Source organism: Shewanella xiamenensis (genome assembly GCF_014647135.1).
GTDB classification, from domain to species: Bacteria; Pseudomonadota; Gammaproteobacteria; order Enterobacterales; family Shewanellaceae; genus Shewanella; species Shewanella xiamenensis.
This window is the reverse complement of sequence record NZ_BMOP01000006.1, coordinates 57,672-115,342: the sequence shown is the minus strand read 5'-3', so window position 1 is coordinate 115,342 and position 57,671 is coordinate 57,672. Positions and strand designations below refer to the sequence as shown.

The 57,671-nt window shown below is 44.8% G+C and carries 54 protein-coding genes, 10 tRNA genes and 1 other RNA gene (2 of these 65 cut by a window edge); 42 read left to right on the top strand and 23 right to left on the bottom strand.

Annotation, left to right across the window (positions count from 1 at the left end; translation table 11 throughout):
• Both IEY09_RS07780 and pspF read right to left on the bottom strand, forming a co-directional pair.
• Positions 1-394: the 5' end (the start) of an ABC transporter substrate-binding protein gene (locus IEY09_RS07780; protein ID WP_055646760.1), read on the bottom strand. Its footprint begins 1,232 nt before the window's first position; the window shows 394 of its 1,626 coding nt (coding positions 1-394); the start codon lies at positions 392-394; its stop codon lies beyond the left edge, outside the window.
• A gap of 69 nt (positions 395-463) precedes the next feature.
• Positions 464-1,555 (bottom strand): phage shock protein operon transcriptional activator, encoded by a 1,092-nt coding sequence (gene pspF, locus IEY09_RS07775; RefSeq protein WP_037428146.1) that lies wholly within the window; start codon positions 1,553-1,555, stop codon positions 464-466.
• Between the two features lie 177 nt (positions 1,556-1,732).
• Here pspF and pspA point away from each other — a divergent pair, with 177 nt between their 5' ends.
• The 8 genes from pspA to ffs all read left to right on the top strand — a co-directional run bounded on the left by pspA (position 1,733) and on the right by ffs (position 8,231).
• Positions 1,733-2,416: a phage shock protein PspA gene (gene pspA / locus IEY09_RS07770; RefSeq protein ID WP_011071928.1), complete on the top strand. Its 684-nt coding sequence runs from the start codon at positions 1,733-1,735 to the stop codon at positions 2,414-2,416.
• A 17-nt stretch (positions 2,417-2,433) separates the two neighbouring features.
• Positions 2,434-2,673 carry an envelope stress response membrane protein PspB gene (gene pspB, locus IEY09_RS07765; RefSeq protein WP_086024023.1) on the top strand — a complete coding sequence of 80 codons (240 nt, stop codon included), beginning with the start codon at positions 2,434-2,436 and terminating at the stop codon, positions 2,671-2,673.
• Positions 2,660-3,046 carry an envelope stress response membrane protein PspC gene (gene pspC / locus IEY09_RS07760; protein ID WP_037417230.1) on the top strand — a complete coding sequence of 129 codons (387 nt, stop codon included), beginning with the start codon at positions 2,660-2,662 and terminating at the stop codon, positions 3,044-3,046. Before pspB ends, pspC begins: the two co-directional genes overlap by 14 nt.
• 115 nt (positions 3,047-3,161) lie before the next feature.
• Positions 3,162-4,619, top strand: coding sequence for a YcjX family GTP-binding protein (locus IEY09_RS07755; protein ID WP_188870529.1), 1,458 nt, complete (start codon positions 3,162-3,164; stop codon positions 4,617-4,619).
• Positions 4,616-5,812, top strand: a complete 1,197-nt coding sequence (locus tag IEY09_RS07750; RefSeq protein WP_188870527.1) for a TIGR01620 family protein — start codon at positions 4,616-4,618, stop codon at positions 5,810-5,812. Before IEY09_RS07755 ends, IEY09_RS07750 begins: the two co-directional genes overlap by 4 nt.
• Positions 5,813-6,125: 313 nt before the next feature.
• Positions 6,126-7,319 (top strand): methionine gamma-lyase, encoded by a 1,194-nt coding sequence (gene megL / locus IEY09_RS07745; RefSeq protein WP_188870525.1) that lies wholly within the window; start codon positions 6,126-6,128, stop codon positions 7,317-7,319.
• Positions 7,320-7,533: 214 nt separating this feature from the next.
• Positions 7,534-7,899, top strand: a complete 366-nt coding sequence (locus IEY09_RS07740; protein ID WP_037417240.1) for a ComEA family DNA-binding protein — start codon at positions 7,534-7,536, stop codon at positions 7,897-7,899.
• Between the two features lie 234 nt (positions 7,900-8,133).
• Positions 8,134-8,231, top strand: an RNA gene (ffs, locus tag IEY09_RS07735) — signal recognition particle sRNA small type.
• A gap of 150 nt (positions 8,232-8,381) precedes the next feature.
• On the opposite strand, the gene IEY09_RS07730 is transcribed toward ffs, so the two are convergent.
• Genes IEY09_RS07730 through dinG form a run of 6 tightly spaced genes read right to left on the bottom strand, consistent with a single transcriptional unit; the run spans position 8,382 to position 13,827 of the window.
• A complete protein-coding gene (locus IEY09_RS07730) occupies positions 8,382-8,669 on the bottom strand; it encodes a late competence development ComFB family protein (RefSeq protein ID WP_172588336.1) in 288 nt (95 codons plus the stop codon).
• A gap of 33 nt (positions 8,670-8,702) precedes the next feature.
• Positions 8,703-9,605 (bottom strand): histone deacetylase family protein, encoded by a 903-nt coding sequence (locus IEY09_RS07725; RefSeq protein ID WP_188870522.1) that lies wholly within the window; start codon positions 9,603-9,605, stop codon positions 8,703-8,705.
• Positions 9,606-9,610: 5 nt separating this feature from the next.
• Positions 9,611-10,303: a DUF2057 domain-containing protein gene (locus IEY09_RS07720; RefSeq protein WP_037428139.1), complete on the bottom strand. Its 693-nt coding sequence runs from the start codon at positions 10,301-10,303 to the stop codon at positions 9,611-9,613.
• Positions 10,304-10,312: 9 nt separating this feature from the next.
• The gene (locus IEY09_RS07715; protein ID WP_170919380.1) at positions 10,313-10,981 is read right to left on the bottom strand and encodes a primosomal replication protein; all 669 of its coding nucleotides are present in this window, start codon (positions 10,979-10,981) and stop codon (positions 10,313-10,315) included.
• Complete coding sequence (locus tag IEY09_RS07710; RefSeq protein ID WP_055646756.1) at positions 10,972-11,745, bottom strand: sulfite exporter TauE/SafE family protein; 774 nt, start codon at positions 11,743-11,745, stop codon at positions 10,972-10,974. The genes IEY09_RS07715 and IEY09_RS07710 overlap by 10 nt, the downstream gene beginning before the upstream one ends.
• Before the next feature lie 9 nt (positions 11,746-11,754).
• Positions 11,755-13,827: an ATP-dependent DNA helicase DinG gene (dinG, locus tag IEY09_RS07705; RefSeq protein ID WP_188870520.1), complete on the bottom strand. Its 2,073-nt coding sequence runs from the start codon at positions 13,825-13,827 to the stop codon at positions 11,755-11,757.
• A gap of 140 nt (positions 13,828-13,967) precedes the next feature.
• On the opposite strand from dinG, the gene IEY09_RS07700 reads away from it, so the two are divergent.
• From IEY09_RS07700 to IEY09_RS07660, 9 genes are all read left to right on the top strand, one after another.
• On the top strand, positions 13,968-16,397 hold the full coding sequence (locus IEY09_RS07700; protein ID WP_188870600.1) for a DNA polymerase II: 2,430 nt from the start codon (positions 13,968-13,970) through the stop codon (positions 16,395-16,397).
• A gap of 220 nt (positions 16,398-16,617) precedes the next feature.
• Positions 16,618-17,826 (top strand): porin, encoded by a 1,209-nt coding sequence (locus IEY09_RS07695; protein WP_144376516.1) that lies wholly within the window; start codon positions 16,618-16,620, stop codon positions 17,824-17,826.
• 280 nt (positions 17,827-18,106) lie between these two features.
• Positions 18,107-20,938: a TonB-dependent receptor plug domain-containing protein gene (locus tag IEY09_RS07690; RefSeq protein ID WP_188870519.1), complete on the top strand. Its 2,832-nt coding sequence runs from the start codon at positions 18,107-18,109 to the stop codon at positions 20,936-20,938.
• Between the two features lie 512 nt (positions 20,939-21,450).
• Positions 21,451-22,233, top strand: coding sequence for a DUF3450 domain-containing protein (locus tag IEY09_RS07685; protein ID WP_037417266.1), 783 nt, complete (start codon positions 21,451-21,453; stop codon positions 22,231-22,233).
• The gene (locus IEY09_RS07680; RefSeq protein WP_037417269.1) at positions 22,233-23,588 is read left to right on the top strand and encodes a MotA/TolQ/ExbB proton channel family protein; all 1,356 of its coding nucleotides are present in this window, start codon (positions 22,233-22,235) and stop codon (positions 23,586-23,588) included. The genes IEY09_RS07685 and IEY09_RS07680 overlap by 1 nt, the downstream gene beginning before the upstream one ends.
• On the top strand, positions 23,588-24,115 hold the full coding sequence (locus IEY09_RS07675) for a MotA/TolQ/ExbB proton channel family protein (RefSeq protein ID WP_081990911.1): 528 nt from the start codon (positions 23,588-23,590) through the stop codon (positions 24,113-24,115). Before IEY09_RS07680 ends, IEY09_RS07675 begins: the two co-directional genes overlap by 1 nt.
• Positions 24,116-24,128: 13 nt before the next feature.
• Positions 24,129-24,533: an ExbD/TolR family protein gene (locus IEY09_RS07670; protein WP_006081158.1), complete on the top strand. Its 405-nt coding sequence runs from the start codon at positions 24,129-24,131 to the stop codon at positions 24,531-24,533.
• Between the two features lies 1 nt (position 24,534).
• Entirely contained in the window at positions 24,535-25,158 is a 624-nt protein-coding gene (locus tag IEY09_RS07665) for an energy transducer TonB (RefSeq protein WP_169546672.1), read from the top strand.
• Between the two features lie 2 nt (positions 25,159-25,160).
• Positions 25,161-26,408 (top strand): tetratricopeptide repeat protein, encoded by a 1,248-nt coding sequence (locus IEY09_RS07660; RefSeq protein WP_188870517.1) that lies wholly within the window; start codon positions 25,161-25,163, stop codon positions 26,406-26,408.
• Between the two features lie 51 nt (positions 26,409-26,459).
• On the opposite strand, the gene IEY09_RS07655 is transcribed toward IEY09_RS07660, so the two are convergent.
• Positions 26,460-26,969 carry a diguanylate cyclase domain-containing protein gene (locus tag IEY09_RS07655; protein WP_037428125.1) on the bottom strand — a complete coding sequence of 170 codons (510 nt, stop codon included), beginning with the start codon at positions 26,967-26,969 and terminating at the stop codon, positions 26,460-26,462.
• An 80-nt stretch (positions 26,970-27,049) separates the two neighbouring features.
• Here IEY09_RS07655 and IEY09_RS07650 point away from each other — a divergent pair, with 80 nt between their 5' ends.
• From IEY09_RS07650 to IEY09_RS07625, 6 genes are all read left to right on the top strand, one after another.
• Positions 27,050-28,879, top strand: a complete 1,830-nt coding sequence (locus IEY09_RS07650) for a DUF885 domain-containing protein (RefSeq protein ID WP_188870515.1) — start codon at positions 27,050-27,052, stop codon at positions 28,877-28,879.
• 179 nt (positions 28,880-29,058) lie between these two features.
• Positions 29,059-29,337 carry a peptidylprolyl isomerase gene (locus tag IEY09_RS07645; RefSeq protein ID WP_011623210.1) on the top strand — a complete coding sequence of 93 codons (279 nt, stop codon included), beginning with the start codon at positions 29,059-29,061 and terminating at the stop codon, positions 29,335-29,337.
• Between the two features lie 74 nt (positions 29,338-29,411).
• The gene (locus IEY09_RS07640; protein WP_037417287.1) at positions 29,412-29,948 is read left to right on the top strand and encodes a GNAT family N-acetyltransferase; all 537 of its coding nucleotides are present in this window, start codon (positions 29,412-29,414) and stop codon (positions 29,946-29,948) included.
• Positions 29,949-30,018: 70 nt separating this feature from the next.
• The gene (locus tag IEY09_RS07635) at positions 30,019-30,249 is read left to right on the top strand and encodes an RNA-binding S4 domain-containing protein (protein WP_037417290.1); all 231 of its coding nucleotides are present in this window, start codon (positions 30,019-30,021) and stop codon (positions 30,247-30,249) included.
• Between the two features lie 22 nt (positions 30,250-30,271).
• Positions 30,272-30,658 (top strand): ribonuclease E inhibitor RraB, encoded by a 387-nt coding sequence (locus tag IEY09_RS07630; RefSeq protein ID WP_037417296.1) that lies wholly within the window; start codon positions 30,272-30,274, stop codon positions 30,656-30,658.
• Positions 30,659-30,852: 194 nt separating this feature from the next.
• Complete coding sequence (locus IEY09_RS07625; RefSeq protein WP_188870513.1) at positions 30,853-31,239, top strand: hypothetical protein; 387 nt, start codon at positions 30,853-30,855, stop codon at positions 31,237-31,239.
• Between the two features lie 93 nt (positions 31,240-31,332).
• Here IEY09_RS07625 and IEY09_RS07620 read toward each other — a convergent pair whose 3' ends face one another.
• Positions 31,333-32,157: a transporter substrate-binding domain-containing protein gene (locus IEY09_RS07620; RefSeq protein WP_037428116.1), complete on the bottom strand. Its 825-nt coding sequence runs from the start codon at positions 32,155-32,157 to the stop codon at positions 31,333-31,335.
• Between the two features lie 132 nt (positions 32,158-32,289).
• Between IEY09_RS07620 and IEY09_RS07615 the strand changes: the two genes are divergently transcribed.
• The 5 genes from IEY09_RS07615 to IEY09_RS07595 all read left to right on the top strand — a co-directional run bounded on the left by IEY09_RS07615 (position 32,290) and on the right by IEY09_RS07595 (position 38,702).
• Positions 32,290-33,348: a DUF2157 domain-containing protein gene (locus tag IEY09_RS07615; protein WP_037417305.1), complete on the top strand. Its 1,059-nt coding sequence runs from the start codon at positions 32,290-32,292 to the stop codon at positions 33,346-33,348.
• Positions 33,341-34,465, top strand: coding sequence for a DUF4401 domain-containing protein (locus IEY09_RS07610; RefSeq protein WP_188870511.1), 1,125 nt, complete (start codon positions 33,341-33,343; stop codon positions 34,463-34,465). Before IEY09_RS07615 ends, IEY09_RS07610 begins: the two co-directional genes overlap by 8 nt.
• The gene (locus IEY09_RS07605; RefSeq protein WP_188870509.1) at positions 34,465-34,980 is read left to right on the top strand and encodes a GDYXXLXY domain-containing protein; all 516 of its coding nucleotides are present in this window, start codon (positions 34,465-34,467) and stop codon (positions 34,978-34,980) included. Before IEY09_RS07610 ends, IEY09_RS07605 begins: the two co-directional genes overlap by 1 nt.
• A 237-nt stretch (positions 34,981-35,217) precedes the next feature.
• Positions 35,218-38,064: an ExeM/NucH family extracellular endonuclease gene (locus tag IEY09_RS07600; protein ID WP_188870507.1), complete on the top strand. Its 2,847-nt coding sequence runs from the start codon at positions 35,218-35,220 to the stop codon at positions 38,062-38,064.
• A gap of 209 nt (positions 38,065-38,273) precedes the next feature.
• Positions 38,274-38,702, top strand: a complete 429-nt coding sequence (locus IEY09_RS07595) for a DUF6678 family protein (protein ID WP_172590674.1) — start codon at positions 38,274-38,276, stop codon at positions 38,700-38,702.
• Between the two features lie 58 nt (positions 38,703-38,760).
• Here IEY09_RS07595 and atcC read toward each other — a convergent pair whose 3' ends face one another.
• From atcC to IEY09_RS07550, 9 genes are all read right to left on the bottom strand, one after another.
• Entirely contained in the window at positions 38,761-39,657 is an 897-nt protein-coding gene (gene atcC, locus IEY09_RS07590) for a cold adaptation protein AtcC (protein ID WP_047533186.1), read from the bottom strand.
• Positions 39,658-39,667: 10 nt separating this feature from the next.
• Entirely contained in the window at positions 39,668-40,426 is a 759-nt protein-coding gene (atcB, locus tag IEY09_RS07585; protein ID WP_023265328.1) for a cold adaptation protein AtcB, read from the bottom strand.
• The gene (gene atcA / locus IEY09_RS07580; RefSeq protein ID WP_144345858.1) at positions 40,426-40,956 is read right to left on the bottom strand and encodes a cold adaptation protein AtcA; all 531 of its coding nucleotides are present in this window, start codon (positions 40,954-40,956) and stop codon (positions 40,426-40,428) included. Before atcA ends, atcB begins: the two co-directional genes overlap by 1 nt.
• Before the next feature lie 92 nt (positions 40,957-41,048).
• The gene (gene atcJ / locus IEY09_RS07575; RefSeq protein WP_188870505.1) at positions 41,049-41,333 is read right to left on the bottom strand and encodes a cold adaptation protein ActJcold adaptation protein ActJ; all 285 of its coding nucleotides are present in this window, start codon (positions 41,331-41,333) and stop codon (positions 41,049-41,051) included.
• Positions 41,334-41,665: 332 nt separating this feature from the next.
• On the bottom strand, positions 41,666-42,151 hold the full coding sequence (locus tag IEY09_RS07570; protein ID WP_188870503.1) for a hypothetical protein: 486 nt from the start codon (positions 42,149-42,151) through the stop codon (positions 41,666-41,668).
• Positions 42,152-42,195: 44 nt separating this feature from the next.
• Positions 42,196-42,272 (bottom strand) — tRNA-Met (locus IEY09_RS07565).
• A gap of 146 nt (positions 42,273-42,418) precedes the next feature.
• Positions 42,419-42,495 (bottom strand) — tRNA-Met (locus IEY09_RS07560).
• Positions 42,496-42,542: 47 nt separating this feature from the next.
• A tRNA-Met gene (locus IEY09_RS07555) sits at positions 42,543-42,619 on the bottom strand.
• 37 nt (positions 42,620-42,656) lie between these two features.
• A tRNA-Met gene (locus IEY09_RS07550) sits at positions 42,657-42,733 on the bottom strand.
• A gap of 257 nt (positions 42,734-42,990) precedes the next feature.
• On the opposite strand from IEY09_RS07550, the gene rlmKL reads away from it, so the two are divergent.
• The 5 genes from rlmKL to rmf all read left to right on the top strand — a co-directional run bounded on the left by rlmKL (position 42,991) and on the right by rmf (position 49,507).
• Entirely contained in the window at positions 42,991-45,126 is a 2,136-nt protein-coding gene (gene rlmKL, locus IEY09_RS07545; protein WP_037417364.1) for a bifunctional 23S rRNA (guanine(2069)-N(7))-methyltransferase RlmK/23S rRNA (guanine(2445)-N(2))-methyltransferase RlmL, read from the top strand.
• Positions 45,113-45,358 carry a glutaredoxin family protein gene (locus tag IEY09_RS07540; RefSeq protein WP_037417366.1) on the top strand — a complete coding sequence of 82 codons (246 nt, stop codon included), beginning with the start codon at positions 45,113-45,115 and terminating at the stop codon, positions 45,356-45,358. Before rlmKL ends, IEY09_RS07540 begins: the two co-directional genes overlap by 14 nt.
• Position 45,359: 1 nt before the next feature.
• Positions 45,360-47,282 (top strand): ABC transporter ATP-binding protein, encoded by a 1,923-nt coding sequence (locus IEY09_RS07535; RefSeq protein ID WP_069454744.1) that lies wholly within the window; start codon positions 45,360-45,362, stop codon positions 47,280-47,282.
• Between the two features lie 28 nt (positions 47,283-47,310).
• Complete coding sequence (locus tag IEY09_RS07530) at positions 47,311-49,143, top strand: DUF3466 family protein (RefSeq protein WP_188870501.1); 1,833 nt, start codon at positions 47,311-47,313, stop codon at positions 49,141-49,143.
• 187 nt (positions 49,144-49,330) lie between these two features.
• A complete protein-coding gene (gene rmf / locus IEY09_RS07525) occupies positions 49,331-49,507 on the top strand; it encodes a ribosome modulation factor (RefSeq protein WP_011071969.1) in 177 nt (58 codons plus the stop codon).
• Between the two features lie 110 nt (positions 49,508-49,617).
• Here rmf and fabA read toward each other — a convergent pair whose 3' ends face one another.
• Both fabA and IEY09_RS07515 read right to left on the bottom strand, forming a co-directional pair.
• Positions 49,618-50,133, bottom strand: coding sequence for a bifunctional 3-hydroxydecanoyl-ACP dehydratase/trans-2-decenoyl-ACP isomerase (gene fabA, locus IEY09_RS07520; RefSeq protein WP_011071970.1), 516 nt, complete (start codon positions 50,131-50,133; stop codon positions 49,618-49,620).
• A 73-nt stretch (positions 50,134-50,206) separates the two neighbouring features.
• Positions 50,207-51,940, bottom strand: a complete 1,734-nt coding sequence (locus IEY09_RS07515) for an AAA family ATPase (RefSeq protein WP_037417378.1) — start codon at positions 51,938-51,940, stop codon at positions 50,207-50,209.
• 221 nt (positions 51,941-52,161) lie between these two features.
• Here IEY09_RS07515 and IEY09_RS07510 point away from each other — a divergent pair.
• Both IEY09_RS07510 and IEY09_RS07505 read left to right on the top strand, forming a co-directional pair.
• A tRNA-Ser gene (locus IEY09_RS07510) sits at positions 52,162-52,252 on the top strand.
• Positions 52,253-52,726: 474 nt separating this feature from the next.
• Positions 52,727-52,817: transfer RNA gene (locus IEY09_RS07505), tRNA-Ser, on the top strand.
• Here IEY09_RS07505 and IEY09_RS07500 read toward each other — a convergent pair.
• Complete coding sequence (locus IEY09_RS07500; protein ID WP_080612448.1) at positions 52,796-52,975, bottom strand: hypothetical protein; 180 nt, start codon at positions 52,973-52,975, stop codon at positions 52,796-52,798. The genes IEY09_RS07505 and IEY09_RS07500 overlap by 22 nt on opposite strands.
• Before the next feature lie 354 nt (positions 52,976-53,329).
• Here IEY09_RS07500 and uvrY point away from each other — a divergent pair, with 354 nt between their 5' ends.
• From uvrY to IEY09_RS07465, 7 genes are all read left to right on the top strand, one after another.
• Positions 53,330-53,974, top strand: coding sequence for a UvrY/SirA/GacA family response regulator transcription factor (gene uvrY / locus IEY09_RS07495; RefSeq protein ID WP_011622328.1), 645 nt, complete (start codon positions 53,330-53,332; stop codon positions 53,972-53,974).
• 109 nt (positions 53,975-54,083) lie between these two features.
• Positions 54,084-55,913, top strand: coding sequence for an excinuclease ABC subunit UvrC (gene uvrC / locus IEY09_RS07490; RefSeq protein ID WP_188870498.1), 1,830 nt, complete (start codon positions 54,084-54,086; stop codon positions 55,911-55,913).
• A gap of 47 nt (positions 55,914-55,960) precedes the next feature.
• Positions 55,961-56,509 carry a CDP-diacylglycerol--glycerol-3-phosphate 3-phosphatidyltransferase gene (gene pgsA, locus IEY09_RS07485; protein ID WP_037417386.1) on the top strand — a complete coding sequence of 183 codons (549 nt, stop codon included), beginning with the start codon at positions 55,961-55,963 and terminating at the stop codon, positions 56,507-56,509.
• Positions 56,510-56,652: 143 nt separating this feature from the next.
• A tRNA-Gly gene (locus IEY09_RS07480) sits at positions 56,653-56,728 on the top strand.
• 20 nt (positions 56,729-56,748) lie between these two features.
• A tRNA-Cys gene (locus IEY09_RS07475) sits at positions 56,749-56,822 on the top strand.
• Positions 56,823-56,870: 48 nt separating this feature from the next.
• Positions 56,871-56,957 (top strand) — tRNA-Leu (locus IEY09_RS07470).
• A 130-nt stretch (positions 56,958-57,087) separates the two neighbouring features.
• Positions 57,088-57,174: transfer RNA gene (locus IEY09_RS07465), tRNA-Leu, on the top strand.
• Between the two features lie 305 nt (positions 57,175-57,479).
• On the opposite strand, the gene IEY09_RS07460 is transcribed toward IEY09_RS07465, so the two are convergent.
• Positions 57,480-57,671: the 3' portion of an HU family DNA-binding protein gene (locus tag IEY09_RS07460; RefSeq protein WP_037417389.1), read on the bottom strand. It continues 84 nt past the right edge of the window; only the last 192 of its 276 coding nucleotides appear in the window; the start codon falls outside the window, past its right edge — the gene reads right to left on this strand; the stop codon is at positions 57,480-57,482.

Sequence of the window (57,671 nt, the reverse complement as noted above, 5' to 3'; positions counted from 1 at the left end):
GATGCTTATCGATAATTCGATTGAAGGAAAACAGTACGTCGTCGGCGTTAAATGAGCGACTTGGCGTAAAACGGGAAGAATGCTGAAACTTAACATCCTCCCTGAGCGTAAAACGATAACTAAGACCATCATCACTTTCAGCCCAACTGGTTGCCAAGGCCGGAACCAACTGACCAGAGAGCGCGTCATAGTCTACTAAGCGGCTATAAATCAGGTGTGAAGTGGCGTCGATCGTAGTGCCTGAGGTCACCAACTGCGGATTAAAAGACTCGGGATTCCCTTCGGAACAATAGACCAAACCAGAAGGAAGTCGTTGGGGGCCACATGCAACCAACAACCCACTCATGCAGAATACCGCAGTTGCTAGGCACAGGCGTCTAATTAGCACACTCATTTATAAATCATTATTTTATCGACTATGAACGACTATTTTAGCAGTGCATCTCGCCCATGGGCAATCAGCTTATGCTTTATCGAGCAAATTGTATTTTTTTAGAATGCCACGTAGCTGATGATAACTTAACCCCAAGATTTCAGCGGTCTTCTTTTGATTATATTGGCTCGCCGATAAGGCTTGCTGAATAAGCTCCATCTCATAACGCTCGGTTTGTTCTTTAAAGTCTAATGGAAAACTAAAGTCATTTAACGGCGCTTCACTAGGTGCAATGACATCAATATCGGTTTTTGCCGTAACGGTGGGAGGGCTTATGATGGTTGAGTGCGGTGTGGGCACCACCTGACGCTCAAGAGTGCGCACTCGAGTTGTCGGCCGGTACGGGGAGGCGAAAGGGTCGAGAATAATGTGCTCGATGGGACGATTTTCACCGCAATTACGGTAAACACTTCGCTCAACGACGTTTTTAAGTTCACGAATATTACCGGGCCAGTCATGACTCATGAGCTGCTCGATGGCATTTGCACTAAAGCCACTAAAGAGTTCGAGCTTGAGTTGCCGAGCCATTCCCACAGCAAAGTATTCGGCTAATGTCATGATATCTTCTGGACGACAACGTAGTGGCGGCAGGGTGATCACATCGAAGGCTAAACGATCGAGTAAGTCGGCCCGAAATTCACCTGCCTCGGCCAGTGAGGGTAAATCTTCGTTGGCGGCGCAGATAAGGCGCACATCCGCTTGAATGGTTTTACTGCCACCGACACGTTCAAATTCACCGTACTCGATAACACGCAGTAGTTTTTCTTGAATCAATCCAGAGGTATTGGCTAACTCGTCAAGAAACAGTGTTCCACCATCAGCCCGTTCAAAACGGCCTTCGTGTTTACCTTTGGCACCAGTAAAAGCCCCAGATTCGTGGCCAAACAATTCACTTTCAAGCAAGTTTTCGCTCAAAGATGAACAATTTAGCTTAATAAAATTTTGATCCCAGCGCTTAGACAGATAATGTAGGCGTTCGGCAATCAGCTCTTTACCTGTGCCTCGTTCACCAATGATCAGTACAGGTTTTGATAACGGAGCGATTTGTGAGACGTGCTCTAATACTTCAAGTAGGGCGTTTGATTGACCGATTAGATTGTCTTGCTGAAATTTATTATCCACGATATTTTTTAGTCTTTAACGCTAAATTTTGGTGAAAATCATAATAAGTGGCTTGCGTTGTAAAATAAAGGAAAAGTTAAAATTTTGTTTATCTAATTGAATTTAAATAATAAATAAAAGTTGGCACAGTTAGTGTATTACCTTAAGCGAGACCAACATCAATTTGAGGATAGCATTATGGGTATTTTCTCTCGTTTCGCCGATATCATTAACTCTAATATCAGCGCATTACTCGACAAAGCCGAAGACCCTGAAAAAATGGTTCGCCTGATCATCCAAGAAATGGAAGATACACTGGTAGAAGTGCGTTCAACCTCAGCTAAGGTATTGGCTGAAAAGAAAGAATTGCATCGCCGTATCAGCCGAGTCGAGGAGCAAGTTCAGGATTGGCAGGATAAAGCGGAACTGGCACTTTCAAAGGACCGCGAAGATTTAGCCAAAGCGGCTTTAGTTGAAAAACAAAAAGCGGCGGGTTTAGTGGATACTTTAAACCAAGAGTTGGCAGTGCTGGATGAGCATATCGCTCGTTTAAAAGATGAAGTGAGCCTGTTACAGGAAAAACTGTTAGATGCAAAAGCGCGCCAAAAGACCATTATTTTGCGCACTCAAACTGCGTCATCACGTTTAGAAGTGAAAAAGCAGTTAGACTCAAGCAAAATTGATAATGCCATGCTTAAGTTTGAGCAATATGAACGCCGTGTTGAAGGATTAGAAGCGCAGGTTGAATCCTACGATCTTGGCAGCAAAAAAACCTTAGCTGATGAGTTTGCGGCATTAGAAGCTGAAGATTCAGTCAATGCTGAGTTGGAAGCGCTCAAGGCAAAAGTGAAAGGCAAAGCTCCCACAAAGTCAAAAGAATAACATTTTAGAGGTGAGTTATGGATATGGACATACTAATGGCTCCGATTATCATCTTTATGATAGTGGTGGCGCCTATATGGTTAGTTCTTCATTATCGCAGTAAGCGACAAGTGAGCCAGGGACTCACTGAGGAAGAGTTTTCACAGCTGAATGACTTGATTGCGAAAGCCGATAAAATGGCTGCGCGTATCGAAACCTTAGAGGCGATTCTCGATTCTGAATCGCCTGAATGGAGGGGGAAACATGAGAGGATCTAGTGGTCGAACTTTGTACCGTATTCCCCAGTCAGGTAAAATCGCCGGAGTGTGTGCAGGGATTGCTGAGTACTTTGCGATTGAAACTTGGTTAGTACGCGTACTTGCTGTTTCTATCTTTCTATTAGGTGGTTCGGGTGTTGTCTTTATCATCTATGTGGCGTTATGGGTGATACTCGATATCAAACCTCAAAATAGCTCTGTTAGGGATGACATTGAAGTGAAGAAGAAACCTTGGCAGTCGGGAGAGCCAGCTAAACAGGCGCTAAGCGATGTGAATCGTCAGTTTAGGAGCCTTGAGGTGAGATTGCAAAACCTTGAGCGCCATGTGACGTCTGACAATTTTGATTTAAAAAGACAAATCAATAGCTTGTAATCCCTCTAAAGGGCGGCCATGTCCGCCCTTGTTGTTTTATCTTTCGTTGATTCCAGTGTCATCTCTCGTTGATTCCAGTATATAGTTATCTCATTCAACATTTAGGGAAATCCTTATGGGAATGCTTGATGTATCGATCCACAAAATCACGCAAAAGAGTCAATCTTTGCTCCACAGAACGGCCGATAGGCATTTGCGACTTGCAGTAACAGGGTTATCGGGAGCGGGAAAAACGGCTTTTATTACAGGGTTAGTCAATCAATTACTCAATAGCGGTGCTGCATCATCTGAATCGCATTCTCGCCAACATGGTTTGCCTCTTTGGCAGGTGAGCCGTGAACAACGTTTGCTTGGGGTTAAGCGAGCGATGCAGCCGGATCTTGAAATCGCGAGTTTTGATTATCAGGGCGCTATGTTAGCGCTGACTTCGAATCCTCCTACTTGGCCTGAATCGACTCGCACCATTTCAGAGTTGCGTCTAGCGATTAAATATCGGCCGCAAAAGGGATTACTCGCCAAGTTTGCCGATACCGCAACGCTATATTTAGATATTGTGGATTATCCAGGGGAGTGGCTTTTAGATTTACCTATGCTGCGCCAAAACTATATTGAGTGGTGTACTGCCCAGCAGCAACGGCTTGCGGTTTTGAAGAGTTCACCTTTATATGCTGGTTTTGAAACATCGTTAAATGCACTCAATTTAGCGGCTATGGCCGATGAAGCGGAACTGAAACGACTTGCCGATCAATATCAGCAGTTATTACAGGATTTAGTGCATGTGCAGGGGTATTACCAAGCGCAACCGGGGCGTATGTTATTACCCGGTGAGTGGCAAGGTGCACCGCTGCTGGCGTTTTTCCCGCTGTTATCTGTGACTGATGCTCAGTGGAGCAACCTTAAACAAAGTGAGAAGCACAGCGCTTTTCATGTGCTGGAAAAGCGCTATCAAGAGTATGTCGCTAAGGTTGTTAAACCTTTTTATAAACAACATTTCGCAGGGTTTGATCGTCAGGTGGTGCTCGTTGATTGCTTCAGTGCGTTAAATCGTGGCAAATCACAATTTGAAGATATGGGCGCGGCGCTAAATGCCATTATGGAGAGTTTTCAATACGGACAATCCAGTTATTTACGTCGGCTTTTTGCGCCGCGGATTGACCGTTTGCTCTTTGCCGCCAGTAAGGTTGACCATGTCACGCGGGATCAACAAAGTCATGTGTTGTCGCTGTTAACGGATATGCTCAAGCACAGCCAGCACTTTGCTAGTTTTGATGGTTGTAAAGTCGAAACCATGGCCATTAGTGCGATTAAGGCCACGCGCCACGGCATGGTGACCACTCAAGATGGGGATGTGGAAGTTGTGCAGGGCACAGGATTGAATGGCCAAGCCCTGACACTGTTTCCCGGCGAAGTGCCCACTCGCTTACCTGAGTCCACTTTTTGGCGTGAACAAGGCTTTAATTTTATCGGTTTTGCACCGCCGGATAACCGTAATCTTGATCCATCTTCGGTGCATTTTGACCATATCCGTCTTGATCACCTTCTGCAGTATCTTGTGGGGGATAAACTGGAATGAGAAAAGACCCGTTACCACATTCAACTGAGTCGCAAATAAATGAGTCGGAGCAGTCTGTTGCTTCGATTACAACTCAAGCCCTTAAAAAGCAGCAAGTATTTGATGCTGAACAGGTCAAACTACAGTCTGCAACAGATGAGTTAAAAAGTGCGCAAATGTTTGCGCCACAAACCCCGATAAAGGCGATTGATGACGTTGTTGAAGAGACGCTAGCGGCCCAACCGCAGGTGTTAGATGTGACATCGATACGCCCTAAATTACATCAATCTCGCCGCTGGTCTTGGTTGGCACGCTTATCACTAATGGCATTAATACTACTCACGCTAGTGCAAACAGGCCTTGGTTTGCGGGATGCTTGGGTTGCCAGTCCTTGGCTATTTAGTTTTTATGGTGTGGTGCTTGGTTTAGTCGGGAGCTGGGCTATAGTCTGTGCCGTTAGCGAGTATCAAAAATTAAAACGCTTAAAACAGGTTGCCGATACCCAGGATACAGGTGCAAGGCTTGCCCTGAGTATGCAAATGGGGGAGGCCGATAGCTTTATCGATAATATTGTACGGCATTATCCCGATAGCCAAGGATTACAACGGCTGCGTCACTCGTTAAAAGATGAGCATAACGATGCCGAAAAAGTGCTGTTATTTGAGGACTTAGTCCTAACGGAGCGAGATGAACTCGCCAAAAAAGTCGTGCGTCGATATGCGGCTGAATCAGCAGTGTTATTGGCTGCTAGCCCGCTTGCGGCATTGGATATGGCGATCATTCTTTGGCGTAATCAGCGAATGCTGCGTGATGTCGCTGCCTGTTATGGGATAGAGTTAGGCTATTGGAGCCGGATTAAACTCATTCGCAGCATAGTGATTAACATTATTTATGCGGGCACCAGTGAGTTAGTCACGGACTTAGGAACTCAATTGCTGTCGGTCGAGATGACCGGTAAATTATCCGCGCGGCTTGCCCAAGGATTAGGGGGCGGTTTGTTAACGGCGCGCCTAGGATATCAGGCCATGGCACTGTGTCGGCCTATCGGTTTTAGGGAAGAGCAGCGCCCCAAATTATCGAAAGTTCATCAAGAGTTGTTGATTGAGCTTAAGCAGTTTGCTGGTAAGTTATTGACCAAAGATGGGCGTGATGCGCTTAAGAGCCAATTAGAGGCTGCTGAGCTAAAAACCAGCTCAACGGCAAAAGACAAATAACATAGCCGAATGCACAAAACCGCGAGTGCACTTTAGGCTAAATGCTAATGCGCTAATGACTCTGTCATTAGCGCATTTTTTATCGCCGATGTTCTGCCCTAAACGCTGAATGTAACAACTTAGTTACAGTGGTTCTGTTGCTATTTTCACCGTTGCACTGGTTTCAACTGTTCAGCAGGGTATGTTAGTGCTTATTCGATAGGGCTAATGTTTTATTAACTTATCTATATGGACTAAAAACACAAGCAAATCATCATTCCTCGAACAATCAATCAAGAATCGAATGATGTAATGGCATAACAAGGAGTAAGCAATGCAAGATGAATCGAGCAAGATGTGGAAAGCGGCGACCCAAGCCATCCATGCAGGACATGAGCGAGAGGCCTTCGGTTCGTTAGTCACACCACTTTATCAAACTGCAACTTTTGTATTCGAATCGGCGCAGCAAGGTGGCGAGCGTTTCGCAGGCAACGAGCCTGGATATATTTATACCCGTCTTGGTAATCCAACTGTGGCCGAACTTGAGCGTAAAATGGCGATTTTAGAAGGGGCTGAAGCGGCGGCGGCAACGGCGTCTGGTATGGGGGCGGTGTCGGCGGCATTGCTCGCTAATTTGCAGATGGGTGATCATTTAGTGGCTTCTAATGCGGTATATGGTTGCACTTTTGCACTTATGACTAGCCAATTTGCCCGTTTTGGCATCGAAGTCACCTTAGTCGACTTTACCGATTTAGTGGCAATTGAGCGGGCAATCAAACCGAACACTCGGGTGATTTTTTGTGAAACGCCGGTCAATCCTCATCTACAGGTGTTTGATCTTAGAGCTATCGCCGATATTGCGAAGCGGCATCAATTAGTTAGCATTGTCGATAATACTTTTATGACGCCGTTACTGCAGCAACCGATTGCACTAGGCATTGATTTAGTGGTTCACAGCGCGACTAAATACTTAAATGGTCACGGTGATGTGATTGCGGGCATCGTCTGTGGCAGCGAAGAGCAACTTCACAGAGTGAAGTATGAAATCCTAAAGGATATCGGTGCAGTGATCTCACCCCATGATGCTTGGCTTATCCTACGAGGCCTTAAAACCCTCGATGTGCGCTTACAGCGCCATTGCGAGAGTGCCCAGCGGGTTGCTGAGTTTTTAGAGCAACACCCTGCCGTGACGCGAGTGTACTATCCAGGGCTTAAATCCCATTCGGGTCATCAATTTATTGGTCAGCAGATGCAGCGAGCAGGAGGGGTGATCGCCTTTGAATTAGCTGCGGATTTTACTCAGGCTATGGCGTTTGTTGGCAAGCTTAAATTATTTTCAATTGCGGTTAGTTTGGGCGATGCGGAATCCCTTATTCAGCATCCGGCTTCAATGACCCATTCTCCTTATTCCCCAGAAGCGCGGGCAGCTGCGGGCATTGGGGATAATCTGCTGAGAATTTCTGTCGGTTTGGAGGATTGCGACGATATTATTGCTGATTTAAGCCAGGCATTAGCAACGATTGTTTAGCTGGTTATGGATAATTTTTATAACAAGGATGCATTAACCGCATCCTTTTTCTTCATTGTTATCTGTAAATTCATTGATCTAAAGTTACACATTTAAGCCAGAGGTAATATTTGTACTTAGGCGTTTGGAAATTCATAAAAGCTTCGTCTATGTTTGATTGGAGGCCACGGAAGTTGGACGAAAGGCCGAATATCAAGGAGAGAGAGGAAGCATTATGAAACTAAAACCTAGTTTACCTGCGATGGTATCTGCTATTGCATTTTCTGCCCTGTTAACCTTGCCAGTAATGGCAGCTGATCCGGTAAAAGAAGCGAGTAAGGTGCAAAACCAAGCGAAAACTGAGGCCAAAAATATGGCAAGCGATGCTAAACAAGCATTGCCAGACGCAGCTCAAGTCAACATCAATACCGCTTCAACTGAACAATTACAACTGCTGAAGGGGATTGGTGCCGCTAAAGCGCAGGCAATCATCGATTATCGCACTCAAAATGGGCAATTTAAGACTATTGATGAGTTAGCCAATGTCTCAGGGATCGGTGCTAAGCTGATTGAGCAAAATCGTCATATGATTAAGCTGTAACGCCTTGGCATTGTCTTGAGTCATTTGCGTTAGCTTGACATCTTTTAGCGAATAAAAAGCCTGCTTTGCAGGCTTTTATCATTTTCAATACTTAGGTTTGCCTATAGATTGTCCAGTTAAACCGGATATTTATCAAACGGGCGGATTAGCACTTGATCCCATAGAGGCCATAGGGGATAATCCGCGTCGTTCGGTGATGATCCTTTTGGTGATCCACTTGAAGTTATGGTGACCCTAGGGTCCCCCCGCAATGATAACTTGTGAACTCGGCCAGGCCCGGAAGGGAGCAACCGCAGCAAGCGACTCGTGTGCCGGGGTGTCGGCTCTAGGGGAACCTCCAAATCTCCCCATCCTATTCCAATCTTTTTTATCTTTAACTCTACGATTAGTAATAACTGCTCTACTTAGGATTTAGCAACACGGCAGAATTTACTCGTAAAAGCTTGTTGCAAATCGATGTAGCTATGCCAATTTCGTATGACTTAGCTGTCGGCTTCTTCCTGCGGCATTCTTTTTTGTAGATTCTGTTTAAGAAAGGCGCGTGATTTCTCTAATGCGGCTTGGATTTCGCGTTTAAGCTCTTGCAACTCGTTGTAATCTTCGAAGAAATAGGTGTCAACTAGGTGACGAATATAACGCACGGGCAGTTGATTGAGTGTCACACAGCAGAGATCGGCTAAATAATCCTCCGGTAATTCATCCATCAGGCCTTCATCGGATAACATTTCCATTAAGAGAACTTCGTAATAGTTGCGGATTTCGAGTTGCATCGCTGTGCTCCATGATGATTTTTATTGAGTTTGCTACCACAAATGGTTGGCTGCAATAAAAAGTTGGCTATGTCTTTGGCTTAATTGTAGTTCGTCTCGGCTGTAGCCGCCGCCAATTACCGCAGCAACAGGAATATTTGCCGATTTTGCCATGGAGAGCACAGTAACATCACGTTGATAGAGCCCTTGTTGGCTGATCTGTAAATGGCCTAAATCATCGTCCTGATGAATATCAACACCAGCGTCATACAGGATTAAATCTGGTTGATGGAGCCGAATAAGCAGCTCGAGAGTCTGTTCGACGGTTTCCTGATAGGCGCTATCATCAGCACCTTTCGTTAGTTCAATATCATAGTGTGACTGTTGTTTACGGCTGGGGAAATTCTCTTTGCAGTGGATGGAACAACTGATAATGCCTTGATGCCTATGGCTGAGGGTAGCAGTGCCGTCTCCTTGGTGCACGTCACAATCAAAAATCAATACCTTATGCAGTTGCTGCTCGGCGATAAGTTTGCGGGCGGCGATAATCAAGTCATTGAAAATACAGTAACCACTGCCAAAGTCATAATGAGCATGGTGATAGCCGCCGGTTAAGTGAAGGGCGATACCCGTTTGTAGCGCCAAGCTTGCGGTCAAACTCGTTCCTGACACTGAATGCAAGGTTCGCTCGACCAAGGCTTGACTCCATGGAAAGCCGATGCGTCTCAAGGCCGTGTTGGCTAAGGTACCCTGAATAAATTGTTCGACATAATCTTGCTGATGCACCTGCATTACATCTTCAGCCGTCATCGGCGAGGGAGTATGAAATTGATCCGCAACAGCCAGTTGATTATCGAGCAGATAGTGATAAAAACGCGCATATTTGGTTGTGGGAAAGCGGTGATGGGCGGGTAACGCCAGCTTGGAGTAGCTGGCGTGATAAACCAATGGGATCATCTGGATTAGAGTTGTGAAATAGCCCAGCTCATAAACTCTTTACGTGTTTTCTCATCGGCTTGTAACCACCAGTATTGCAACATCTGCTGTGGATTTGCGCCAGCCGCTTTAGAAGTATCAACCGGAGCGGTTAATGAGGTTGCCTTAACTGCTGCCTGCGCCGAAGTGGGTGCTGGCGCGGCAACCACCGCTGCTGTGCCTGCTGCGCCTGTTACTGCGGCTGCTGTGCCTGACACATCTACCGCTTGGTTACCGCTAAAGAGACGAGAGACAAAGCCTTCTTCTTCAATATCGGTGTTTGCCACTTGGTAATTAACCTGACCTTTGTCGGAGCGGGTTAACACGACTTGGGGATTTTGGGCAAACACTTTAGGCTTTTTAACGACTTTGCCTTCAGCGGCTTGTAAATAGTATTGATGATCGCCATCAACCTCTAAGGTCACAATAAAAGGAGATGACTTAACAAAGGTTTGGCTGTCACTAAAATCGTCTTCCACCATTTCGTGGTAGCGAATGGCGATTTTGTGGGTGCCGGGCGCCAATTCTAAACTGCTTTTATGGTTGAATACGCTGGACTCGACTTTTTTGCCATCGAGGGCAAGGTATTCGAAGGACATAGGGATATTCAGATCTGCGGCAAAGGCTGAGGCAGAGCCGAGTAGCATTAGCAGGCTGCTGATTGGCAAAAGTGATTTCATTGTTGCTCCTTAACGATTATGGCTCTGATGCGGACGTTCGAATGCTTGAATGCGATCTTCGATATAACTGATGGCTTGCCTGCATTTTCCCAAACGACGATGCATCAAAAGGATGTCATTTTGCAAACGGATTTTGTCAGCACTATGACAGTTTTCAAGTTTTGACTCCATTTCTGCAATTTTTTGTTCAAATTTTTTCGCCCAATTCAGATGCTTATTCAGTTCGGCATAGATTTCGTGGCTATTTTGTAACACATTGCTGGCGATCCAAGCAAACCCGCTGGCTTGATGCGATTGGTTTTGTTGCTGGGCGAAACGTGCGCGCTTACTGGCACGTTGTTGATTTTTAGACTTTATATCGATTGAGGTCGTCAGTAGCGCCCGTTTAACCGCAGTAAAACGGTCTTGAATACGTTCACAGCTTAAGGCGATGGTTTGCGGCGCGAGTTTTAGGGCGATTTGCTTCTCTAACTGACCGATACTACTTCGAATTTGTTCAATGCAGGGCATCAACTGGGCGCCATTTTGAATAAACAGCGATTGATTAAAGCGTTCAATATCTAGTAGGAGTTTGCGTTGGCTCGGCGCAAGATGACTGTCGTGTTGCAGTACTTCTTGCTCTAATGTTTTTAGCTGATTTTTCAACGTGCTGATTAGCTGCGAAGTGTTCAAAACCATGCGCTCCACGCCAGATTAGCGGCAATTGACAGGACAATTAATATAAACAAAGGCCGAATAAAAGGCATACCAAATTTTATCGCACAGCGAGCGCCGATAAAGGAGCCGAGCATCATACATAACCCCATCCACAGGCCAATTTGCCAATGGACTTGCCCAAGAAAGCCAAAGATCGCCAGCGCCGTCAAATTGCTGGTAAAAGTCATGGCTCTAGCGAGCGCGCAACTATGCAAAAGAGGTAATTTATATAATGAACCTGAACTTACTGTCCAAAAGGCGCCAATGCCGGGGCCTGCAAAACCATCGTAGATGCCTAGTAATAAACCTTGCAGGCTTTGCTTGAGCTTGGATTGGGCTTTTGTCGGCGTCTGACAATCGGTATCCGAGATGGCATTAGGGCTCAGCAAGCTGTAAATTGCAATGCCAATAATGAGCAGTGGTAAGGCTTTTTCAAGCCACTGCGCGTTTAACAAATAAACTAATACACTGCCAAAAACCGCACCAATAAAGGTGGCGATAAACGCCATATACCAAAAACTGGGTTTCAGCAGATGCTGGCGATAATAGGTCCAAGCCGCCATCGAGGATCCAAAACTAGCAGCAAATTTATTGGTACCTAAGGCGGTATGGGGCGGGATCCCTAGGGTGAGCAGGGCAGGAATGGAGAGCAGGCCGCCACCACCGACCACGGCATCGATAAAACCTGCAATTAAGCCAATGACAGCCAACAGGGCCCAGTTACTGGGCTCGAGTAACAACTCCAAATCTTAATCCTACTCAATGACTCGTCTAAAAGGTGGGAGTGCGTCTAGCAAGGATTTGCCGTAACGCTTCGTCACTAACCGTCTATCTAGGATAGTGACTCGACCATAATCTTGCTCTTTACGCAGTAATCTACCACAACTTTGGATAAGCTTTCGCGATGCATCAGGAATGGTGAGCTGCAGAAACGGATTTCCACCCTTTATTTTCACATATTCAGCATGGGCTTGCTCAACGGGTGAGGTTGGCACAGCAAAGGGTAGCTTAGTGACGATGAGGTTGGTGAGGTAATCTCCTGGTAAGTCCAAGCCTTCAGAAAAACTGCCTGTGCCAAATAAGATGCTTGGCTCACCTTTGTCACATTTAGCTTTGTGGGTCTCAAGCAATTGCTGGCGTGGTGCATTACCTTGGATCAGAATTTCCTGCGTGAGCTTGCCCTCGAGCAATTCGGCCACTTTTTCCATTTGCCAGTAAGAGGCAAACAGCACTAAGGTAGCCATTTCGCCTTCAATTAGCTCGATAATTTGTTCGGCAAGTTCAGCAGTATAGGCATCATCCGTCGGCTCGGTTTTCATCTTAGGTAAGTAGAGCGTGGCATTATTCGGATAATCGAAAGGGGATTGCAGGGCAAGATATCGGCTGCCGTCCTTTAATGATAACCCTACCTGATGGGCAAAATGGTCAAAGTTATTCAGCGCCCGCAGCGTAGCGCTACATAGCACGACGCCAGCTGCCTTTTGCCACAGCATCGATTCGAGCATAAAACCGACTTCAATTGGTGAGGCGCTAAACAGATAATCGACCTGTTTGCCTGTAATTAACTCGATCCAACGGGCCATTGGGGCACCTTTAGTGGAATCTTCCTTGGCCATCATTTTCCAGAGCTTTTGCAGGTTTTCGAGTCGCTGCAACATAAAGCCCATTTCGGCCTGTAGCGCTTCAGCCTGGTGCTTAGGAATATCGCCATCTTTTATCGCTTCTGCGAGCAATAATTGCATCTTATTAAATTGCTTGAGAGCAAGATTGGAGGTGGCCGCGAGATTTTCGGCGGGGATTTTCAGTGCATCGGGCAATTTGCCGTGTTCGAACCGATAGCGACTCTCTGGATTGGCAAACTGCTTGGTCTGGGTATCACAATAGTGGGCGACTTGATTGAGCTGAGCGATTAAGTCGCCAATATGATCCTGCATCGCCTGCGCTGGGGCGATGATATTGTTGCTCTTTATCTGATTTTGTAATTTTGCGCTGGTCTTACCGACTTTTTCAAGCCAGTCGGCGGCGCCTCTAAGCGTTGCCTGTGCGCTAGAAAAGTCCCGGGCAACAATAGGTAAGTGGTGTGCTTCGTCAATGACGTAAAATACGTCTTCGGGATCGGGTAAAATCACCCCGCCGCCTAGCTCTAAGTCGGCAAACAGCAAACTGTGGTTGGCAATGAGCACATCCCACGTATCCACGTCCTCGCGGGCCTTGTGAAACGGGCAATTACGATGACTGGCTAGTTGCCGATGACAACTGTGTTTATCGCAGGCGATTTGTTGCCAGAGATGGTCCGGTATCGGTGTTGACAGCGTATCGATTTCACCGTTCCAGCGGCCTTCATTAAAGTCGTTGAGCAGCTCCTGTAACATGGCAATTTGGCTGTTATCAGGCTTTGTTTGCCACATGGCCATTTGGGTACTGTTATCATCGCCGATCAACATGGCAAGCTTGGATAAACAGACATAGCGCTGGCGCCCTTTGACCAGACCAAAGCGAAAGTTTAGCCCTGATTGTTCGAGAAAAAACGGTAAGTCTTTGTGCAGCAACTGCTCCTGCAGCGCCACGGTTGCCGTGGCGATACAGACTTTTTTCTTACTCGCAAGCGCAAGCGGAATCGTGCCTAGAATATAAGACAATGATTTACCAATCCCCGTACCCGCTTCGACCACTATGATGCGTCTATCTTTGTCATAGTCGCCAGCCAGGGTCTTAGAGATTTCTGCTACCATAAAGTTTTGCTCGCGGCGCGGCCTAAAATTAGGCAAAGCGGTGGCAATATCTTTATAGATAGCGCGGATCTGGTTTTTTACGTTGTCAGGTAACATGCGGCACTACTTTATCGAATTAATGCTGTACATAATAACAGTGATTGCATAGCCTAAGAAACTTTTCTGCCATTTTATGGCAATTTTATTCTGTATCCCGAGAATCAATAAACAGCGAGAGCCTTAGAGTGAAACCGCAGTTGAATTCCCCCGAGAGTCTGACACATGACACGGCTGCGCCCGTGAGTGTACAGGGACGCGTCCTGACGCGCCATGCTATTACACGCGGTTCAACGCTCGTGTTGCAGTATTATCTCGCCACTGTTTCTGGCCCTGTGCTGGTGGAGTTACCTGGCTCTGAGTACATTTGTTTTTGCCATCAAAGCGATATAGCTGCATTACAGTTACAAACGCCGGGGCTGGCGCTACGCTTTGTGCCGCTTATGCTTAAAAGTTTTAAAAGACAATCCGTGGCGGCGATTTATGCTCAATCGACAAATGTATTTCGTCACTTGCAGCGGATAGCGACAGATGCGGGTATTCCCTTATTTGAGTCGGATATTCGTCCCGAGCAGCGTTTTTTAATCGAGCGTTTTGTGGCACTCGATGTGGCATTTTTAGGGTATCAAGTAAGCAATGTGAGTTTACAAGACCGCTTGCCCGTCTTTAGCGCCATACGGGCCAAAGCAGTTGCGCCTCAGCCGGAAATAAAATTGCGTTCAATCTCGCTTGATTTTGAATGCTGCTTTGACGGATTACTCTATTCTGTGGCCCTTTATAGGCGCGATGCGCAATCTCAGCCCTATGAAAAAGTCATTATGGTGGGCGAGGCGCAGCCAGAAGCTGCAATCTACATCGAATGGGTGAACGATGAAGCGGCGCTTATTCATCATCTCATCGCTTGGTTTACTGAGTTTGATCCCGATGTGATTATTGGTTGGTCAGTAGTGACCTTTGATCTGGCCCTGTTATATCGGCGTGCTTTACTGCATCGGATCCCGCTGCGTATCGGTCGAGGTGGCGCGCTCCTTGAGTGGAAGGTGGAGAATAAATTTCGGCCAGAAACCTTAAGTTTGCCTGGGCGAGTGGTGCTCGATGGTATCGATTGGTTAAAGGCGGCCTTTTATCAATTCGAGCGCTTCTCCTTGGAATTTGTCGCCCAAGCGTTACTCGGTGAAGGCAAAGCGATTCATAATGTAGAAAATCGAGTCCAAGAGATTGATGCGCTATTTACCGAAAATAAGCAAGGGCTTGCTCACTATAATCTGACTGATAGTCGCTTAGTGTGGGATATTTTTGAGCATACTCAGTTGTGGGATTTTGCCCTCGCTCGCGCCGAGTTAACGGGATTAGAACTGGGGCGGGTAGGCGCCTCGGTCGCCGCATTCAATCATTTGTATCTACCGCATTTACATAGAGCGGGTTTCGTTGCGCCCGCAGAGCCTGCAAGTCAAGGGATTGAAAGCCCTGGCGGTTATGTAATGGATTCAGTCCCTGGTTTTTATCAGCATATTTTAGTGTTTGACTTTAAAAGTCTTTATCCATCGATAATTCGTACTTTTTTGATCGATCCGAAAGGGCTCATTGAAGGTCTGGATAACGAGGAACATATTTTGGACGAGTCTGAAATCGTTCCCGGTTTTTTAGGGGCTCGTTTTAGTCGGCATCAACCGATCCTGCCAAAACTTATCCAAAATCTCTCAGAACAACGCGAAAAAGCCAAGCGGGAGGCAAATGCGCCTTTATCGCAAGCAATTAAAATCATTATGAATTCGCTCTATGGGGTTTTAGGCTCCCAAGGCTGCGTGTTCCATGATGCGAAACTGGCAAGCTCCATTACCATGCGCGGGCATCAGATTATGAAACAGACTCGCGCTTGGATAGAGGAAATGGGTTATCAAGTTATTTATGGGGACACGGATTCCACCTTTGTTTATTTGGGCTCTGATCCTGATCTCAGTGATATTAATGCCTTAGGTAAGCAGATTGCCGCGCAAATCAATCAACAATGGCAGAGTAAAATCGTAAAAGAGTTTCAGCTAGAAAGCTTCCTTGAGCTACAGTTTGAGCGCCATTACGAACAGTTTTTTATGCCGACCTTGAGGGGATCGGAGGAGGGGAGTAAGAAGCGCTATGTTGGAGCGTGGCGTAACCATAGCGGAGCGTTAGAAATCACTTTTAAGGGGATGGAGCAGGTGCGAAGTGATTGGAGCCCCTTAGCGCGTAAGGTTCAAGCTGAACTTTATGAGCGAATGTTCAATCAGCGAGATATCAGCGGTTATCTCGCTGGTGTCATAAGCGAACTGCAGACAGGAAAGCGAGATGCTGAATTAGTGTTTAGTAAACGAATGCGCCGAAATCTTGAAGAGTACACCGCAAAATCTTCCCCCCATGTCAAAGTCGCACGTCAGCTATGTGAGTTAACAGGAAAGGTATCCTATGGCAAGAGAGGAGCTCAGATTGATTATGTCATCACTGTAAATGGTCCTGAACCTGTTTCACATAGTTCGTCTATAATTGATTATCAATACTACATTGATAAGCAAATTAGTCCCATTGCAGAGCCTATTTTTTCAATAATGAAATTGAATTACACAGACATTGTCTCTAAACAGCTGCTGTTAATTTAATGTTTATGTTGTTTTATTTGTGTTTTCTTAACGGGTGTTTATAGTGTTTTAACCTGTTTTACAGCGGTTAATCAGTCAGTTTTTGTGATATTTATCTACAGAATGCTTAGGTTTCCCTTGGAGTGTTTATTGAAAGTTTGCTACTCTCAGTGGGAAATTGTAAGGAAATATAACAACGGAATGACGTTGATAAAACATAAACGAAAAGGTTAAGCACCAAATGAACAAAACGATAGTCGCCACTGCGTTAGCAGCACTCTTTCTTGCGCCAACTGTATCTGCAATCGAAATCTACAAAGATGACAAAAATGCAGTAGAGATAGGGGGATTTATTGATGCGCGTGTAATCAACACTCAAGGTGAAACTGAGGTTGTAAATGGTGCTTCTCGAATTAATTTTGGTTTCAGCCGTGAGTTAACCCATGGCTGGAATGCGTTTGCTAAGTTGGAATGGGGCGTTAACCCCGTTGGCAACAGTGATATTGTCTATAACAACCGCTTTGAATCCGTTCAGGATGAGTTTTTTTACAATCGGTTAGGTTACGCTGGTATCAGTCACGATAAATACGGCACGATCACTATTGGTAAACAATGGGGTGCTTGGTATGACGTGGTTTATAACACCAACTACGGTTTTGTATGGGACGGAAACGCTGCCGGTGTGTACACCTTTAATAAAGACGATGGCGCAGTAAATGGCGTAGGTCGTGGCGATAAAACGGTACAATACCGCAACTCATTTGGTGACTTCAGTTTTGCGGTACAATCTCAGTTAAAAAATAATAGCTTTTACACCTGTGATATTGAAAATATCACAGAAGAAGCCTGTGAAGCAGAATGGAATGCAGGTAAAAAAGAAGCACAACAGGTTACCTATGATTACACCTATGGTGGTTCTGTCACTTACAAAGCCACAGATAAACTTAGTCTGATGGCGGGTGTAAACCGCGGTGAGTTTGATATTGCTTACGGTAATGGTGATCAAAAAACGGCTGTTGATTTAATCTATGGTGTGGGCGCTACTTGGGGTGACTTCGACAAGAATGGTTTATATGTTGCCGCCAACGTTCACAAAGAAGAGAACCATGATACCGATAACATTGGTCGCTTGATTAAAGATGCCTATGGCGTTGAAACTTTAGTTTCATATAAGTTTGACAATGGTTTACGTCCATTTGTTTCCTATAACATTCTGGATGCTGGTAAAGACTATGTTATCCAACCAAACTTTAACGCCGATCCTAACGATGTGTTTAAGCGTCAGTTTGTAGTTGTAGGCTTACACTTTGTTTGGGACCCAAGCACAGTTCTTTATGTTGAAGCACGTAAAGACTACAGCGACTTCACCAGCGCAGATCAAGCCCAAGAAGCCAGAATGTCATTGTCCGAAGATGATGGCATCGCCATCGGGATCCGTTATACACTGTAAGTCATAACGTCGCCTGAAAGGGCCTAAGTTCAACAAAAACGCCAGTCAGCAATGACTGGCGTTTTTTGCTTTTAGATTTCAAAGCATACGAATCTCGCTTTCAAAATGAGCATATTGTCATCAGCTGGTTTTATTTGTTTATTTTTTGTTGATTAAAGGTTTTATATGTGATTTTATTGTTTCTGCCGAGTACAGCGTGTTTTCGACGTACTTTTGTTTGAAACTGCTTATTAAATAAGCGGATTATAATAAAGACATAATATGTCCAGGGAGATAGACAATGCATAAGAATAACTTATTAGCCAAATCTGTGCGTTTTGCATTGATTGGTGGTGTGGCAGCAACCGCGCTAAACGTGCCATTAGTAATGGCTGCTGATGAAGCTGGTGCTGATAAAAAAGTAGAACGTATTGAAGTTACTGGTTCACGTATCAAGCGTACTGATATGGAAGCGGCAAGTCCTGTTCTTGTGATGAATAGAGATGAGCTTGAAGCTACTGGGATGATCAGTATTGGTGATATCCTGCAAACGATTCCAGCTGCTGGTTCAGCATTAAACACCGCTTTTAACAACGGTGGTGATGGTTCTACTAACATGGACCTGCGTAACCTTGGCGCACAACGTCTCTTAGTATTAGTTAATGGTAAGCGCTGGATATCTTCTTTAGGTTCAACCGTAGACTTAAACACCATTCCTACGTCATCAATTGAGCGTATTGAAGTATTAAAAGATGGTGCTTCAGCCGTTTACGGTTCAGATGCTATTGCTGGTGTAGTTAACATCATTACTCGCAAAAACTTTGAAGGTGTTGAAGTTTCTGTCTATGGTGGACAAAACGCTAAATATGACGATGGTCGCCAATACACCGCTGACTTTACAGCAGGTTCAGTTTCTGAAAAAGGCGGGCTATTGTTCAATATGAGTCATGTGACTCAGCAACCGATTTGGGCTGGAGACCGTGATATTTCGGATACTGGTTACAGTTCTACTGCCGATAATACGCGTCTGCAAATCGTAGGTTCGCAACTAAATCAAGCAAACCAAGATGCATTAGCCGCACTTGCAACACCAAATCCTGACACTGGTATTTACAATCTTATGGTGAAGGAAGGGACAGGAACTAATGTTGGACCGGACCAATTCCGTCCTCGTACTGGTGCTGATGTGTATAACTATGCACCTGATAACTATTTGTCTACACCACAGAACCGTAATTCTTTCTATGTGCAAGGTTTTTATGATATTTCGGACAATTTAAGAGTTGTTTCTGACTTTATGATGACCAACCGTAAGTCATCGCAAGAATTAGCCCCTATGCCATTGACATTAGGTGCCTCATGGGGAGAGGCTGCGAGTCGTGTGGATATTGGTGCCAATAACATCTATAACCCATTCGGTGAAACACTCTACGGAAGTAGTGCTCGCGCTGTTGCTAATGGTAAACCTTTGGGGTACGTACCTTATTCTTTACAACGTCGTATGATTGAGGCGGGTTCTCGCCAATATAATCAAAACGATACCACGTACCGTGCGATGCTTGGTTTAGAAGGTAATATTGATGATAACTGGACATGGAGTGCAAGCTACATCTACGGTCAAAATAACCAAGATGTATTAACCACTGGTCTACTTAATTTAACTCGTATTAATCAAGCATTAGGCGATAACTGTAATGCAAGCAATGGCTGCGTAGCACTAAACCTGTTTGGTGGACCAGGTACTATAACCCAGGATATGGTTGATTATATTACTTTCGACAGTGTTAGCCGTTCAGGTTTAACGATGAAAGATTATACCTTTAACATCTCTGGTGATCTATTTGATTTACCCGCCGGTGCTGTTGGTTTAGCTTTAGGTCTTGAGCGCCGAGAAGAATCTGGTTTTGATACGCCAGATCCATTAACTGTAACTGGTGAGTCTTCAGGTAACCAACGCGATGCAACTTCAGGTGGCTTCCGTTTGGATGAAGCTTATGTTGAGTTAGCGATTCCTGTATTAGAAAGTCTGTTAATTACTCCAGCTGTGCGGGTTTCTGACCACGATGCTTATGGTAACAATACCACCGGCAAAGTAGGTGCAGAATTCCGCCCAATGGATGATCTGTTGCTACGTGGTACCTGGGCTCAAGGCTACCGTGCTCCTTCTATCTCTGATTTGTATGCGGGTAATGCAGATTCATTCCCAACTTGGACAGATCCTTGTAATACAAGAGATGCTAAAGGTAACGTGCTTAATATTTCTACATTGCCCGGATGTGCTGGTGTGCCTGATGGTTATCGACAATCCAATACTCAAATTCGTATTTCGCAAGTTTCATCGCCTGATCTTAAACCAGAAACTTCTGAGTCGTTTACCTATGGTGCGGTTTATAACCCATCTTGGTTAGAAGGCGCTGAAGTTACTTTAGACTACTATAAAATTAAAGTTGAAGATGCAATTGCCCGTTATGGTCATGTTGATATTGCTAGAGAGTGTGCAAGGGGCACTAAACCTGAATCTTGTAACTATATCGATCGTGATAGCTTAGGCAATATCGTTGACTTACGTAATTTCCTACAGAATTCTGGTGAATACAATGTAGAAGGTATTGACTTCTTTACAGCGTATCGTTTCCCTGAAACCTCGTTTGGTTCATTTAAAGCATCTTTAGATGTAGCATATGTAATGAAAAACGAATTTGATGGAACTGACCGCGTCGGTGTTCAGACTGGTGATGGTGGGTTCCCTGAGTTCAAGTCAAACTTAATGGTTGATTGGGCAATGGGTGATTGGGATGCACATTGGAAAGTACGTTTTGTAGGTCCATTAAATAACGATTATTACACTGGTTTAACTGACTCCGAGGAAGATAAAAAATATTATCAACAGTTAAAGGATGCTGGTTATAGAGAAACAATGGAAGCCTATATGGTTCATAACGTCTCTGTCGGTTATAACATTGATGCTTACAATACTAAGGTGTCTCTAGGAATTAATAACTTGTTTGCTAAGAAGCCACAAGCTGAAGGCCCAACTAATAACGAAGCCATTTCTACAAACAACTTCTCTGTTACAGAGTATGATGTGAATATGGATCGCTTTATTTATTTACGTGCGACTACCAAGTTCTAATCATAAATCAACTTAGTTGTATCAGAGCCGAACACTGCAAAGTGTTCGGCTTTTTTATTACGAAAGATCCTTTGCAGTTGCTAGTTGAATATGTACAGCTTTTTCCGTTATCTATGATTCTTACTCTGACTATCAATGTGTTGAAATTTAGCTTGAATAGGTTGGGCGGCTTCTGACACATCTTATTGCATTAACAGATATTAATGACGAATTCACGGCTCTCTTATCAACCAAATTTATGTGTTTGCTCAAAAAAACATCTTCCGTAAAAAAATTCATAATTAAGACTTCTTTACACTCGTTTTTACATGTTCTGAATGTTGACACAGGTCAACATTTTGTGAAATGATGCCAGCGGGTCTATGCCTGTAAGGGCATAGGAAAGGGAAGAAAAAACTAAGAATCACAAGAGAAAGATGAGCTTACGGTAAGCATTTCCTAAAGTAAGTCTTGCTTAAAGTGATGTTGCTGGTAAGTTAACTTTTTTATTCACTTCAAATTGGTTGGGAACTATGTCCAAGGTAAGCAATAGAACAAAAATCGCTACTGCACTTGTTGGCGTGCTGGCATTAGCGAGCAGCAACTTAGTAGTTGCAGATCCTCTTACCGACGTGCAGAAAGCGGATAGTATGATCCATGCTGATGCTGCTGCGTCGCAAAAGAACGTTGATAAGTATTTCGATCAAGCACAAGACATGCTTTTTGAGTATGGTTCAGTTGCTGATGAGCGTGAGTCACTGAAGTCCTATAACGATTACGTTGCCAGCTTGGTTGCTGATCAACAAAAAACAATGGACGCAGTTCAAAATGACATTAATGGCGTAGATAAACTACGTCAGGGCGTTGTGCCTTTAATGTTTAAAATGGTTGAGTCTTTAGAACAATTCGTTCAATTAGACTTGCCATTCAACTCTGAAGTCCGTGCTAACCGTGTTAAAGAGTTAAAAACACTTTTAAACACAGCAGAAGTGACTTTAGCTGAAAAATACCGTTTGATCCTGGATGCGTACAGCATCGAGCGTGAGTATGGTAGTGCTGTTGCAGTTAACCAAGGTAAATTGACCTTAGATGGTAAAGAAGTATTAGTAGACTTCTTTAACTTGGGTCGTGTTGCTCTGTATGCACAAAGCTTAGATCAAAAGACTGGCTGGATGTACAACCCAGAAACTAAGGGTTGGGATAAGTTAGATGACAGCTATCTGCGTGAACTGACTAAAGGTATCCGCATTGCCCGTAAACAAGGCGCTCTAGATCTATTCGCATTACCAATTCCTGCTGCGGAGACTGCACAATAATGAAGAAGTTAATTACTACAGCTGTATTAGCTGCAAGTTTTTCTTTAACTGCTGGTATGGCTAGCGCTGCTGATGCACCTAAGACCATCGACCAATTATTGCAGCAAGTTAAAGTTGATCGCGCTGCTGAAGGCAAAGTTAACAGCAAGCGTGAGCAAGAGTTCCAAGCTGAGCGCGGCGATAAAGCGGCTTTATTGAAGCGTGAAAAAGACGCTTTGGCGGCTGAAAAACAACGCGGTAAAGATTTAAACCAAGCCTTCTTAGATAATGAGCGCAAAATCGCCCAGTTAGAAGAAGATCTGAAAACTGCTCAAGGTGACTTGGGTGAGATGTTCGGTGTGGTTAAAGGTGAAGCGGGTGATTTCGCTGGTAAATTAGCGAGTTCAAACGTCAGTGCTCAATATCCTAATCGTGACAAATTTGTTGCTGATTTAGGTGCACGTAAGCAGTTACCAAAAATTGAAGAGTTAGAGCAATTCTGGCAAGAACAGTTATTCGAAATGGTACAAGCTGGTAAGGTTGTTAAATTCGAAGGTTCTGTGACAGCGATTGATGGTAGTGTAAAAAATACCACTATCCACCGTATCGGTGCTTATAACCTAACGGCTGATGGCAAATATGTTGTTTACAATCCTGAATTGGGTCTGATTCAAGAGTTATCACAACAGCCAGAAGGTTACCAAGTCAGTGCTGTTGGTAAATGGGAACAAACCGCTTCTGGTTCTGCACCATTCTACATCGACCCTGCTCGTGGTGTTCTGTTAAACATCTTCACTAACAAAGCAAGTATGGAAGACCGTATTGAATCTGGTGGTACAATCGGCTATATCATTATGATTTTGTTAGCGTTAGGTCTGTTGATCTCTATTGAACGTTTAGTGACCATGACTATCATCGGCGCCCGTGTGAACAGCCAACGTAAGAATGTTGATAAACCAGGTAACAACGCTCTTGGCCGTATCCTGAAAGTGTATCAAGAAAACAAAGATGTTGATGTTGAAACGTTAGAGTTGAAACTTGATGAAGCGATTCTGAAAGAAACGCCTGCACTAGAATCTCGTATTTCAATCATTAAAGTACTGGCTGCTATCGCACCAATGATGGGTCTATTGGGTACAGTAACCGGTATGATTGCAACTTTCCAAAGTATCCAATTGTTTGGTACTGGCGATCCAAAACTGATGGCTGGTGGTATTTCAATGGCGCTGGTAACAACGGTTCAAGGTCTGGTTGCGGCTCTGCCTCTAATGTTAATGCATGCTATTGTCGTTGCACGTAGCAAAGCCATTGTACAAGTTTTAGAAGAGCAAAGTGCGGGTATCATCGCAGCACATGCTGAGAAGAGGGCTGACTAATGATGATTCACCTGATGGACATATGGGATTCCGTCAGGGGCTTCATGGCCTCCGGAGGCGACGTCCTCTGGTTAGTTGCGTTTGTGCTGTTCTTAATGTGGGTATTGATGCTTGAACGTTACTGGTATCTAAATTGGATATCACCAAAGCAACATAAAGCAATCATAGCTGCATGGGATGCTAGAGAGGAAACTACCTCTTGGTATGCACACCGTATCCGTGAAGCTTGGCTGTCCCAAGCGAAGCAAGATTTGAATGCACGTATGCTGATCATTAAAACCTTAGTAGCGATTTGTCCTATGATAGGTTTATTAGGTACTGTTACCGGTATGATTTCAGTGTTCGATGTGATGGCAGTTCAGGGGACGAGTAATGCTCGTTTAATGGCGGCTGGTATTTCAATGGCAACAATGCCCACTATGGCGGGAATGGTTGCCGCATTATCGGGAGTATTCTTCAGTACTCGCCTTGATGCCAAAATGAAAATCAGCTTAGAAAAGCTAAAAGACAGCATGCCGCACCACTAGAGAGAGATTGAACATGGCACGTAAAAAGCATTCCAGTATAGACGAGGAAGCGCAAATTGATATGACACCGATGCTCGACATCGTGTTCATCATGCTGATCTTCTTCATTGTAACAACGTCATTCGTGAAGCCATCTGGTTTGGATTATAACAAACCAAAAGCATCACAAGCGACTTCAAAGCCTTCGGCTAACATCTTCATTGGCGTCAGCAAAACTGGCGTTATCATGATGGAAAACCGTCAGGTTGATATCGAACGTGTAACAGCAAACGTTGAGCGTATGTTAGCTGAAGCGCCTGAAGCAGCAGTGCTTATTCAGGCTGATAAAGACGCAATGCACGGCTTAGTTGTTAAAGTTCTAGACCAAGTCAAAGCGGCTGGTATAGATAAGATTTCGGTATCTGCGGGGAACGATTAATATGCTAAGAGCACTAGTATCAATCATTATTGGTGCTGCTGTGACTTTTGGTCTGTTCGCTTTTATGGCGTTCTTGGTCGGTGGTGGGGCGCAGCGCGCTGAAACATCGGCCGAGACCCCTGTAATTGAAATCACCATGGATAGACAGGATGCAAAAGCACAGAATAAGCCAAGGGTAGTGCCTAAACCGCCACCACCACCAGCACAGCCTGAGAAACCTCAAACTGCGCCACCAGATACTTCATCAAATATTGATACGGCAATGTCGTTCAATATGGGAGCTGTCGAAACCGGTGGTCATAGTGCAGGTGGTTTTAAACTGGGTAATATGATGACTCGTGACGGCGATGCAACACCTATCGTCCGTATTGAGCCACAATATCCAATCGCAGCCGCTCGTGATGGTAAAGAAGGTTGGGTGCAATTACGCTTTACAATTAATGAGTTAGGGGGGGTTGATGACGTTGAAGTTATTCAAGCAGAACCTAAACGTTTATTTGATAAAGAAGCAATACGAGCACTGAAAAAGTGGAAGTACAAACCAAAGATTGTTGATGGTAAGCCACTTAAACAACCTGGTATGACAGTACAACTTGACTTCACTTTAGACAAAGGAGGCAATTAATAATGCGTAATGCTAATAAAATCGCAGTTGCGTTATTACTTTCCCTTTGTGGTGGTGCGTTATCAGTTTCTTCTGCTATTGCAGCTGAAAAGTGTGAAGTTGATAAACGTCAATCTAAAGCGGTAGGTGAGAGTGCTGCGAAAAAGGTGCAGAAGTCCTTTGAAGCTTATACGAATGGTCAAGTTGACGAAGCGATTGCCATTCTGTTAGAAGCAAACCCAAAGAATGATTTCGATAAAGCCTATGTCGCGCGTATGCTCGGTAACTTCTATGCCGAAAAAGGCAAGATGGATACTGCGATCAAGTACCTAAAACAAGCTGTTGAAGCCGATATTTTAGGTGGTACCGATCACGCTGCAACATTGCGCCTTTACGCCGATTTGTTGTTACAAGAGAAAAAGTTTAAGGAAGCAATTCCATACTATTACAAATGGATGGATTTCACCTGTAAGGCTGATTCTCAGATGTACCGTCGCATTGGTATTGCACATACAGAGCTTAAGCAGTGGGATAAAGTAATTGAAGTGGCTGATAAAGGCCTTTCACTTGCTGAGTCACCTGATAAAGGCCTGTATCAGATGAAGTTAACGTCTTACTTTAACCAGAAGCAATATAAGAAAGCCGTTGGTGTATTAGAAGTCATGGTACCGTTATTTCCGGATGACGGCAGATTATGGGTTCAGCTCGCACAATTTTATCTAATGGTCGAAGACTATGATAAAGCGCTAGCGACTTATGACTTGGCATATCGTAATGGTTTCTTAGAAACTGGAGCTAACATTACTCGTTTAGCTCAGCTGATGGCTCAGAAGGGTGCGCCATACCAAGCAGCGAAAGTTTTTGAGAAGCATATGAAGTCGGGCTTAATCACACAAGATGCTAAATCTTATGAGATTTTGGCTGGTTTTTACCAAAATGCGAAAGAGTTTAAAGAAGCCGCTGACTTTTATGGTAAAGCTGCTGCAATTAGCAATGATGGTAAGCTATATCTGAAGCAAGGTCGTTTACTGAGCTTGGGTGAGAAATATAATGAAGCGATTCCAGTGCTTGAAAAAGCAATCTCTTTAGGTATTGAACATCCCGGTGAAGCAAACTTCGAGCTGGCTTTAGCTCATCTTAGTTTGAAACAGTATAAGTCTGCTTATAATCGCGCTGTATTAGCTGCGAAAGATAAGAAGACAGAGAAGAGTGCAAACAGCTATATCTCTTACATCAAAGAGAAAGCTCGTATGCATAACGTCGAACTGTAATTCATCTAATTTGCTAGGTAGATCTAAAAAGCCCCGAAAGGGGCTTTTTGTTTATTGAAGCTTTACTAATGCCTGGGATTGCTGTTGTTTACGTTCAAGCTCTTGTGAAAGTTTGGAAACATTATTGAATATAGATTCAATTTTTTGTTCTTGAGTCGGTAAGCAAAGGCAAGCTGCGAGTTTGTAGTCAATTTTTAGCTTATGAGTTTTGCCAAACTCTTGATTAAATTCTTGAATATGATCTGCTATGCGATTAAGAACAACTTCGGTACCTGCTTCATCAATATTGAATAATCCTAAGGCAAAATGATTGTGGTCTAATCTAGCAATTAAATCTGTTGCTCTTAGTAGTGCTTCTTGTACTTGTTTAGTAAAAAATTCGAGTAAATGCGGTTGTTTAACGGTTTCATGAATGTGAGGGCACAGATACAATAGCGCTAAGCTTTGCTGTTCTCGTATATGCCTATGCCATTCTCGGTTAAAGACTTCCATGAAATAAGTTTGGTTGTAAACCCCTGTTTCTGGATCTCTAAAACCTGAGTTACGAAATGAGTAGATCATAGAATAATCCCGTAAGTAGACTTTTCAGTAAGTATAGGAAGAGTCTGGCTATCTCGGACGTAAAAGGAGAAATATAAAAAATGAAATTAAATGTAGTTGCGGGAACGATAGCCTTAGTGCTAACCCTACAGGGATGCTCAAAGCCTGAAACAACAGTTGTTACACAGGAAGGGGCAACGCAGACCCCAGCGACTCAAGCAGAAAACCAAACGGCTGAGTCGCGTTATGTTGCACTCGTCGATGGCTATTTTAAAGACTACTTGAAGCTCGAGCCTATTTACGCCACTTTTGTGGGTGTTAACGACTACAATGCGCAGTTTGGTGGTGATTTAACTGAAGAGTATCTTAAGGCTCGACACGATCTAAATACCCGCTATCTAGCACAAGTTAAGGCTATTGATGTTGAGCTATTACCAGCGGATCTGCAATTAAGTTATTCGTTGTTTGTTTATGATCGTGAAATAGCGTTAGTCGATGAAACCTATCCGTCACGCTTTATGCCTATCAGCCAGTTTTACAGTACTGTTATAACTATGGTGCAGCTAGGAAGTGGTGAAAGTGCTCAGCCTTTTAATACCGTTCAAGATTACCGCAATTGGGAACAGCGTGTGAATGGTTTTATTCAGTGGATCCAGCTTGCTCAACAGCGTATGGATGAGGGGATTGCAAGTAAGGTTGTACTTCCTCGAGTGCTGGTAGAGCGTATTATTCCACAGTTAGATGCTATGCTGACGACCGATGCCAGCCAAAGTATTTTCTATTCACCGATTAATCACTTCCCAGAAGGTTTTTCAGATCAAGACAAAGCTGAGCTAACATCAAGTTATCAGGCGATGATTAATGAGCGTTTAGTGCCTGCATTAGCGGGGCTGCGCGATTACTTTAAGCAGACTTATTTGCCTAAGTCCCGTGCAACGGATGGTTGGTCTGGTCTACCAAATGGTAAAGCTTGGTATCAGCATTTAGCCAATTCTCATACCACCACAACCATGCCAGTGGATGAAATTCACCAAATTGGTCTGAATGAGGTCGCACGAATCCTTTCTGAGATGGACAAAGTCCGTGAGCAAGTGGGTTTTAAAGGTGACTTAAAAGCCTTTTTTGCCTCTTTATCGTCTGAGCCACAATACTTCTATGGCGATCGCCAAGGCTTAATCGATGGTTATATGGTGTTGAAAGATAAGATTAACCAAGTATTGCCACAGTATTTTAATGTAATGCCAAAGGCCGACTATGTGGTTAAACCGGTTGAAAGCTTTAGAGAGCAATCGGCTGCGGGCGCATCCTATGAATCACCAGCTGTAGATGGGAGCCGTCCAGGGGTGTTTTATATCAACACCTACAACTTGAAAGCTCAGCCGAAATGGGGCATGACGACACTGTCACTGCATGAAGCGGCGCCTGGTCACCATTTCCAAATCGCCATTAAGCAAGAGTTAACGGGTGTACCTGAGTTTCAACGCTTCAGCGGTTATACTGCGTTTGAAGAGGGCTGGGCGCTGTATGCTGAATACTTAGGCATCGAAATGGGGCTTTTTAGCGACCCTTATCAGTACTTTGGTAAGCTTTCAGACGAAATGCTGCGTGCGATGCGTTTGGTGGTGGATACGGGATTACATGCCAAAGGCTGGAGTCGCGAACAAGCGATTCAATACATGAAGGACAATTCGCCCATGGCCGAGTCGGATATTATTGCCGAGGTTGAACGTTATATGGCAATTCCTGGCCAAGCATTGTCTTATAAAGTGGGTCAACTAAAAATTCTTGCCCTACGTGAGCGTGCTGAAAAAGCCCTAGGTGATAAGTTTGATCTTAAGGCTTTCCATGATCAGATTCTGACTTCTGGCTCACTACCTATGGCGGTGATGGAACAGAAAATTGATCGCTGGATAGCGGCGACTAAGGCTTAACACGGAGTCGATTATGCAGCACCGTTATCGATAACAAAATTGATAACGGTGCGGTTTAAGGCTTTTTAATTAAACATAATGTTTTTATACTCGACATTCACATCTCGTTTTCAGTCATAAAAACGGGAACCATATGATATTTGGGGCAAATGTCTCAGCATTATTCAGGGAGTTTTATCATGGTTCAGGCTACAGCAAGACATTTGTTAGTCAGCAGTGAAGAGCAGTGCCAAGCACTTAAACAACAGATCCTCGACGGTGCTGATTTTGCGCAAATCGCTCGTGCGCATTCCTCCTGCCCATCGGGCGCTCAAGGTGGTGAATTAGGTTCATTCGGCCCAGGCATGATGGTGCGTGAGTTTGATGAAGTGGTATTTAGTGCGCCATTAAACGTGGTTCAAGGTCCAGTTAAAACCCAGTTTGGTTACCACTTACTCGAAGTCACCAGCCGCGGTTAATCGTCTTCTTGCCGAGACAATGGCAGCGTTTGGCTGCCATTTTTTTTAGTTCGTCCATTCATTGGGGAGCCGCTATGCTTGAACTCTATACCGACAGATTAAGACTTCGCAGTTTACAAGAGCAGGATTGGCCACACTTTTTGGCATTACACCAAGATCCTGACATCAATCGCTACGTGCGTATTCCTGAAGCTCCCGAAGTGATCTGGCAAAAGTTTGAGCAGCGCTCAGTCACCTGGGACTATACCTCTGGCAATTGGCTTACGCTGGTGATTGAAACCCTTGATACCTGCGAGTTTATCGGTTTAACCGGTCTTCATTGCCAAAGTGTGGAGGAACAACGTGCTGAGGTCGGTTATTTGCTGGCGCACGCGGGACAAGGCAAAGGCTATGCCACTGAGAGTTTGCAAGCTGTCATCGATTGGGCCTGTTTGAGCTTATCAATACATAAATTCGTCGGATACTGCGCCAAAGACAATATAGGTTCGGCACGAGTGATGGAAAAATGTGGTTTTCAACTCGAAGGCGTATTTAGGCAGCATTTTAAGATAGGCGATGAGTGGCTAGATGAATGCGCCTATGGCCTGCTCGCCGATGAAAGGCAAAGATAAGTTAAATTATCTGCATCGCAATGGACATGCTGCTATAATGCCGCAGGTTTATTTTTTGAGGCGTATTTAAGTGACGCAAATTAATCAGTTAGTTTTGCATCCCGGCGAAGATTTTATTGAATTGTACAAAGTATTAAAGGTACAAGGTATGTCGAATGCCGGTGGCGAAGCGAAGCATGTTATTGATGAAGGTTTGGTTACCGTCAATGGCGAAGTAGAAACCCGCAAACGTAAAAAAGTCGTTGCGGGTGATATTGTCAGTTTTAACGGTGAATCGGTTCAAATCATTGCGGCTGAATAAGCCTGATACTGTGGAGTAGGATATGCAATTTCCAGACGACGATAATGGCAAAATGCTGGCCGCAATGGCTGAAGCCGGAATTGACCTTACTAAAGCCCTCGATGTTGATTTCTTTTTAGTTTTTGATGATCAGCGTGATGCTGAAACTGCACTTGAAGAATTAGCCAATTCGGATCTCGAAGGTGAAGTTGAGCTGAATTTGAATGATGAGCTAGGCAAGTGGGAAATCATCGTATGCATCAACATGGTGCCAGATTACGATGACTTGGTTGAGCAAGAAACCATTCTCAATGATTTTGCGGCCGAGTTTGGCGGCATGACCGATGGTTGGGGTGTGATGCAACACCAAGACGGCGATGATGAGTTTATGGACGATGATCACGTTCATGATGAGCATTGTCATCACTGATTTATGCCATATTATCAATGATAAAGGAGCCATAAGGCTCCTTTATTTTTGTCTCTCAATAATATTCCTTTGACTCGATTTAAATCCATCTCATACCCTTACGAAATGTAACTAGGCTTAAGCTGGTCTTACAGTTAACGCAATCAGATGCACTATTCTCAATTCTTGAAAAGCATCAGAGGAGGTGAAATATTATGCAGTTAACTATATTGGTGGCGGCGTTATTGAGCTTGATGATTTGTATTTATTACCTATCGCAAGGAAGATTACAGATTATAGCCATGCTTCAGGGAGCCAATATTGCTCAATTGAATAAGCAAGTGTTACTTAGTTTATTCTATTGCCAAATGGGCTTTTTCATCACAACGAGCCTCTGCTTATTTGCTTGCGCGCTAGGTGTCGTTCCTCGTATGTATGCCTACAGTTTATTACTATTTATCGGTTTAAATTACGGTATTTTTGCTATTTGGCATTGTCATATCGCCAAACTTGGTCCACCCGAGAAGAGGTTTAGTTTATATATCATGGCATTGAGCCTGTTGTTGGCATCATTATTTGCGTTGTTGGGAGCATTGCACTAATCCGTTTTATCAATATCGAGTTCGCACGAGGGCTCGAGATTAAATATTGTCTTTTAGGCACCATAGTGCTCACTAAATTGCTGTCAATACATCTTAGTGTGTGATTTGTCCTGCACTATTGTGTTCGCTGGCGAGCTCTAATCCATATTGGCGCACGAGCTCTGTGAGTTTGCCGTTTTGCTGCAATTGCTGTAACCAAAGGTTGAGTTTATCTGGGTGTAGTTTCGAATGTGGATTGATTAACACGCCATGATAATAATGTTGATCCCATTGATTTGATACATAGAGTTGTTGATCTTGCGGATTTGAAGCGAGGTAAAAATTGAGGTAGGAAATGGTCACTGGGGCAATTTCTGCGCGCTTTCGAAGTACGGTTTCAATAGATGCTTTATTGCTGTTTACAAAAACGACCTTGTAGTTTTTTTCAAGCACTGCAGGATCGGTTTCGAAGTTGGCAAAGCGATAGTGGTAGCCTTTAACTAATGCTAGCGTTCGCTCTTTGAACAGAGCAAAAAACTGAGGATCTTTTACTTTTTCCTTCAAGGCGATAAAGACTTCGCCATCATGGATATGTAGGGGGATAAATGCTGTATTAAGTTTTTCCCATCCCCAGCGTGGATTTTCAAACATGATCATATCGAATCTTCCAGCAGCATAGGCTTTATATCTATGCTCTATGCTGGTGGAGACAAATTCAAAGCTGATTTCTTGCTGAATTTGGTTGAGGGCGTTGATGAGATCAAGCGTTAAGCCTGTATAACGGCCATCGCTCTGTAAATTGACATAGGGAGCAAATTGATAGCCCCCAACACGAATAACGGGTTTTGTCTGAGCGGGAGAAAGGGGACCTGCAGTTGCAACACTGAATAAATTCAACACTAGGCCTAATAGTAAATTCAGTAATACAGCTAGTCGCATAAGTTATCCTGTTTATCGTGAAGTCTTAAGCTTATCTTTAACAGAGACAAGTTAATACAATTAATTATTGCACTTAAGTTGGTTAAATGCGTATTTTGTGTGAGTCAGTATCAAAAATAAGGAAGTTTCATATTGCGCAATCTTACTTCTCAAGTTTATGAGTGGCTGGAGCAAGGACATATTACTCGGGCGCAGGCAAATGAGTTGTTTCGCAGCGTATTGGTGTCGCCCAACTCTCTCAGTTGGCAGCGGTTATTATCCCTTTTGCTTCAGTGGGCGGGGGCGTTAAGCCTAGTGACGGGGATTATTTTCTTTTTTGCTTACAATTGGCAGTCCCTAGACAGAATAAGCAAATTTGCCCTGATTGAAGCCGCGCTATTGATTAGCCTTGTGTGCTTTGTTTGGCTGTATTACCGCAGCATGTTGAGGCAAGTTGATGCCCATCATCATCTTTTTGGTGCCACGCTTGCAAACGTGGCACTGTTAGTGGTGAGTATGTTAATTGGTGGACTTTTAGCCTTGGTGGGCCAGACCTATCAAACGGGAGCGGATCCTTGGCAGCTATTTGCGTTGTGGGCATTAGCCATTATCCCCTTAGCTTGGGTGGCAGGTTTTGATGGCTTATGGTTGTTATTACTCGGGTTAGTTAATTTAAGCCTTGGACTCTTTGCTGATACCGCATCCTACCTTTTGGATGAACAGATTTGGTTATTTGTCTTTGCGGCTATTAATCTGACTATCTATTATGTTTTTGTTTTTATGGGAAAAAGCCAGAGCAATCGCTGGCATGCACCACTTATGCAGTATGCGAGTTCACTTATGGCCATGGGCTGTTTTACCTTATTGCTCTGTTGGATGATTTTTGAACCCAGTGATTCTAAGCCACTACTTGTAGGTGTGTGGGCTGGTTACTTTATTCATTTGTTATTGGGATTCTGGTGGTTCAGGCACAGATTACTACAGATTTATCCGTTGGCTTTGGGCGGTTTTAGTTTGATTGCTGTGGGTGCTGCGCTATTAACCGAACTGCTGTTTAAGAATAGCGATCCTATAGGCGGCTTTTTATTGATTGGGCTTTATATTATTTTGGCAAGTACCGGCTTGAGTACTGTGTTAATACGATTACAACGGCAATTTAGCGCCGAAATGACGCCAATATCCCTCGTAGGAGAGGAGCTGAGTCATGAATAACCCCCTCACTGATTCGACTCAAGATCCTGGTGCTTCAGCGGCGCAAACGATTTGGAATAGTTTGTATGTAAAGGGCGAAGTGAACGCACCAGAACTACCCCAATCCCATGAAGCACCTTGGTATATTGCGTTGATGCAAGCCTTTGCAGCTTGGATTGCCGCCTGGTTTTTATTGGGCTTTATGGCGTCACTTTTCGATAGTGTGTGGGGGCGATTCGAAGGGGAAGCCGCTCTGTTTATCGGTTGTATCTATTTAGGCTTAGGACTCGCCGCGTATTGGGGCGGGCGCCAACAGCACTTTTTACAGCAATTTGCCTTTGCCTCATGTTTAAGCGGTACGCTTGCCCTTGCTTGGGGACTGTTTGATTTGCTCGGCGATACCTTTAATCTTGCTTGGTATCTGAGTATGGCCGCTTTGTTTCTGTTGCTTTGGGGCATGATAAAACACAAGGTTGCTCAATGGGTATTTGCATTCTGTTTATTAGCCTGTTTGACGGGGCTGTTGGCTGAGTGGCATTTACTCAACTTAACACCGACTTTGCTGGTGTCGTTACTGAGTGTGGTGCTATTAAATATCCATCGCACAGGATATCACTATCAGCGGGCGAGGATGTTGGTCTATGGTGCTGCTTCACTTTTGCTCTCCATTCAACTAATACATGTCTTCAGTATGGATAGGATCTTTGAGGCGTTATTTATATCCGGTTGGCAGTCGGGAATGGCAGTTAGTCATTTACTCGTAGTATTTACTCTTTGTGGTTTCCTACTCGTTAGTCTGTTTAACCAATGGCAAATCTCACTCACCGCTCCCAGTGCATTATATGCGTTTTTAGGCCTAGTGCTAGTTACTGCACTGTCTTTACCCATGCAGGGTTTATCGACAGCTGTGTGGCTCATCTTGTTGGGGCACTATGCAAATGAGACTTGGTTGAAGGGAATGGGGATTGCCTCAGGGTTGGTATTTGTTGGTGGTTATTATTATTCATTAGAGACAACGCTGATGCTTAAGTCGCTGTATTTGATGGGATTAGGATTGTTATTGCTTGCCGCGAGATTAGTGATGTGGCGTTACTTTCCTATCTCAGACGCACAAGCTGAGTTAGAGGAGCATGTGTAATGGGGACGGCGATGTTGTATTTAGCGAACAGCCACCGAAGAGTCCTATTATTGGTTGTAGTTACTGTGGTGGCCTTGCTGACGATGGTGAATTGGCGAATCGCCCAGTTTGAGCAGTTATTGCAAGATGGCAAAGTGGTGCGTTTTGCCTTAGCGCCAGTGGATCCTCGCTCGATTATGCAGGGGGATTATATGGCCTTGGAGTATGCTATTGCACAGGAGGTACGCGCCGCGTTGCCTGAGGGGATGACGCAGGGGCAGCTGCTGTTGACGCTCGATTCGCAAAAAGTGGCGCACTTTGTCGGTATTTACCGTGACCAGCCCAAAGCCGCCGAACAACTCACGGTAGATTTTCGCCTGCGTAATCATAGAGTAAAGCTGGCCTCAAATAGTTTTTTCTTTGAAGAGGGCCAAGCTGACCACTTCAGCCAAGCCAAATACGGCGAGTTCAGAGTCAGCGAACGGGGAGAGTTGTTGTTAGTCAGTCTACTCGATGAGCAGTTGCAACCGCTATAACGGGCAACCGTAATGGATGTTAACAAGATGGTGAGTCATGCTCGCCATCTTTAGCTATTTTTCCTAGTCCAATCCACTTAATCGTCGCCTAAATATCCACCTTAAGTTGCAACTTGTGTGCAACTAATTTGTAACCTTGATTTCCTATAGTATCGTCAGTTTTCGAAGATGAATGCTTCGTAAAATGGTCAATCATAAACTCAAATATCAATATAAAAGATACTTTTAGGGGTCATTATGTTTAATAACAAAACGCTGTTGGCGTTAGCCATCAGTAGCATCTGTGGCGTTGCTCATGCTGCCGATAATCTAATTATTTCTGAATATGTTGAAGGCAGCGGCAATAACAAAGCCATTGAGCTGTACAACCCAACCGCCAACAGCATCGACTTAAGCCAGTATCAATTGCGCTTCTATTTTAATGGCAGCACAAATGTGGGCACGACTATCACCCTGAATGGCACCTTAGCGGCAGGGGCAACTTATGTTGTCGCTGATAACGACGCATCGGCCGATATTCTGGCGGTGACGAATCAACAAAGCAGCGCGAGTTTTTTCAATGGTGATGATGCCATTGTGCTGACCTATCAAGACCAAGTGATTGATAGCTTAGGCCAAGTGGGTGTCGATCCAGGCAGTGAATGGGGCAGTGGTGATTTATCGACCCAGGACAACACGCTACGCCGCAATCCCGATCAGTTAATCGCCGATCCTATTATTGATGATGCTGTCACCTTTAATACATGGTTAGGTTTTGCCAAAGACGATATCTCGGATTTGGGTAAGTTCAGTGCAGGCACACCTACCGATCCTGTTGAGCCGCCACCGAGTTCATTAGCCTGTGGTGAAGCCTCAACGCCTATCCATGCTCTGCAAGGTTCGACCAATGTCAGTCCGTTAAACGGACAAACCTTAGTGGTTGAAGCCATAGTGGTGAGTAATCAAGAAGCTGGCCTAAAGGGCATCTTCGTGCAAATGGCCGACAACGAAGCCGATAACGATCCACAAACCTCGGAAGGGGTGTTTGTTTATACCGGTAATGCGCCTACGGGTTACGTGGCGGGCGACCGTGTACGCTTAAAGGCTAAAGTCACTGAATATCAAGGCTTAACGGAACTGACTACCGTTGCCGATCATAAACTTTGTGCAGCAGGACAAACCTTACCGACAGCCGCCGTGGTGACCTTGCCTGTGAATTCGAGCGATGACTTTGAACCCTTTGAAGGCATGCGCGTACGCTTTAGCCAAGATTTGGTCGTGAACGAAGTCTACAATTTGGGCCGCTATGGTGAAATTTCACTCGGTAGCAGCCGTCACTTTATTGGGACACAAGTCGCTGCGCCAGGTGCCGATGCTTTAGCCGTCACGGCGGCCAATCTCAAAGACAGTATTTTACTCGACGATGGCTTAACGGCGCAGAACCCTGATCCGGTGATTTTCCCTGCGCCAGGTTTAAGCGCATCGAACACTGTGCGTGTGGGTGATAAAGCCACGAGCCTTACTGGTGTTATGCACTATGGCTTTAATCTTTATCGCATTATGCCGACTGAGCCCGTTAATTTTGTAGCGGAAAATCCTCGCCCACAATCACCAGTGCTTGCCGAAGGCGGCAACCTGAAAGTCGCCAGCTTTAACGTACTGAACTACTTTAATGGCGATGGACAGGGCGGTGGTTTCCCGACAGCGCGTGGTGCCAATACCTTGAGTGAGTTTGAGCGTCAAAAAGCGAAGATTGTCAGCGCTATGGTGGGGATCAGTGCCGATGTGTTTGGTCTGATGGAAATCGAGAACGATGGCTTTGGCGCCAACTCGGCGATTGCCGACCTCGTGGCTGGCCTCAATGCCGCCGTGGGTGAAAATCGCTATGCCTATGTTATTCCAAAGGTCAATGGCAGCAGCTTAAGTGCGATAGGTACGGATGCGATTACCGTCGGTTTAATTTATCGCAGTGACAAAGTGAGCCCTCAGGGTGATGCGCGTATTTTATCAAGCGCTAACTCTCCCTTAGATGACGCCGCGCAGCCGCTGTTCGACGACAGCAAAAACCGCCCTATGTTGACTCAAGCTTTCGCGCTAAACGGCAGTGAGGAGAGTGTAGTGGTTGCGGTTAATCACTTGAAATCTAAAGGCAGTGAGTGTGCTGGCGATCCAGATATGAACGATGGCCAAGGCAACTGCAATATTACCCGTAGTCGCGCAGCAACGGCGGCAGGGCAGTGGATTGCCGCGCAGTATCCTGAGCAAGGTGTACTGCTGATTGGTGACTTAAACTCCTACGCCAAGGAAGACCCGCTGATGGCATTTGCTGACGCTGGCTTTAGTGAGTTGTTCGCCAAACTTGAAAAAGCTAGTCCTTATTCCTATGTATTCTCGGGTGAATCGGGACAGTTAGACCATGCGCTCGCGAATGCTGCGTTAGTGGATAAAGTCCTAGATGTGACTGAGTGGCATATCAATACCGACGAGCCACGTGTGTTAGATTACAACGAAGAGTTTAAGACCCCTGCGCAGGTGCAAGACTTGTACGCTAATGATGCTTATCGATCATCTGATCATGATCCTGTAGTGATTTCACTCTTGCTCAAAGCTGAAAAAGTCGCCCCTGAAGCCAGCTTCACTCAGGTTGTGAATGGTGCGAGTGTGCAATTGAGGTCAACCGCCATTGATAGCGACGGTCAAATCGTTTCTACTCAGTGGGACTTTGGCGATAATAGTCAAGGTATTGGAGAGGCGGTATCACACACTTATGCGCAAAGTGGTGATTACCTAGTGACGTTAACCGTAACGGACAATGACGGCTTAAGCCATAGCAGCTCGCAAATGGTGACTGTAGTAGTTGAAAACGTGAAAAAACCACCCGTTGCCCAAATTCAGCGCATCAATCTATGGCTGGTCGATATGTTTATTTCGACTAGCTATGACACCGATGGGGTTATTAAGCAGCATAAGTGGAAGTTTGATAATGGTACCCGCGCCAATGGTCCTGTAGTACTGCGTCTGGCGCGCCGCGGAGAGCATACCGTCGAATTAACCGTTAAAGATAATGATAAATTAACGGATACGACGACACTGACGTACCGTTAAGCGTTAGCCTCTTTCTTTAAATATCAAAAGCCTGCTGTTGCAGGCTTTTTACTTTGATTCACTTACTTAATTCATCACTTACTTAATTGGCTATATTAACGGACTATAGCGTACTTGAAATTCAAGCTAAGTCGCTGTAAGTACATCCTCGCTTAAGCTAAGATTACGCCACTTATGGATTTTTTCTCACAGGGAGCACACTCATCGCAATGAATGCAGACATCTTGGTGTACCTCAATCAACATCAATTAACCTCAGTGATGAACCTGACTAAATGGCGTCAGCTTGAGCAGGCGCTTCACGAGTCGCCGGACTTTGTGCCCCATGTGCGTTATAAGCTGCTGGAAGATGTTGAGCCAAACCCTGGTTTTACGCCAGTGTGGTGGGACGAGTTACTCGCTATTTGCGAGGGGATTGAGTGGCTTGAAATTGATCCGCTGAAAAGAGAGCACCGCGGCAGATTGCTGCCGGAAAAGACCACGGATTTTACAGATTATATTGAGGCGCAACTGCATAAGTATCGGCTTCCCTACAGTAAAGAAGCTCAAGGGATCAGGATTTGGGGCTATCTACGCCCCGATGCAACCATGCCTGTATTTGTTATTGCGGCTGGTGGCGAGACGATAAAGGAAGCGTAAGCAAATTTAGACGACAGATAAAAAACGGGGCGCTAATTGATTAGCGCCCCGCTAAGGATTACAGCACGATATAAAGTGGCCAGCCGAGTAGACCGACGAGTCCTTCTTTATGCTCGAATCTTTCTAAACGCTCAGGGGAGGCGTCATTGAGCAGCAGCTCACGGTAGCTTTTTGCAAAATGCAGTGTCCGCAGCAATGCTGGCGCAAAGTTTTTACCCAAATCTTTACCGATGGTGTCGGCCAGCTCCGCAGGGAGTTCCGCCAAGGCTTTTTGGGTTTGCTGCTCGATATACTCAAGGCTAAACCATTCGTCCTGCAAGCTAATTTTGGCAATGCGCTTTTTCAGATCTTGTCTAACTTTGGCATTATCAAACAACATCCGATACAACACGGCTTCGGCCAATACGCTCTCTAGATTTAAGAAATCCAAAGGATCGTAGCTGGTTTGGGCATAAAACTGCGCCATTAGCGCCGCAATCGATTGCTGACGTTGGTGCTCGACCAATGCATCCTGATAGGCCTCATATCCAAGCCACTCTTCGGCGTCAGGCGGCGTAGAGACTTGTTCCAGTAGGAATTTATCCACATCACCATAGAGTGATTTGCCATTGACCAGCTTATGTTTGCTCACCACGCTGAGCATGCTCCAGCCCTTTTGGAAGCATTTGACCACACCATCGGCGGTGAGCAATAAACGCAATGCCTGTTGTTGATCTTTATTCGATAGTTCCATTAACCCGAGACTAACGACGCCAATCACATCGTGCGCCGCTTGTTCCAGTAAGTGCATCTTGTACTTGTTGTAGAACTTATCGGCCAATTTGAGGCTCATCAAAATGGCTTTAGATTTGATTTGTGCGAGCTGCTCACCGCTAAGGGTGTTGTCTGCTTGGCCTTTGGCCAACACCTTACTCAGGTATGGGCCTTGGTCTAAATCACGCAGTACCAGTTGCATCTAGGGATCCTTAATCTAAAAAGCTAAACATATCATCCACTTCTGCGTATTCATCCGTGACTTGATTTTTCTCTTTGGCTTGGATAACTAATTCATTAACGAATTTGTTAATGATCATTTCCCAGCCAGAGCTTTCGTTACGCAGCAGGTTTTTAATGGCTTTTTCTACATCGGGTGCCAGCTCATGGATTAATGCCATCAGACTACGTGGGTCATCTAGGCTTAAGCTATGGGCTTCTTCGCTGGCGACGCGGCTGTCATAGCCAACGGTATCAGTATCTTCTTCATCGTCATAATAATCGTTGAAGTGGTCTTCATCGTCGTGGCGTTCGCCCAGCATCATCTCGATAAAAGGGATAGACAGATAGAAGAGGCCGGCGGGATCTTCGGCAATGCACTCTAAAATAGCGGTTTGCTTTTCTTCGCTATCTTGAATACGAATTAAATAAGTTAAAAAATCAAAGGTATGCTGAATGAGTTCTTCGGCATTGTTTTTGATTTTTTCTTCCCAATACAAAGGTTGCTGACAGACGATGTCGCGAATTTGCTCAGGTGTCATCAGCTCCGACATAATTGACGGGCAGGAGATATCGTGGTGACTGTTGATTTGCGTCAGTGTCACAATATCCATTTTTTCAATGACTTCGACTAATTGCTCATCGTTCATTGTGGTGGCGATGAGTTCGAAACGTTTACTGGCCTGTTTTGGCTCGACATCGGCGAGCTCTTTAATCTCGGCAACGGTTATCTCAATGAGACTGGTGTTCATTAGCGGTCCTCATCATCGTACTGATCGTAGTAGCCATCTTCCTCTTCGCCGTCATCATCGTCGTCATCGGAATAGTCGGCGTAATCACTGTCTTCGTCTTCAAAATCATCAGCGCTGCGTTTAGGGGCTGGCGTACTTTTGCCTTGGTTTTCCAATAAGTACAGTACTGCGCAGCTTTCAATCAGTAAATCCTCTGAGTAAGCACGCACCGCTAGCACTAATGGCAAATCGGCATTGTTAAAGCCGATTGTGACCTTAAACTCATCCCACTCAGGTTGCGTTGCCGTATTGATCCAATGGGCCCATTTGAGCTTGGCATCACTTGGAAATTTGACTCGGCCATACAGTGCAACCGGCAAATACTCGGGTACCGACTCGAGCATTTTAGGATCGGCTTGTAATACTTTTTTGATTTGACTAGTAAATTGCTCAAGTGCCTTAGGGGTATCAGGGTCATCATAGGACTCGATATTGTCGTAGGCATTGGTTTTAAGCTCATTAATGCGTGAGATATTCAGTTTTTTGGCCATGGGCTTGTCTCGAAATAAAGCGCGGAAATAATTTATTCGGCGTAGAAAGTGCGGATTTAACCGCTCGTTAATTCGGCGCTAAAAATAAAATATTAAGGGTAGAACTGATCCCATAATTCACGCATTGCGCCATTCGGATCCGTCACTATCACATTGTTGAAATCTCGGATAAACGCATTTCTAAGCTTCGGATCGGACAAGGCTTCATACGCTTTTTTGACGCGTTCAAGTTGCTGTGACGCTTGCTCTTTTTCGTCATCAGAGGCACCTAACAACTTATCAGGATGATACTTGTTTGAGAGCCGGCGATAGGCTTTTTTAATGTCATCTTCTTTGGCGCTAGGTTTGATACCAAGCACACTAAAGTGGTTAATCATATTTGTACCTGCAGGCGATGGATTGGTATCGCAAGATAAAGCTTGAGTGCTGATTATCTGCCAATTTGTGGAATTATGATTAGTCAGCGACGGATCATAGCAGAAATGCGTGTTGGGCGGCAAACGACTATGGCTGCATTTAGAGCGAAAAATGAATACTAAACTGGGGTTTGTGAAGATCGGCAACCGCAAAGGCAATCGGCAATAAGTGGCTAAGACGAAGTTGGTACAAATATCAGCTAACACTGCAATTTTTCTGCGAGTTAATGCCTCCGTTTTTATCAGTCATTTCAGGATATCACTAAAGTAATTCGATAAACGATTCGAGTAAATCAAGCCAAACTCAGGTGACGAGGAATTTCGGACACAAAAAAACCAGCTGATGCTGGTCTGGTCGTTACCATTGTTAAATTGGTTGCGGGAGCTGGATTTGAACCAACGACCTTCGCCTGTTGTTTATAAGGGGCTGAGCCCGACAAGCTAGCATGGTGAAACTCAGTACGATAAATTTCGGACACAAAAAAACCAGCTGATGCTGGTCTGGTCGTTACCATTGTTAAATTGGTTGCGGGAGCTGGATTTGAACCAACGACCTTCGCCTGTTGTTTATAAAGGGTTGAGCCCGACAAGCTAGCATGGTGAAACTCAGTACGATAAATTTCGGACACAAAAAAACCAGCTGAGGCTGGTCTGGTCGTTATCATTGTTAAATTGGTTGCGGGAGCTGGATTTGAACCAACGACCTTCGCCTGTTGTTTATAAAGGGCTGAGCCCGACAAGCTAGCATGGTGAAACTCAGTACGATAAATTTCGGACACAAAAAAACCAGCTGATGCTGGTCTGGTCGTTATCATTGTTAAATTGGTTGCGGGAGCTGGATTTGAACCAACGACCTTCGGGTTATGAGCCCGACGAGCTACCATGCTGCTCCATCCCGCGTCCGATTAACGCTGTTGATCACTGTTTTAATTCTGTCATCTTAGAACTGGTTGCGGGAGCCGGATTTGAACCGACGACCTTCGCCGTTGTTTATAAAGAGTTGAGCCCGACGAGCTGTTTCTTTTTATAAACGTATACATCTAAATTGGTTGCGGGAGCCGGATTTGAACCGACGACCTTCGGGTTATGAGCCCGACGAGCTACCATGCTGCTCCATCCCGCGTCCGAGTAACGCTGCTGATAAATGTTTTAATTCTGTCATCTTAGAATTGGTTGCGGGAGCCGGATTTGAACCGACGACCTTCGGGTTATGAGCCCGACGAGCTACCATGCTGCTCCATCCCGCGTCCGATATCTATCTGTATTACTTATATTTGCTTTAAATGGTTGCGGGAGCTGGATTTGAACCAACGACCTTCGGGTTATGAGCCCGACGAGCTACCATGCTGCTCCATCCCGCGTCCGTCTTCAAAGCGGGGCAGACTATAACGGCAGCGCTGTGGCATTGCAAGGAGGAATTCTAAAAAAGCGGACGAATGCTTAAATATAAAGCGTAGTGCGGGGAATTTACCCAGTATTGACCGTGATATCGGATTTTAATGGGTTAAATGTGGATTAACTACCTGACTAAATCGAGTTTTGGCTAATAACTGTTTATCTTTTATGTGGCTTCGCAGGTATAATGTCGGTTTGATTTTGACTGCGTATTGATTATCCCATGCTTAATTTTTTTGCTGCCGCCCCTAAGGGCTTTGAATATAGCTTAGCCCAAGAACTGACAGAATTTGGTGCGACCGAGATTAAAGAAAGTGTAGCCGGTGTCTATTTTACCGCGCCTCTGGCTTTAGCCTATCGCATTACCCTGTGGACGCGTTTAGCCAGCCGTATTGTACTGGTGATCTATAAGGGACCCTGTGAGTCGGCGGAGCAGTTATATAATGCAGCCTACTGTATTGATTGGTCAGCACATTTCTCTAATCGCAACACCTTTAGTATCGATTTCCATGGCACGGGTGGTTTTATTAACAATACCCAGTTTGGCGCGCTAAAGATTAAAGATGCGATTGTTGACCGTTTCCGTGATGACGGTGATGCCCGTCCAAACGTCGCCCGTATCGATGCCGACATTAAAGTTGATGCCCATTTTCGCAATGGGGTCATTACCATTGCGATGAATTTTTCTGGCCCATCACTGCACCAACGTGGTTACCGTTCAACCACGGGTGAAGCGCCTTTAAAAGAAAATCTCGCGGCGAATATGCTAGTTCGCAGTGGCTGGAAAGCCGCGCCGACTACCTTACTCGATCCCTTCTGCGGTAGCGGTACAGTGCTGATTGAAGCGGCTTTGATGGCCGCCGATATTGCTCCTGGTTTACAACGCAGCCGTTTTGGTTTCGAACATTGGCGTCGTCACGATAAGGCCACTTGGCACGAAATTGTCGAAGAAGCTAAAGCGCGTGCATCGTTAGGAGTAAAGCGCTGCGAAGTGAAGTTCTATGGCTCCGATATCGACTCACGCTTAGTGGCGTTAGCAAAACGCAACGCGCAAAATGCAGGTGTGCTTGAATTAATTGAGTTTAAGGTGGCAAATGCCCTTAATGTGGAGCCGCCAGCGGCTGAAGGTTACCTCATCACCAACCCTCCTTACGGCGAGCGTTTAGGCAGTGTGTCTGAGCTGTTGCAGCTGTACTATCAATTAGGCGATAAATTCAAAAAAGAATTTGGTGGCTGGAAAGTGGCCATGCTGTGTAGCGATATCGAGCTTATCTCGGCATTGAAACTCAAAGCCGATAAACAGATGAAGATGTTTAACGGTGCGTTAGAGTGCGCTTTTAACTTATACACGCTTCACGCGCAGAGTACTCGCCGCGATACGCCAGTGTTGCCAGAGGGTGTCGATATTGCCGATATCGCGCCTGCTTTTGCTAACCGTATAAAGAAAAACGCTAAGCAATTTGAGAAGTGGGCCCAAAAAGAGGGGATTGATAGTTATCGCCTCTATGATGCTGACATTCCTGAATATAACGTCGCAGTCGATAAGTATCTTGATTATGTTGTAGTACAAGAATACATGGCACCAGCCAGTATTCCTGAGGCCGTCACTAAACGTCGTTTAAGTGATGTGCTGCTGGCTTTGCCTGCGGCCATTGGCGTTAATCCACACAAAATCATTATGAAGACCCGCGAGCGTCAAAAGGGCACTAACCAATATCAAAAGTTGGATGAACGTAAGTTAGAGCTTACCACGACTGAATATGGCGCTAAATTTAAGCTAAACCTGACGGGTTATTTAGATACTGGGCTGTTCCTCGATCATCGATTAACTCGCCGTTTAGTGGGGCAAAAATCTAAGGGCCGCCGGGTACTGAATTTGTTCTCTTACACAGGTTCTGCCTCAGTGCATGCTGCATTAGGCGGCGCAAAGTCGGTCACGACGGTTGATATGTCAAACACATACCTTGCTTGGGCGAAAGAGAACTTTGCCCTTAATAATTTGTCTGGCAAGCAATATGAATTTGTTCAGGCTGACTGTTTGCAGTGGATCCGCGATTGTAACGAACAATACGATTTAATTTTTATCGATCCGCCCACCTTCTCCAACTCCAAGCGCATGGAAGATTCTTTCGATGTGCAACGTGATCATGTGAATTTACTCGGTATGCTAATCAAGCTGTTAAGTCCAAACGGTGAATTGGTGTTCTCCAACAATAAGCGCAAGTTTAAGATGGACACTGAAACTTTAACCAAAATGAAAATTAAGGTGCAAAACATCGACGACATGACGTTGCCGCTGGATTACAAACGTAATCCTCATATCCATAACACCTGGTTAATTACCCATGCAGATAAATAATGCATTGCAGGCAAGCTATGTGTTGTATCACACCGAAGGTTGCCATTTATGCGAACTGGCGGCGGCATTATTAAATGCCGCCGAGGTGCCTTTTACGGCCATCGATATTTGCGATGATGAAACCCTAGCAGAGCGTTATGGCGTGTCGATTCCTGTGGTTAAAGCCCTGGACGAGCGTTATTTAAGTTGGCCCTTTGATGCCACGCAATTACAAGAATTTTTAGGAGCTTAGTTTGAGTCTGGTTCGTATCAATAATGGCTCGTTAGCCTATGGTTACACCCCGCTATTACAACATGCTGATTTTACTATTGAGCGCGGCGAGCGGGTCTGTATTGTTGGCCGTAACGGTGCAGGCAAGTCGAGTCTATTAAAGATTTTATCCGGCGATGTGCTGCTCGATGAAGGTGAATTTAACATCGATGGTAGCGTCACGGTCAGTCGGTTACAGCAAGATCCACCAAAAGCTGAGCAGGGTACGGTTTACGCTTACATTGCCGCAGGTTTAAAAGAAGTAGGTGAAGCTCTAGAGCAATACCATCAATTATCCCACGATGTCGCTTTTGCTGAGCCTGAGCAAATGGAGCGCATGCTCAATCAAATGCAGAAGTTGCAGGAGACGTTAGACCACCATAATGGTTGGCAACTTGACTCGCGGATCAATCAAAATTGTGAGCTTTTGGGGTTAGATCCCGATAAATCTTTAAGTGAATTATCTGGGGGTTGGCAACGTAAAGTGGCACTTGCCCGTGCGTTAGTCAGCGCGCCAGATTTATTGCTACTCGATGAGCCAACCAACCACCTCGATATTGATACTATTGAGTGGCTAGAAAAATTCCTGCTGGATTTCCAAGGCGCCATCGTGTTTATCAGCCACGACAGGGGCTTTATTGCTCGCATGGCCACGCGGATTGTGGATTTAGATCGCGGTGTCGTGACTTCATGGCCCGGTAATTATCAAGCCTATCTTGATGGTAAACAAGAATGGCTGCGGGTCGAGGCTGAGAAAAACGCATTATTTGATAAGCGCTTAGCCGAAGAAGAAGTCTGGATCCGCCAAGGTGTTAAGGCGCGTCGCACCCGTAACGAAGGCCGTGTGCGTGCGTTAAAAGCCTTGCGTCAAGAACGCAGTGAGCGCTTGAATCGTCAAGGTAATGCCAAAATGGCGGTGGCCGATACTGAGCGTTCTGGTAAATTGGTCTTTGATGTGAAGGACTTAAACTATAATTTACCCGATAAAAATCTGGTCAAAAACTTCAATACCACAGTGATGCGTGGTGATCGTATTGCGCTTATCGGCCCCAACGGCTGTGGTAAATCGACCTTAATTAAATTATTGATTGAGAAGTTACAACCTCAATCGGGTGAAGTGAAAGTCGGTACTAAGCTCGAAATCGCCTACTTTGACCAATACCGTGAAGCACTGGATCCTGAGCAAACTGTTGAAGATAACGTGGGTGAGGGTAAAAAGACCATCACTATCAATGGTCAAGATCGCCATATTTTAAGTTATTTGCAGGATTTCTTGTTCTCACCAATGCGTGCCAGAACGCCAGTAAAGGCGCTATCAGGCGGAGAGAAAAACCGTTTATTACTGGCGAAGTTACTCATTCGTCCCGCAAACCTTATCATTCTGGACGAACCAACAAACGATCTTGATATTGAGACCCTAGAATTGCTAGAGTCGCTGCTGACTGAATATGAAGGCACGTTGTTGCTGGTCAGCCATGACCGGGCGTTTATCGATAATACCGTGACCAGCAGTTGGTGGTATGCCGGTAATGGTCACTGGACTGAGTATGTTGGCGGTTACCAGGATGCTATCGATCAAGGTGCAAAGTTTTATTCTGAGGAACCTAGTCAAGCAAACACGGTCGAAGCTCCTGCGACGGCAAAAAACGCTGAGGTTAAAGTGGCTGAGCCTGCCAAAGCCGCAAAAAAACTGTCTTATAAATTACAGCGTGAGTTAGAGGCAATGCCTGAGTTGATGGAGAAATTAGAGGCCGAAATCCTCGATTTACAAACCACAGTGGCAAGCCCAGATTTTTATAGTCAGACGCAGGATAAAATCAATCAGGTATTGAGCTTGTTAGCGGATAAAGAAAAGCAATTGGAAGTTTGCTTCGAGCGATGGGAAGAGCTTGAGTCACAGAAGTAAACCAATAATAAAAATGGGAATTGAATTAATGAAGTTAAAGTTGGATAAAGCCCTGTCCTTGGTTGCCTTAGGTGTCCTTGGCGTATTGCACAGTGCCCATGCTGCACCAGTCTATGAAATTGTTAACATTGATAATTATGATCTACCACTTGCAGACACCCTCCAAGGTACGCGTAATGGCTACGCTTTAGGTGTCAATGGCAACGATGAACTGGTCGGTATCGCCAAAGGCAAGAAAAAACTCAGTACATCTGATGTTGAAGGTGGTGTGATTGATGTTGAAGATGGTATTGCCTCAGAGGAAACTATCACCTATTCAATTACAGCGGCCATTATTGCGAATAACTTTGCCTTTATCGCTGCGCAAAATGGTGCCACTGGTGCGTGGAAGCCAACCTTTGACAGCATCAATGGTACCACGCCACCAAGTGATTCTTCGGTTGTGAATTCAGTTGATACTTTTTACTACGGCATCAATGATGCGGGTGTGAAAGTCGGCAGCATGACTGCCCCTGAAAAGAAGACAGAAAATACTGCAACCACAGATAATGCAACCGACTATTGGTATTATCGCGATTATGAGTACCGTGGTGTTGCCAAAGTGGGTGACACCGAGATCCCATTACCACCTCCTTATACTCAATATGTTAAGGATGATAAGACTGTAGAGCTCGGTGGTTGGTCTGCGGCAACGGCAGTTAACAATAATAACTTAGTGGTGGGTTATGCTAGCACTAATATCAGCAAGTATGGTGGTGATCGGGTTGCTTACTGTTTAGGTACCGATAACACTTTGCCATTAGATGTGTGTATTCAGCGTGAGCAATATCCTAATGCTCAAGGCACGCGTAACATCCAGTACCAAACCCGTGCTTATGTTTGGCAATTAGATAATGGCATTGCTACTGGCACTGAGTTACCGCTAGGATTAACTCCCGCCAGTGACAATACATTGACATTTACTGCACAGGCATTAGGTGTGAATAACGACGGTGTGGTGGCTGGTCGCTCACATGTTTACCGTAACGGTAATACCGATAGATTACGTCAAGATGCGGCCTATTGGACCAAAGATGCAGAGGGTAAATATCAATACCATTGGATCCCAATGGGAGACTCAATTTTGAGCTCTATTGCCTACGATGTAAACGACAATGGAATTGTTGTGGGGAGCTATCGTAGTTATATCCAAGGCTACCAACGCGATAAATTCTTCTATTTTGATATTAATACACCAGATGTGCCTTATGTGACGCCTAATGATTTTGCTGCGACAACCACAGATCTATCTAGCAAAGCGAAGGATATCAATAACAAAGGTCAAGTCGTTGGTTATATTGAAACCACCTATGATAAAGAAAAGCCACGCCCTAAGGCTGGCTTCCTGTATGAGAAATCAACGGGTGAATTCAATAACCTCAATAATTTGCTGACCTGTGAATCTAAAGGTTTTGAAAAGGGGGCTGATGGTAATTGGGCTCGCCACAAGGTTGAAGTTAAGGATGGAACAGGCAAGGTATTAAGCTATAACAGTGATATTCTCATTGTCGAAGCTGCCAGTGTAAATGAAGAGGGTACTATTGTTGGTACTGCATTCATTCGCAAGCCTTCATACCAACTCGATAAAGATGGCAACATTATCGTTGGTGAAAATGGCCTACCTCTGTTTGAACTCAGCGGTAATGGTGACCCTGTGACAGCTTATATTCCACGTATGGTTGTGCTTAAACCTACCACTAACGGTGAAGCATGTACCGTGGATGAAAGCACTGATACGGGGAATTATGAACGTAAAGGCGCAGCATCTTTCGCGTGGTTATTAGCCTTACCCTTAGTTTGGTTACGTCGTCGGGTTCGCTAGTTTTTAAGCTTGAATTCAGACTAAAAAAATCGAGGCAAAATGCCTCGATTTTTTTTAATCATGATCTCAATAGTTTAATAAATAGTCGATAAAATGAACGATTTTTTGATTGATCTCGGCGCTGAAAAGCACTATTCCTATGGGTGAAGCTGTTGCTTCTATTTCACGTAGAACAGAGGACGCTTGCATGAAAAGACAAAAACGAGATCGTTTAGACAGAGCTTTTTCAAAAGGATTCCAAGCTGGTATTGGTGGGCGCTCTAAGGAGCTCTGTCCTTATGCAAATCTTGATTCGCGGTCACAGTGGTTAGGTGGTTGGCGTGAAGGTGTGGATGGCCGAGTTAATGGGCTATTTAATAAATAATGGCGTTTTGCTCATTAATTAAATAGCCCAGAACAAACAGAGTAATGCAGCACAATTGCCCTCAGATGAGGGCATTTTTGTCTGTATTGAATATTGCTGGGTAAAGCAGGTTAGAAGGTCGAAGTATCACTAAATACACCGACTTTAAGGTCGGTTGCACTGTAAATTTGACGTCCATCTACTTCAAGGATGGCATCGGCAATACCCATTACTAATTTACGGTGGATGGTACGTTTGATATTGAGCTTATAAGTGACCTTTTTCGCACCGGGTAATACTTGACCTGTAAACTTCACTTCACCCACACCTAAAGCGCGACCTTTGCCTTCTGCACCTTCCCAGCCTAGGTAAAAACCAACCAGTTGCCACATGGCATCTAAGCCTAAGCAACCCGGCATAACTGGGTCAGTGATAAAGTGGCAGTCAAAAAACCATAATTCTGGCTTAATGTCGAGTTCGGCAACAATTTCACCTTTTCCAAACTCACCACCGTTGTCATTGATGGTGATGATCCTGTCGATCATCAGCATGTTGTCTACGGGGAGGCGAGGGGAGTTTGGACCAAATAATTTCCCATGGCCACAGGCGATAAGTTCTTCTTTGTTGAAACTGTTTGCTTTATTCATTGTTTTACTACTCCAGCAATAAGAGCGCCAAGATTAGCGAACACGTGTAAGCTAAACAACTCCGATCAGCTAATTAATGTCGAAAAAATCCTAGTTTTGCGAGTAATCTCGTCATTAAGCCTATTTCTTCTTCACCGTTACCAGCTAGCTTGTCTAATCGTTGTTGCACTAGACCATATAAGGATTCTGCTGGGAAGTCATTATCTTCATCGGCAACGCCAGCGGGCATCTGCATCAATAGCTCGACCGCTTCATCCATATGTTCAATGGCATAAATATGGAACAAGCCTTTGCCTACAGCTGTAATCACTTTGGGGTGTAGATTAAGCTGTAATATATTTGACTTGGGCATAATTACACCTTGCTCACCGGTTAAGCCTCGGCGTTCACAAAGATTAAAAAAGCCTTCTATTTTTTCATTAATGCCGCCGATGGCTTGTACATTACCAAATTGATCCAATGCACCTGTTATGGCTAACGATTGAATAATCGGCTGTTCGGCAATGGCCGACATCAAGCAGCAATATTCAGCAAGCGAGGCGCTATCGCCATCGATCTCTTGATAGGATTGCTCAAATACAATATTGGCATTTAGGTGCAATGGCGCATCGCGACCAAAGATACGATATAAGCAGGCTGAAAGGATCATCATACCCTTTGCGTGGATATTACCGCCCAGCTCTGACTTTCTTTCAATATCTGCAACTTCACCGTCACCATAGTGTACTGTAGCGGTGATCCGTGCTGGTTCACCATAGCAGTGATCAATCGCATCGATAACAGTAAGACCATTAATTTGTCCTACCATAGCGCCCGTAGTTGGCAGGTTTATGAAATTGTCATCAAAACTTTGGCTTGAAAATTCTTCAGAGCTGTTATGGCGATAATTGGCTTGCGATAGCGCACGTTCAATGCTGGCGGCATTAATTGTTGATTTACCGCGATAGACTTTTGCCTGCGCCATTAACTGCGCCAAATCTAGCATTGAGAGACTTAAGCGACGTTGATGCTCGGTTAATCTAGCACTGTGTCTAAACAGTGGCGCAAGACTGGATTGTTCTAATGTGACATCGACACTTTGTGCCACCGTTTGTAGCCAACTGGCATATTGCGCTTCTTTAAAACGGGTCAAATCCAGTTCACCCGCCAGTTCTGCCAACAGGTTAAAGTGGCGTTGAAATTGCCAATCTTCAGACCTAATTTGGCTATAGATTAAACCCGCGCCAATTAAAATAATTTTACAATTTAATGGGATTGGGCTTAGGTTGTGACTGATTTGATACTCTTTCTGTGTCAGGATTTGCAGCAGCAAATCCCATAAGCCTTCTCGTTTCCACAGGGATTCAGCGCAGATAAATACATAATGGCATTCGGCCAATGCACCCGCTTGATATTTACTGCTATTACCTGATTGCACCATACGGCCAAGTAGGTCTGAACGGCGGATATTGCCACTCAGATAGCGATAACTGACATGCTTTTCAGCAATTGAGCCTTGGTTGTCCTGCGGCGCTTCATATTGCCAATGGAATTGAATGGTTTTATCTTCGGGGCGCTTTGCCACCAGATAAGCTGCCGGCAATGGCTCAAGCGTTTCCATTAATGCTTTGATCATTAATAGTCTGTCGATGCCAGGAAAATCTGCGAGATACAGTTGTTGATCGGCAATGGCGTTATGTAACTTAAAGGCATCCAATACGCGCTCTTGACCTAAAAGCAACGCTTTATATCCTGTTGGCAATTGCGACAGGACGGGAAGATTAAATTCAGGGGCGAGTGAGGATGAAGGTATCAAGAGTGAATTCATATAAGCATTTACCGTGAAAAGTTACCGCGATTTTACCATACCGAGAGGGCAAGTCTCTTACTGTATAGGTGTTTTTATGCTGCTTTACCCAGATATTGCTGAAAATATGTTGGCTATTCGCCTGAAAATTCATCCGTCTGAACATAAGATGAGCATTTGACACAATATTCAAAAATTGCTGTTTACAAGCACCGATGATGCTTATATTATTTGCGGCGTTCGGAGGGGTGGCAGAGTGGTTTAATGCACCGGTCTTGAAAACCGGCGTGGGTTTATAGCCCACCCAGGGTTCAAATCCCTGCTCCTCCGCCATATTTCACGGAAAGGCCATCAGCAATGATGGCCTTTTTGTTTATGTCATGTCAGTCAAAAAGGTCGCTAAACAATTAGCGGCCTTTTTGCATCTGGTTCCATGGTATGAGATGTTTGATTACATTGCCAAAAGGCGTATCTGCGATTGTCTTGATAATCATTATGTTCTGATATGAAGAAGTTGATTTTTAAGGTTTGGATTAACCTTCTCCTACGCTCCCTATTTATACTTCATCTTTTTCATAGGAAGCCGCCACCTTAAAAAAGTGCTCGCGATTCTTTAATCTATTCAAAAGTGACTTAGGTAATGTTGTTGTCATGCCGGTTTTTAGTGAGCAGAAATAGCAACAGATCAAAAATCGCCCTGAAAGCGATGATTTCATCGCCAGCTGGATATCAAATCGCCAATCAATTCAAATAATAATAAATTTAAGTTTACAGCTTTGGGCGAGATGTATATTATCTCGCTCGTTCGGAGGGGTGGCAGAGTGGTTTAATGCACCGGTCTTGAAAACCGGCGTGGGTTTATAGCCCACCCAGGGTTCAAATCCCTGCTCCTCCGCCATATTTCACGGAAAAGCCATCAGCAATGATGGCTTTTTTGTTTATGCAATTTGAACCCGGGTTCCTCATGCTAAGCGCAGCTCCTTCACAATATTTCATGGAAAGGCCATCAGCAATGATGGCTTTTTTGTTTATGCAATTTGAACCCGGGTTCTTCATGCTAAGCGCTGCTCCAGCACAATAGTCGGCTAAAAAGCCGCTAAGCAATTAGCGGCTTTTTGCATTTACACGACTTCATTTTCGATGAGCGTTTTAAACCTGCTATATTTTGCGTCAGCTTATCAATTAGCCCAATCCTGAGCTCCACTCATACTTTCATCATACCAAGCTCTTAATTTCAAACTGCATTAATTAGCAAGTTGTTTCTTTAAATATCATCTAGTTAACAATATTCATTTTATGCTTTGCGAAATGCCATTGTTGGGCTAAATTACCCTGATAACCTATATTCCGGTTGCGGTATTCTGATTTGGCTAAACTCTCTTAGTCAGCATTGGTTAAAGGTGGATAAAGTTGATATCGATATATTTAGTTGACGATCATGAGCTGGTGAGAACTGGGATCCGCCGTATCTTAGAAGATGAGCGGGGGATCAAAGTTGTGGGTGAAGCGCCCGATGGTGAGACCGCGGTACAGTGGGCGAGACAAAATGAAGCCGACGTCATCTTAATGGACATGAATATGCCAGGTATGGGCGGACTCGAAGCGACGCGTAAGATTTTACGTTATCAACCTCATGCTAAGATTATTGTGCTAACAGTGCACACCGAAGATCCGTTCCCCAGTAAAGTGATGCAGGCGGGCGCGTCTGGTTATTTAACCAAAGGTGCGACGCCACCTGAAGTATTGCAAGCGATACGTCAGGTTTCCCGTGGGCAGCGCTATTTATCTCCTGAAATTGCCCAACAAATGGCATTGAGCCAATTCAATCCGGCCGATGAGAATCCGTTTAAAGCCTTGTCTGAGCGTGAGCTGCAAATTATGTTGATGATCACCAATGGTGAAAAGGTCAATGATATTTCTGAGCAGCTCAACTTAAGCCCCAAAACCGTTAACAGTTACCGTTACCGCTTGTTTGCGAAGCTTGGGATCAGTGGTGATGTGGAGCTGACTCGTTTAGCGATCCGCTATAAAATGTTAGATGCTGGCCATTTCTAATGGCCGCTTATGTCAATGGTTCTAGCATTAATTAAGTGTTAGCTGTGAGTTGGAAAACGATTTATCAAGCAGTTTTGAAGATGGTAAGTAAAAGAGTGGGTGTGTAACGATGTCGACAGGTTTTAACGCCCAGAGTTTTTTACGCACGGTCTCATCCTCTGCTGGGGTTTATCGCATGTATGACGTCAAAGGTGACGTCATTTATGTGGGGAAAGCCAAAGATCTTAAAAAGCGCTTATCTTCCTATTTCCGTAAAAACCTTGGCAATGTGAAAACTCAGGCGCTGGTGTCCCATATCCATCATATCGATGTGACGCTGACCCACAGCGAGACAGATGCGCTGCTGCTTGAGAATGACTATATCAAGCAGTACATGCCCAAATACAATGTGTTACTGCGGGACGATAAGTCATACCCTTATATTTTCTTGAGCCAACACGAGCATCCACGCCTCGCATACCATCGCGGGCCGCAGCGGGAGAAGGGCCATTATTTTGGGCCTTATCCGAATGGCGGAGCGGTGCGCGAAAGTTTGCACTTGATGCAAAAGCTGTTTCCTATCCGCCAATGTGATGATCTCTATTATAAATCCCGCACTCGGCCCTGCCTGCAATACCAGTTATCCCGTTGTAGTGCGCCTTGCGTCGGCAAGGTCAGTAATGCGGAGTATGATGAGCAGGTTAAACTTGCCAGTTTGTTCCTAAAGGGAAAAGATAAACAAGTTATCAGTGAACTCGTGGCTAAGATGGAAGAGGCCGCTGAGCAGCAAGCCTATGAGCAAGCCGCGCGCTTTCGCGATCAAATTATGGCGCTGCGCCGGGTAGCTGAGCAGCAAGAAGTCTCGGGTAATACCGGCGATATGGATGTTATCGGCGTACACTATGCCTCGGGCATTGCCTGTTTTCACTTGCTATTTATCCGCGAAGGTAAAATTTTTGGTAGCCGCAGCTATTATCCAACGGTGCCCGTGCAAACGGATATCGAAGAAGTCTTACGCTCCTTCCTGCTACAGTTTTATTTAAATGCCGATATTCAACGCACTATTCCTAAGGAGGTGGTGATAAGCCATCACTTTGAAGAATTGCATGAGTTAGAGGCGGCCGTCTCTGAGGCGTTGAATAAAAAATTCAGCATTAAAACCAATGTGCGTGCTGATAGGGCGAGTTTTTTACGCCTCGCGATCACCAATGCTACCAATGCGGTTATGACGCGCCTGTCCCATAAAAACACCGTTGAACAGCGTTTTGTCTTGCTTGAGGAAATCCTCGAGCTTAATGCGCCGATTCAGCGAATGGAGTGTTTCGATATCAGCCATACCATGGGTGAGAGCACGGTAGCCTCTTGTGTGGTGTTTAACCGCGAGGGGCCACATAAGGCCGAGTATCGCCGTTACAATATCGAAGGCATTACGCCAGGCGATGATTATGCCGCGATGAAACAAGCCATTAGTCGTCGATTTGATAAAATCGATGCCAGCGGCAAAATTCCTGATATCTTATTTATCGACGGTGGTTTGGGTCAGCTGCGTATCGCGCAGCAAATAGTGGATGAGAAGTTTGTTAATTTAGATAAAGCGCCGCAACTGATTGGGGTGGCAAAGGGAGAGAGCCGTAAACCCGGGCTGGAAACCTTAATCTTTGGTGACACAGAAACGAGCTTTTCCCTTGAGGATGACTCACCCGCATTGCACCTTATTCAACATATTCGCGATGAATCGCACCGCTTTGCCATCACTGGGCATCGTAATCGCCGTCAGAAAACCCGTAACACCTCAACGCTTGAATCCATTCCGGGCATTGGCCCTAAACGCCGTAAAGCGTTACTCCAACATTTGGGCGGTTTGCAGGAAGTGAAGGGCGCGAGCGTGGCCGAGTTAGCGAAAGTGCCAGGGATCAGCATAGAAATGGCACAAACCATTCATGATGCATTGCGAGGGTGATAAAATTAAGGCAAGATTGGCGCTGCTTTTGACTAACTGGTTTGATCATGCCGTTTAACTTACCCATAGCATTAACTCTTTTTAGGCTTTTTTTACTGCCCATTTTTGTGGTGTTGTTTTATTTACCTTACAGCTGGACGCCTTTTGTTGCCGCATTTGTGTTTTGGTTGGCGGCGTTAACGGATGCATTAGACGGTTATGCGGCGCGTAAACTCAAGCAACTGACCCGTTTTGGCGCCTTCCTCGATCCCGTCGCTGATAAACTGATGGTGATCACCGCGCTCGTATTATTAGTTGACCAATACGCTGATATTTGGCTCACACTGCCAGCACTGTTTATGATTGGCCGTGAAATTGTGATTTCAGCCCTGCGGGAGTGGATGGCTGAATTAGGTAAACGCGGCACGGTTGCAGTTTCTTGGATCGGCAAATATAAAACGGCGGCGCAGATGGTGGCGATTATTGGCCTTATCTGGCAATACAATCCACTCATGATCACCGCGGCATTTGTGCTGTTATATATCGCTGCCGTATTAACGTTCTGGTCAATGATGAGTTACATTTTAGCCGCCTGGAAAGATTTAACGGCTGAATAGCACAATAAAAGATCAAAGAGATTATTTAGTGCGCAAGCAGTAAGTTATCGATAAAACAGCGGTTGACACTGCATCGTAAATAGGTAGAATGCCTCCCCGTAGACGAGAGACGAAGTGAAAACAAAATCTTAACTCTGCGTGATGCGACATTAGCTCAGTTGGTAGAGCGATACCTTGCCAAGGTATAGGTCATCGGTTCGAACCCGATATGTCGCTCCAATCTAAATGATTGGAAAGATGGCGCGATGGCAGAATGGCTATGCTGCGGATTGCAAATCCGTCGATCTCGGTTCGACTCCGGGTCGCGCCTCCATAATTAAGATATTAATGACACGATTCCCGTCGTTAATATAAAGAGTTTGCCCGAGTGGTGGAATCGGTAGACACAAGGGATTTAAAATCCCTCGCTGGTAACAGCGTGCCAGTTCAAGTCTGGCCTCGGGTACCATTATTATAATGGTGACAGCTCAAACGAGCTGAAGCGTTAAACTTCGTAACCTAAGTATTTGATATATAATCAATAGGTCGAAGCAATGAGTTAACAATATCAACAGCAGTGCTGACGATATTAAGAGTTTGCCCGAGTGGTGGAATCGGTAGACACAAGGGATTTAAAATCCCTCGCTGGTAACAGCGTGCCAGTTCAAGTCTGGCCTCGGGTACCATTATTCTTAGTGAATAGTAAATAAGCCTCGACATTAGTCGGGGCTTTTTTGCATTTGCAGCACTGATTTTTTCGTTTTGTTTTACCGCGACTTGTCTATTTTATTAGATAGAGCCTCTGGCACGCCGTCAGTAGCTGGCTTTAGGTTGACTTTGTTACTGCTCTCTAAGCTCTATAACATCAAACTCAGCTAGGGCAGGTTACGTTTTATCTCCCAAGCTCATTGCCAACGTAATATCGTTAATCTTGGCCGATAAAAAAGCCCCGTGGTTTTCATGAGGCTCTTTTACATATCCACAATACTACCTACTCATTTATCGCTTGTTTTAGCGCTGTCGCCGCCTTAAAGCTCGGCTGGTTAAAGCCCGAAATCTCAATTGTCTCACCCGTCTGTGGATTACGGCCCGATTTAGGTAAATGATAACGTAACTCGAAGGTACCGAATTGCGGCAGGAAGACTTTCTCACCTTCGCTTAAGGCGATATGGATCTGTTGTAG

Excerpts from the sequence above, each read along its gene's own strand:
- pspA (WP_011071928.1), top strand. The coding sequence starts at position 1,733 with ATGGGTATTTTCTCTCGTTTCGCCGATATCATTAACTCTAATATCAGC.
- pspB (WP_086024023.1), top strand. The coding sequence starts at position 2,434 with ATGGATATGGACATACTAATGGCTCCGATTATCATCTTTATGATAGTG.
- pspC (WP_037417230.1), top strand. The coding sequence starts at position 2,660 with ATGAGAGGATCTAGTGGTCGAACTTTGTACCGTATTCCCCAGTCAGGT.
- IEY09_RS07755 (WP_188870529.1), top strand. The coding sequence starts at position 3,162 with ATGGGAATGCTTGATGTATCGATCCACAAAATCACGCAAAAGAGTCAA.
- IEY09_RS07750 (WP_188870527.1), top strand. The coding sequence starts at position 4,616 with ATGAGAAAAGACCCGTTACCACATTCAACTGAGTCGCAAATAAATGAG.
- megL (WP_188870525.1), top strand. The coding sequence starts at position 6,126 with ATGCAAGATGAATCGAGCAAGATGTGGAAAGCGGCGACCCAAGCCATC.
- IEY09_RS07740 (WP_037417240.1), top strand. The coding sequence starts at position 7,534 with ATGAAACTAAAACCTAGTTTACCTGCGATGGTATCTGCTATTGCATTT.
- IEY09_RS07730 (WP_172588336.1), bottom strand. The coding sequence starts at position 8,669 with ATGCAACTCGAAATCCGCAACTATTACGAAGTTCTCTTAATGGAAATG.
- IEY09_RS07725 (WP_188870522.1), bottom strand. The coding sequence starts at position 9,605 with ATGATCCCATTGGTTTATCACGCCAGCTACTCCAAGCTGGCGTTACCC.
- IEY09_RS07720 (WP_037428139.1), bottom strand. The coding sequence starts at position 10,303 with ATGAAATCACTTTTGCCAATCAGCAGCCTGCTAATGCTACTCGGCTCT.
- IEY09_RS07715 (WP_170919380.1), bottom strand. The coding sequence starts at position 10,981 with ATGGTTTTGAACACTTCGCAGCTAATCAGCACGTTGAAAAATCAGCTA.
- dinG (WP_188870520.1), bottom strand. The coding sequence starts at position 13,827 with ATGTTACCTGACAACGTAAAAAACCAGATCCGCGCTATCTATAAAGAT.
- IEY09_RS07695 (WP_144376516.1), top strand. The coding sequence starts at position 16,618 with ATGAACAAAACGATAGTCGCCACTGCGTTAGCAGCACTCTTTCTTGCG.
- IEY09_RS07690 (WP_188870519.1), top strand. The coding sequence starts at position 18,107 with ATGCATAAGAATAACTTATTAGCCAAATCTGTGCGTTTTGCATTGATT.
- IEY09_RS07685 (WP_037417266.1), top strand. The coding sequence starts at position 21,451 with ATGTCCAAGGTAAGCAATAGAACAAAAATCGCTACTGCACTTGTTGGC.
- IEY09_RS07680 (WP_037417269.1), top strand. The coding sequence starts at position 22,233 with ATGAAGAAGTTAATTACTACAGCTGTATTAGCTGCAAGTTTTTCTTTA.
- IEY09_RS07675 (WP_081990911.1), top strand. The coding sequence starts at position 23,588 with ATGATGATTCACCTGATGGACATATGGGATTCCGTCAGGGGCTTCATG.
- IEY09_RS07670 (WP_006081158.1), top strand. The coding sequence starts at position 24,129 with ATGGCACGTAAAAAGCATTCCAGTATAGACGAGGAAGCGCAAATTGAT.
- IEY09_RS07665 (WP_169546672.1), top strand. The coding sequence starts at position 24,535 with ATGCTAAGAGCACTAGTATCAATCATTATTGGTGCTGCTGTGACTTTT.
- IEY09_RS07660 (WP_188870517.1), top strand. The coding sequence starts at position 25,161 with ATGCGTAATGCTAATAAAATCGCAGTTGCGTTATTACTTTCCCTTTGT.
- IEY09_RS07655 (WP_037428125.1), bottom strand. The coding sequence starts at position 26,969 with ATGATCTACTCATTTCGTAACTCAGGTTTTAGAGATCCAGAAACAGGG.
- IEY09_RS07650 (WP_188870515.1), top strand. The coding sequence starts at position 27,050 with ATGAAATTAAATGTAGTTGCGGGAACGATAGCCTTAGTGCTAACCCTA.
- IEY09_RS07645 (WP_011623210.1), top strand. The coding sequence starts at position 29,059 with ATGGTTCAGGCTACAGCAAGACATTTGTTAGTCAGCAGTGAAGAGCAG.
- IEY09_RS07640 (WP_037417287.1), top strand. The coding sequence starts at position 29,412 with ATGCTTGAACTCTATACCGACAGATTAAGACTTCGCAGTTTACAAGAG.
- IEY09_RS07630 (WP_037417296.1), top strand. The coding sequence starts at position 30,272 with ATGCAATTTCCAGACGACGATAATGGCAAAATGCTGGCCGCAATGGCT.
- IEY09_RS07625 (WP_188870513.1), top strand. The coding sequence starts at position 30,853 with ATGCAGTTAACTATATTGGTGGCGGCGTTATTGAGCTTGATGATTTGT.
- IEY09_RS07620 (WP_037428116.1), bottom strand. The coding sequence starts at position 32,157 with ATGCGACTAGCTGTATTACTGAATTTACTATTAGGCCTAGTGTTGAAT.
- IEY09_RS07610 (WP_188870511.1), top strand. The coding sequence starts at position 33,341 with ATGAATAACCCCCTCACTGATTCGACTCAAGATCCTGGTGCTTCAGCG.
- IEY09_RS07605 (WP_188870509.1), top strand. The coding sequence starts at position 34,465 with ATGGGGACGGCGATGTTGTATTTAGCGAACAGCCACCGAAGAGTCCTA.
- IEY09_RS07600 (WP_188870507.1), top strand. The coding sequence starts at position 35,218 with ATGTTTAATAACAAAACGCTGTTGGCGTTAGCCATCAGTAGCATCTGT.
- IEY09_RS07595 (WP_172590674.1), top strand. The coding sequence starts at position 38,274 with ATGAATGCAGACATCTTGGTGTACCTCAATCAACATCAATTAACCTCA.
- atcC (WP_047533186.1), bottom strand. The coding sequence starts at position 39,657 with ATGCAACTGGTACTGCGTGATTTAGACCAAGGCCCATACCTGAGTAAG.
- atcB (WP_023265328.1), bottom strand. The coding sequence starts at position 40,426 with ATGAACACCAGTCTCATTGAGATAACCGTTGCCGAGATTAAAGAGCTC.
- atcA (WP_144345858.1), bottom strand. The coding sequence starts at position 40,956 with ATGGCCAAAAAACTGAATATCTCACGCATTAATGAGCTTAAAACCAAT.
- atcJ (WP_188870505.1), bottom strand. The coding sequence starts at position 41,333 with ATGATTAACCACTTTAGTGTGCTTGGTATCAAACCTAGCGCCAAAGAA.
- rlmKL (WP_037417364.1), top strand. The coding sequence starts at position 42,991 with ATGCTTAATTTTTTTGCTGCCGCCCCTAAGGGCTTTGAATATAGCTTA.
- IEY09_RS07540 (WP_037417366.1), top strand. The coding sequence starts at position 45,113 with ATGCAGATAAATAATGCATTGCAGGCAAGCTATGTGTTGTATCACACC.
- IEY09_RS07530 (WP_188870501.1), top strand. The coding sequence starts at position 47,311 with ATGAAGTTAAAGTTGGATAAAGCCCTGTCCTTGGTTGCCTTAGGTGTC.
- rmf (WP_011071969.1), top strand. The coding sequence starts at position 49,331 with ATGAAAAGACAAAAACGAGATCGTTTAGACAGAGCTTTTTCAAAAGGA.
- fabA (WP_011071970.1), bottom strand. The coding sequence starts at position 50,133 with ATGAATAAAGCAAACAGTTTCAACAAAGAAGAACTTATCGCCTGTGGC.
- IEY09_RS07515 (WP_037417378.1), bottom strand. The coding sequence starts at position 51,940 with ATGAATTCACTCTTGATACCTTCATCCTCACTCGCCCCTGAATTTAAT.
- IEY09_RS07500 (WP_080612448.1), bottom strand. The coding sequence starts at position 52,975 with ATGAAGAACCCGGGTTCAAATTGCATAAACAAAAAAGCCATCATTGCT.
- uvrC (WP_188870498.1), top strand. The coding sequence starts at position 54,084 with ATGTCGACAGGTTTTAACGCCCAGAGTTTTTTACGCACGGTCTCATCC.
- pgsA (WP_037417386.1), top strand. The coding sequence starts at position 55,961 with ATGCCGTTTAACTTACCCATAGCATTAACTCTTTTTAGGCTTTTTTTA.